General features: G+C 67.1%; 49 protein-coding genes, 1 tRNA gene and 2 pseudogenes (2 of these 52 cut by a window edge). 26 read left to right on the top strand and 26 right to left on the bottom strand.

What is annotated here, in order from left to right; all coding sequences use genetic code 11:
- A protein-coding gene (locus AQJ64_RS31715) for an extracellular solute-binding protein (protein ID WP_055632444.1) crosses the window boundary here: on the bottom strand, positions 1 to 195 show its beginning. Its footprint begins 1104 nt before the window's first position; only the first 195 of its 1299 coding nucleotides appear in the window; the start codon lies at positions 193 to 195; its stop codon lies off the left edge, out of view.
- A gap of 382 nt (positions 196 to 577) precedes the next feature.
- Entirely contained in the window at positions 578 to 1384 is an 807-nt protein-coding gene (locus AQJ64_RS31710) for a hypothetical protein (protein ID WP_055632443.1), read from the bottom strand.
- Positions 1385 to 1587: 203 nt separating this feature from the next.
- Here AQJ64_RS31710 and AQJ64_RS31705 point away from each other — a divergent pair, with 203 nt between their 5' ends.
- The 5 genes from AQJ64_RS31705 to amaP are packed head-to-tail and all read left to right on the top strand — an operon-like array spanning position 1588 to position 4022.
- A complete protein-coding gene (locus tag AQJ64_RS31705) occupies positions 1588 to 2019 on the top strand; it encodes an Asp23/Gls24 family envelope stress response protein (RefSeq protein WP_055632442.1) in 432 nt (143 codons plus the stop codon).
- 36 nt (positions 2020 to 2055) lie between these two features.
- Entirely contained in the window at positions 2056 to 2283 is a 228-nt protein-coding gene (locus AQJ64_RS31700; protein ID WP_055632441.1) for a hypothetical protein, read from the top strand.
- Positions 2280 to 2726 carry a hypothetical protein gene (locus AQJ64_RS31695; protein WP_055632440.1) on the top strand — a complete coding sequence of 149 codons (447 nt, stop codon included), beginning with the start codon at positions 2280 to 2282 and terminating at the stop codon, positions 2724 to 2726. Before AQJ64_RS31700 ends, AQJ64_RS31695 begins: the two co-directional genes overlap by 4 nt.
- The gene (locus tag AQJ64_RS31690; RefSeq protein ID WP_055632439.1) at positions 2723 to 3418 is read left to right on the top strand and encodes a DUF6286 domain-containing protein; all 696 of its coding nucleotides are present in this window, start codon (positions 2723 to 2725) and stop codon (positions 3416 to 3418) included. Before AQJ64_RS31695 ends, AQJ64_RS31690 begins: the two co-directional genes overlap by 4 nt.
- 10 nt (positions 3419 to 3428) lie before the next feature.
- Positions 3429 to 4022: an alkaline shock response membrane anchor protein AmaP gene (gene amaP / locus AQJ64_RS31685; RefSeq protein ID WP_055632476.1), complete on the top strand. Its 594-nt coding sequence runs from the start codon at positions 3429 to 3431 to the stop codon at positions 4020 to 4022.
- Positions 4023 to 4553: 531 nt separating this feature from the next.
- Here the strand turns inward: amaP and AQJ64_RS31680 are convergent.
- Complete coding sequence (locus tag AQJ64_RS31680) at positions 4554 to 5159, bottom strand: TetR/AcrR family transcriptional regulator (protein WP_059203209.1); 606 nt, start codon at positions 5157 to 5159, stop codon at positions 4554 to 4556.
- Positions 5160 to 5300: 141 nt separating this feature from the next.
- Between AQJ64_RS31680 and AQJ64_RS50240 the strand changes: the two genes are divergently transcribed.
- Together AQJ64_RS50240 and AQJ64_RS31675 are read left to right on the top strand one after the other, a co-directional pair.
- A complete protein-coding gene (locus AQJ64_RS50240) occupies positions 5301 to 5630 on the top strand; it encodes a hypothetical protein (RefSeq protein WP_079062064.1) in 330 nt (109 codons plus the stop codon).
- Positions 5591 to 6280 (top strand): annotated as a pseudogene (locus AQJ64_RS31675) (site-specific integrase); the annotation flags it as partial. The gene AQJ64_RS50240 and the pseudogene AQJ64_RS31675, both read left to right, overlap by 40 nt.
- A gap of 36 nt (positions 6281 to 6316) precedes the next feature.
- On the opposite strand, the gene AQJ64_RS31670 reads toward AQJ64_RS31675, so the two are convergent.
- The 5 genes from AQJ64_RS31670 to AQJ64_RS31655 all read right to left on the bottom strand — a co-directional run bounded on the left by AQJ64_RS31670 (position 6317) and on the right by AQJ64_RS31655 (position 9158).
- Positions 6317 to 6754, bottom strand: coding sequence for a DUF488 domain-containing protein (locus AQJ64_RS31670; protein WP_055632437.1), 438 nt, complete (start codon positions 6752 to 6754; stop codon positions 6317 to 6319).
- Complete coding sequence (locus AQJ64_RS31665) at positions 6751 to 7365, bottom strand: DUF488 domain-containing protein (protein WP_055632436.1); 615 nt, start codon at positions 7363 to 7365, stop codon at positions 6751 to 6753. Before AQJ64_RS31665 ends, AQJ64_RS31670 begins: the two co-directional genes overlap by 4 nt.
- The gene (locus AQJ64_RS46710; RefSeq protein WP_079062063.1) at positions 7362 to 8060 is read right to left on the bottom strand and encodes a dual OB domain-containing protein; all 699 of its coding nucleotides are present in this window, start codon (positions 8058 to 8060) and stop codon (positions 7362 to 7364) included. The genes AQJ64_RS31665 and AQJ64_RS46710 overlap by 4 nt, the downstream gene beginning before the upstream one ends.
- A gap of 388 nt (positions 8061 to 8448) precedes the next feature.
- On the bottom strand, positions 8449 to 8895 hold the full coding sequence (locus AQJ64_RS31660) for a hypothetical protein (protein ID WP_055632435.1): 447 nt from the start codon (positions 8893 to 8895) through the stop codon (positions 8449 to 8451).
- Positions 8892 to 9158 (bottom strand): hypothetical protein, encoded by a 267-nt coding sequence (locus AQJ64_RS31655; RefSeq protein ID WP_055632434.1) that lies wholly within the window; start codon positions 9156 to 9158, stop codon positions 8892 to 8894. Before AQJ64_RS31655 ends, AQJ64_RS31660 begins: the two co-directional genes overlap by 4 nt.
- A gap of 886 nt (positions 9159 to 10044) precedes the next feature.
- Here AQJ64_RS31655 and AQJ64_RS31650 point away from each other — a divergent pair.
- A complete protein-coding gene (locus tag AQJ64_RS31650; RefSeq protein ID WP_055632433.1) occupies positions 10045 to 10476 on the top strand; it encodes a hypothetical protein in 432 nt (143 codons plus the stop codon).
- Between the two features lie 552 nt (positions 10477 to 11028).
- On the opposite strand, the gene AQJ64_RS31645 is transcribed toward AQJ64_RS31650, so the two are convergent.
- The 4 genes from AQJ64_RS31645 to AQJ64_RS31630 all read right to left on the bottom strand — a co-directional run bounded on the left by AQJ64_RS31645 (position 11029) and on the right by AQJ64_RS31630 (position 14919).
- Positions 11029 to 11101 (bottom strand) — tRNA-Arg (locus AQJ64_RS31645).
- A gap of 225 nt (positions 11102 to 11326) precedes the next feature.
- Positions 11327 to 12838 carry a hypothetical protein gene (locus AQJ64_RS51230; protein WP_240512504.1) on the bottom strand — a complete coding sequence of 504 codons (1512 nt, stop codon included), beginning with the start codon at positions 12836 to 12838 and terminating at the stop codon, positions 11327 to 11329.
- Positions 12835 to 13674, bottom strand: a complete 840-nt coding sequence (locus AQJ64_RS31635; RefSeq protein WP_240512503.1) for a hypothetical protein — start codon at positions 13672 to 13674, stop codon at positions 12835 to 12837. The genes AQJ64_RS51230 and AQJ64_RS31635 overlap by 4 nt, the downstream gene beginning before the upstream one ends.
- A 294-nt stretch (positions 13675 to 13968) precedes the next feature.
- A complete protein-coding gene (locus AQJ64_RS31630) occupies positions 13969 to 14919 on the bottom strand; it encodes a hypothetical protein (protein ID WP_240512502.1) in 951 nt (316 codons plus the stop codon).
- Between the two features lie 191 nt (positions 14920 to 15110).
- Here AQJ64_RS31630 and AQJ64_RS31625 point away from each other — a divergent pair, with 191 nt between their 5' ends.
- Entirely contained in the window at positions 15111 to 15428 is a 318-nt protein-coding gene (locus AQJ64_RS31625) for a helix-turn-helix domain-containing protein (RefSeq protein WP_055632431.1), read from the top strand.
- Between the two features lie 233 nt (positions 15429 to 15661).
- On the opposite strand, the gene AQJ64_RS31620 is transcribed toward AQJ64_RS31625, so the two are convergent.
- The 7 genes from AQJ64_RS31620 to queC all read right to left on the bottom strand — a co-directional run bounded on the left by AQJ64_RS31620 (position 15662) and on the right by queC (position 20488).
- Entirely contained in the window at positions 15662 to 16336 is a 675-nt protein-coding gene (locus AQJ64_RS31620) for a hypothetical protein (RefSeq protein WP_055632430.1), read from the bottom strand.
- 560 nt (positions 16337 to 16896) lie between these two features.
- Positions 16897 to 17259: a hypothetical protein gene (locus AQJ64_RS49250; RefSeq protein ID WP_157880858.1), complete on the bottom strand. Its 363-nt coding sequence runs from the start codon at positions 17257 to 17259 to the stop codon at positions 16897 to 16899.
- A gap of 230 nt (positions 17260 to 17489) precedes the next feature.
- Positions 17490 to 17702: a hypothetical protein gene (locus AQJ64_RS31615; protein ID WP_055632429.1), complete on the bottom strand. Its 213-nt coding sequence runs from the start codon at positions 17700 to 17702 to the stop codon at positions 17490 to 17492.
- A 315-nt stretch (positions 17703 to 18017) separates the two neighbouring features.
- Positions 18018 to 18794 carry a GTP cyclohydrolase I FolE2 gene (locus tag AQJ64_RS31610; protein ID WP_055632428.1) on the bottom strand — a complete coding sequence of 259 codons (777 nt, stop codon included), beginning with the start codon at positions 18792 to 18794 and terminating at the stop codon, positions 18018 to 18020.
- A 4-nt stretch (positions 18795 to 18798) separates the two neighbouring features.
- Complete coding sequence (queD, locus tag AQJ64_RS31605) at positions 18799 to 19155, bottom strand: 6-carboxytetrahydropterin synthase QueD (RefSeq protein WP_055632427.1); 357 nt, start codon at positions 19153 to 19155, stop codon at positions 18799 to 18801.
- Positions 19155 to 19790: a 7-carboxy-7-deazaguanine synthase gene (gene queE / locus AQJ64_RS31600; protein WP_055632426.1), complete on the bottom strand. Its 636-nt coding sequence runs from the start codon at positions 19788 to 19790 to the stop codon at positions 19155 to 19157. The genes queD and queE overlap by 1 nt, the downstream gene beginning before the upstream one ends.
- A gap of 2 nt (positions 19791 to 19792) precedes the next feature.
- On the bottom strand, positions 19793 to 20488 hold the full coding sequence (gene queC, locus AQJ64_RS31595; RefSeq protein WP_055632425.1) for a 7-cyano-7-deazaguanine synthase QueC: 696 nt from the start codon (positions 20486 to 20488) through the stop codon (positions 19793 to 19795).
- A 192-nt stretch (positions 20489 to 20680) separates the two neighbouring features.
- Between queC and AQJ64_RS31590 the strand changes: the two genes are divergently transcribed.
- From AQJ64_RS31590 to dbpB (AQJ64_RS31575), 4 genes are read left to right on the top strand one after another with little or no spacing between them, the layout of a single operon-like run.
- The gene (locus tag AQJ64_RS31590; protein ID WP_240512501.1) at positions 20681 to 21508 is read left to right on the top strand and encodes a hypothetical protein; all 828 of its coding nucleotides are present in this window, start codon (positions 20681 to 20683) and stop codon (positions 21506 to 21508) included.
- Positions 21505 to 22638: a DGQHR domain-containing protein DpdB gene (gene dbpB / locus AQJ64_RS31585; protein WP_055632423.1), complete on the top strand. Its 1134-nt coding sequence runs from the start codon at positions 21505 to 21507 to the stop codon at positions 22636 to 22638. The genes AQJ64_RS31590 and dbpB (AQJ64_RS31585) overlap by 4 nt, the downstream gene beginning before the upstream one ends.
- Positions 22635 to 23855 carry a tRNA-guanine transglycosylase DpdA gene (gene dpdA, locus AQJ64_RS31580; protein WP_055632422.1) on the top strand — a complete coding sequence of 407 codons (1221 nt, stop codon included), beginning with the start codon at positions 22635 to 22637 and terminating at the stop codon, positions 23853 to 23855. The genes dbpB (AQJ64_RS31585) and dpdA overlap by 4 nt, the downstream gene beginning before the upstream one ends.
- 46 nt (positions 23856 to 23901) lie before the next feature.
- Positions 23902 to 25005 carry a DGQHR domain-containing protein DpdB gene (gene dbpB / locus AQJ64_RS31575; RefSeq protein ID WP_055632421.1) on the top strand — a complete coding sequence of 368 codons (1104 nt, stop codon included), beginning with the start codon at positions 23902 to 23904 and terminating at the stop codon, positions 25003 to 25005.
- A gap of 667 nt (positions 25006 to 25672) precedes the next feature.
- On the opposite strand, the gene AQJ64_RS46705 is transcribed toward dbpB (AQJ64_RS31575), so the two are convergent.
- A protein-coding gene (locus AQJ64_RS46705) for an IS5 family transposase (protein ID WP_420876522.1) occupies positions 25673 to 26502 on the bottom strand; the annotation gives its coding sequence in 2 pieces (ribosomal slippage) (positions 25673 to 26158 and positions 26161 to 26502; 828 coding nt in all).
- A gap of 1028 nt (positions 26503 to 27530) precedes the next feature.
- Here AQJ64_RS46705 and dpdE point away from each other — a divergent pair.
- The 9 genes and pseudogenes from dpdE to AQJ64_RS46695 all read left to right on the top strand — a co-directional run.
- Entirely contained in the window at positions 27531 to 30938 is a 3408-nt protein-coding gene (gene dpdE / locus AQJ64_RS31560) for a protein DpdE (protein WP_157880857.1), read from the top strand.
- Positions 30935 to 33541 carry a protein DpdF gene (gene dpdF, locus AQJ64_RS31555; RefSeq protein WP_157880856.1) on the top strand — a complete coding sequence of 869 codons (2607 nt, stop codon included), beginning with the start codon at positions 30935 to 30937 and terminating at the stop codon, positions 33539 to 33541. Before dpdE ends, dpdF begins: the two co-directional genes overlap by 4 nt.
- Positions 33541 to 34464, top strand: coding sequence for a protein DpdG (dpdG, locus tag AQJ64_RS31550; RefSeq protein ID WP_055632418.1), 924 nt, complete (start codon positions 33541 to 33543; stop codon positions 34462 to 34464). Before dpdF ends, dpdG begins: the two co-directional genes overlap by 1 nt.
- Positions 34461 to 37529, top strand: a complete 3069-nt coding sequence (gene dpdH, locus AQJ64_RS31545) for a protein DpdH (RefSeq protein WP_055632417.1) — start codon at positions 34461 to 34463, stop codon at positions 37527 to 37529. The genes dpdG and dpdH overlap by 4 nt, the downstream gene beginning before the upstream one ends.
- The gene (locus AQJ64_RS49245) at positions 37526 to 38236 is read left to right on the top strand and encodes a hypothetical protein (protein WP_055632416.1); all 711 of its coding nucleotides are present in this window, start codon (positions 37526 to 37528) and stop codon (positions 38234 to 38236) included. The genes dpdH and AQJ64_RS49245 overlap by 4 nt, the downstream gene beginning before the upstream one ends.
- The gene (gene dpdJ / locus AQJ64_RS31535) at positions 38233 to 42717 is read left to right on the top strand and encodes a protein DpdJ (protein ID WP_055632415.1); all 4485 of its coding nucleotides are present in this window, start codon (positions 38233 to 38235) and stop codon (positions 42715 to 42717) included. The genes AQJ64_RS49245 and dpdJ overlap by 4 nt, the downstream gene beginning before the upstream one ends.
- Positions 42714 to 43226, top strand: a complete 513-nt coding sequence (gene dpdK / locus AQJ64_RS49240) for a phospholipase D-like domain-containing protein DpdK (protein WP_055632414.1) — start codon at positions 42714 to 42716, stop codon at positions 43224 to 43226. The genes dpdJ and dpdK overlap by 4 nt, the downstream gene beginning before the upstream one ends.
- Positions 43223 to 45442 carry a protein DpdD gene (gene dpdD, locus AQJ64_RS31525; RefSeq protein WP_055632413.1) on the top strand — a complete coding sequence of 740 codons (2220 nt, stop codon included), beginning with the start codon at positions 43223 to 43225 and terminating at the stop codon, positions 45440 to 45442. Before dpdK ends, dpdD begins: the two co-directional genes overlap by 4 nt.
- A gap of 28 nt (positions 45443 to 45470) precedes the next feature.
- A pseudogene (locus AQJ64_RS46695) lies at positions 45471 to 45668 on the top strand (hypothetical protein); the annotation flags it as partial.
- A gap of 428 nt (positions 45669 to 46096) precedes the next feature.
- Here AQJ64_RS46695 and AQJ64_RS52485 read toward each other — a convergent pair.
- The 4 genes from AQJ64_RS52485 to AQJ64_RS31500 form a co-directional block, all read right to left on the bottom strand.
- Positions 46097 to 47160, bottom strand: a protein-coding gene (locus tag AQJ64_RS52485; protein WP_420876521.1) for an IS630 family transposase whose coding sequence is annotated in 2 segments (ribosomal slippage) — positions 46097 to 46714 and positions 46717 to 47160 — 1062 coding nt in all. Because the reading frame shifts where the segments join, the coding sequence is not laid out codon by codon here.
- 678 nt (positions 47161 to 47838) lie between these two features.
- A complete protein-coding gene (locus AQJ64_RS31510; RefSeq protein WP_055639084.1) occupies positions 47839 to 48261 on the bottom strand; it encodes a VOC family protein in 423 nt (140 codons plus the stop codon).
- Between the two features lie 84 nt (positions 48262 to 48345).
- Positions 48346 to 49926, bottom strand: a complete 1581-nt coding sequence (locus AQJ64_RS31505) for an IclR family transcriptional regulator domain-containing protein (protein ID WP_055639085.1) — start codon at positions 49924 to 49926, stop codon at positions 48346 to 48348.
- 220 nt (positions 49927 to 50146) lie between these two features.
- A complete protein-coding gene (locus tag AQJ64_RS31500) occupies positions 50147 to 51466 on the bottom strand; it encodes a M6 family metalloprotease domain-containing protein (protein WP_059203208.1) in 1320 nt (439 codons plus the stop codon).
- A gap of 241 nt (positions 51467 to 51707) precedes the next feature.
- On the opposite strand from AQJ64_RS31500, the gene AQJ64_RS31495 reads away from it, so the two are divergent.
- Positions 51708 to 52361 carry a TetR/AcrR family transcriptional regulator gene (locus AQJ64_RS31495; RefSeq protein ID WP_055638620.1) on the top strand — a complete coding sequence of 218 codons (654 nt, stop codon included), beginning with the start codon at positions 51708 to 51710 and terminating at the stop codon, positions 52359 to 52361.
- Between the two features lie 228 nt (positions 52362 to 52589).
- A complete protein-coding gene (locus tag AQJ64_RS31490; RefSeq protein WP_055638624.1) occupies positions 52590 to 54122 on the top strand; it encodes an MFS transporter in 1533 nt (510 codons plus the stop codon).
- Positions 54123 to 54231: 109 nt separating this feature from the next.
- On the opposite strand, the gene AQJ64_RS31485 is transcribed toward AQJ64_RS31490, so the two are convergent.
- Positions 54232 to 54741, bottom strand: a complete 510-nt coding sequence (locus AQJ64_RS31485; RefSeq protein ID WP_055638625.1) for a MarR family winged helix-turn-helix transcriptional regulator — start codon at positions 54739 to 54741, stop codon at positions 54232 to 54234.
- A gap of 130 nt (positions 54742 to 54871) precedes the next feature.
- Between AQJ64_RS31485 and AQJ64_RS31480 the strand changes: the two genes are divergently transcribed.
- Positions 54872 to 55657 carry a dioxygenase family protein gene (locus tag AQJ64_RS31480; protein WP_055638621.1) on the top strand — a complete coding sequence of 262 codons (786 nt, stop codon included), beginning with the start codon at positions 54872 to 54874 and terminating at the stop codon, positions 55655 to 55657.
- A 73-nt stretch (positions 55658 to 55730) separates the two neighbouring features.
- Here the strand turns inward: AQJ64_RS31480 and AQJ64_RS31475 are convergent, their stop codons facing one another.
- The gene (locus tag AQJ64_RS31475) at positions 55731 to 56258 is read right to left on the bottom strand and encodes a GNAT family N-acetyltransferase (RefSeq protein ID WP_055638622.1); all 528 of its coding nucleotides are present in this window, start codon (positions 56256 to 56258) and stop codon (positions 55731 to 55733) included.
- 214 nt (positions 56259 to 56472) lie between these two features.
- On the opposite strand from AQJ64_RS31475, the gene AQJ64_RS31470 reads away from it, so the two are divergent.
- On the top strand, positions 56473 to 57302 hold the 5' portion of the coding sequence (locus AQJ64_RS31470) for a sigma-70 family RNA polymerase sigma factor (protein ID WP_055638623.1). The gene runs 166 nt beyond the window's last position; only the first 830 of its 996 coding nucleotides appear in the window; its start codon is at positions 56473 to 56475; the stop codon falls past the right edge of the window.

The raw sequence follows: 57302 nt of genomic DNA, 5'->3' as shown, positions 1-57302 counted from the left end.
CTTGTCGAGCACGTCGGCGTCGCCCTGGGCGGCCCAGACGTCGACTGTTCCCCTGGCCGGGGACTTGTCGATGGGCTTGGCGGCTGCGGTCGCGGCGTTGTCACCGCCGCGACCGCAGCCGGCCAGGGCAAAGCTGCCGAGGAGTGCTGTGCCGGCGGTCAGCCGTAGGACACCGCGTCTGGAGGGATTGGACACGCTGGGCTCCTGTCTCATGGGCGTTGAGCACAGTGGAGGATTTCGGGGAAAGTAGCGATTTTGGTCCGATGGGACCTGATGGGGGTGATGGTGCCTTTGCGGCGTTGCAGTGACCGTAGGGGTGATGGGTCGCCGCAGCGTCACCGGCCCGTCACGGCGGAATTTCGGAACTTGTAGCAAAACCCCTTGGGGCCGCATTCGGGCTCTGCACGGCCACGCACATCGCCCCGGGCCCGGTGCGTGCCCTCGTCCTCGACGGTGACGCAGTCGTCGCCGTATGCCGGACAGCCGTGCTGACTCTCTCCGAAGGAGGCAGACGGTCAGGCGCCGCCTCGGAGTTGCTGAGACCGGGCCAGGGAAGGCCGGGGAGGGGTGCGGCTGATCACTGAGGGGCACTCGTCACGGTGACCGGCGAGGTCTGTCGCCAGGCCGCGGTTTCCGTGATGAGGACGGCGACGGTGACCGGGCCCGGGGTGTCAGTGGTGGCTGCCTCGGCCACCGCCTCCCGGACGGCGCGGGCGACCTGCAAGGGATGGTGTCCGGGGCCGACCGCGAGGTGAAGCTCGATGTGTCGGCCGGGTGGATCATCTTGGTCCTCCACCCTGACCGGGCGGCTGCCCGGCACGGCGGTGAGGTGGGCGACGCCCGGCACGCCCGCTGCGACGTCCGCCAGCTCCCCGGCGAGTCCTCGCATGGACCCTGTTCCGGTCACCGGGGGCGAACTCGGCGTGGCCGCAGCGTCCGGCGTGGGCCTCATGGCCGTCGCCGCGGTCCGAGACGTCCCGCCTGCCTCCGGGGCCTCACGGAGATCCGTTACGCGCATGTCAGCCGTCACCGTGGCCAGCCCGAGCCGTTCAGTGGCCGCGCCCAGCAGTGTGCTCCTCAGTTCGTCGGCGGTCTCCGGCAGCGGCCGCACGAGGGATGCGGTGAAGGCGGCCTCGATGGTGAGCGGGCCAGGCGGTAGCGCGCTGGCCGGCGGACGGACGGCCGGCTCGGACACGGGTTGCAGCGGCGCCGACCCGATGCGCAGGGACTCCAGTCGGACACCGGGGACCTCGGCGGCAGTGCGCCCGAGGGCGTGGACCGCCGCTTGCTCGGTGATCCACGTCCCGTCGTGGGGCCCGCCGAGCGGGAGCAGCCGGCCGAGGTCCAGCTGGCTTCGTACTGCCCGCGTCCACGCCTCGGTCACTGGCCCTCTCCCCCTTCTTCTCCACGGCCGCGGTTCTCTTCCCGCGGCGCTCTGCCCGGAGTGTCCGCGAAGGCTCGGGGCAGGGGCCTCACGCCACTCGTCGGACCACCTCGTCTCCCGCTCCACATCCGTACAAAAGGTACTTAAAAAACTATAATCCGAGTAATGGGTGATCTGTGGCCTCGCGAGGGAGGAATAGCCCGATGACTGAGAACACCGGCGTCAGGCTCGGCGCTGCGCCCGGTTCTCGCGGCCGGACGACCATCGCCGATGTGGTGGTGGAGAAGATCGCCGGAATGGCGGCACGGGACGTACGCGGCGTCTATGCCCTGGGCAGCGGATTCGCCCGCTCGATGGGAACCATGCGGGAGCGGATGCCCGGCGCCGGCAGCGGCAAGTCCGCCACGCGGGGGGTCAGTGTCGAGGTCGGCGAGCTGCAGGCGGCCATCGATCTGGAGCTCGTCGTCGACTACGGCGTCTCGATCACGGACGTGGCCGCCGCGGTGCGGGAGAACGTGATCTCCGCGGTGGAGCGGATGGCGGGCCGCGAAGTCGTGGAAGTCAACCTCATGGTCAGCGACGTGAAGCTGCCCGACGAGGAGGACGAAGGGGAGGAGCGGCAGCGGATCCAGTAGCCGGGGCGGCAGCCCGCTTGAGTGAAGGAGCGCGAAATGAGCAGGGCCGTGGTGGGCTTGATGGCCGGAATGGCGCTGGGTTTCGCCGCGTATTTCGGTGACTTCTGGGCCTTCCTGCTGGTGCTGGTGCTGGGCCTGGTCGGTCTCGCGATCGGGCGGTTCATGGAGGGTGATCTCGAACCGGGCGACTTCGTCCGCCGCCGGGACCGCCAGGAGCGGATCCGTGACGACCAGCGACAGGCTCGGGGAGACTGGCGGCGGTGAGCGGGGAAGCCGATGAGCGTCCGGGCGTGCCCCGCGGGGAGCGCGGGGCGACCGCCGTCACCGACCGGGTCGTCGCGAAGATCGCGGCCCGGGTGGCGCGCGAGGCGCTGAGCCGGTTCGCCGAGTCGGCCGGCCACGTACCACCCGGCCGCCGGACGCCACACGTGAGCACATCCGTACGGCGGGCGCCGGAACGGACCAGCGCAGGACGGGACGCCGAGTCCGCCGCCGGAGGGCAGGCGGTGCTCGGCGACGCACGGCTGCACATCACCGTCGAGCTCGGCTATCCGTCCGACATCGGGGCGCAGTGCGCCGCGGTGCGCCGGGAGGTCACCGAGCGGATCAGGGCGTGGGCCGGCATGGAGGTGTCCGACCTCGCGGTATCGGTCGAGCAACTGCACTCGGCGCATACGCGGCACACGGACCGGGAGAGGGTGCGATGAGCGCGAACACCTCGCGGCAGCCGACCGGTGACAGCGACCTCTCCTCCGGTCCGGGACAGGCGGCTCCGTCCGCCGACGGCACCCCGGGGGCGGCAGAGGGCGCTACGAATCCGAAGGTGGTCGACGGATCAGGCCGGTCGGCGCCCCGTTTCTGGTCGTCGCGGCGGATTCCCGCGGCCTTGGCAGCCCTGCTGTCCGCCGCGGCCGTCGGATTTCTCCTGTACGACGTGGTCGCGGTGCGGGCAGGCCGGAATGCGATGCGTTGGCGGCGGCGGCTCGCCGAGGAACTGGCCACCCGGCCCCTGGACGACGTCTGGATGATCGTCGGGGCCGCGGTGGCGATGGCACTCGGCCTGTGGCTCTTCCTGCTGGCGGTGACGCCGGGACTGCGCAGGCTGCTGCCCATGCGGCGGCCCACCGGCATCCCCGGGACAGAGGACGTCCGAGCCGGGCTCGACCGCCGCGCGGCCGCCCTGGTCCTGCGCGACCGGGCCATGCAGGTGCCCGGTGTCCAGTCGGCACAGGTCGATGTCGGCCGCCGGAAGGTGAAGGCCCGGGCACGGGCACATTTCCGCGATCTTGAGGAGGTCCGCGGGGACCTGGACGCCGAGCTGGGCGAAGCCGTGACGTCTTTGGGCCTGGCCCGGCAACCCACACTGGCCGTGCGCGTCCGGCGCCCGAAGAAGGGCTGAGGTGATCCTGATGCTCAAGACGGTGAACCGGGTGCTGCTCGGGCTGCTCGGCCTCGGACTGTTCGCCCTGGGCGGCGGCGTGCTGCTGGGCGCACTGGACCTGCAGCGCCACTGGGATTTCGGTGTGCCGGGCTGGTGGCCCTTCCGTGGGCCGGACGATGTGGTGCTGGGCGACTGGGGACGCACCCGGTGGCGGGACGAGGGCTGGTGGTGGCCGACCGTGATCGCGGTGCTGGCCCTGCTGCTGGCCCTGCTGCTGTGGTGGCTCATTGCGCAACGCAGACACCGTCTGGACCGTGTCCTCGTCGACAGCGAAGACGGCGCCGCGGCCCGACTCAACGGCCGCACGCTGGAGAGGGTCATCGAGGAAGAGGCACAAGCCCTGGACGGGGTCTCGCGGGCTCATGTCCGGCTGACGGGCCGACGTACCGCTCCGACCGCACGCGTACGGCTGCTGCTGGAGCCTCACGCGGACCCGGCGCGGACTCTGGGGCGAGTGAGCCGCGAAACACTCGCCCACGCACGAGACTCGGCCGGCCTGGACCGCCTCCCCTCGAAGGTCCGACTCCGGGAAGCCCGCCACCGCGCCGAACGCACCACCTAGTGCCGCGGCAGGCAACGTTCGCCCCGTCGCGACGCCCGGCACGCACTCTCGCCGCACCGGCCGAAAGCCCAAGTACGTCCAGTACGAGGACTTCCGGCCGGCACGCCGAGAGCACGCACCGGACGCCGCTCCTTGACGGGCAAACGTTGCCTGCCGCGGCACTAGCCAGGACCCCCTGGGCTGAGCCTCTTGGAGGGTGCGGGGATGCGGGAGCGGCAGTGGATCACCGCCCGCCGAAGCGAACTCGACGCCCTCGCCGAGGAGTTGGCCAAGCAGCTTCAGGAGGGCCGGCCCGGGCGGGACGAACTGGCGCTCGCGGAGCGGGTGTTGAACCGCCCGGCCGAGCAGGTCCAGGCCCACGCCGAGGCTGTCGCTCCGGATAACGGCGCAGGTGGCCGGGCGGGCGGTCCTGCCCATCCCGCACCGCGGCGACCCGGTCGACGAGGGTGCGTTGCCCGGCGACTACCGCAGGATCCTGGCGATCGCGCGGGAAGCCGACCAGCGGGCGCGAGCGTGTCGATTCACACGCCGTTACCGGCGCTTCGCGTCGCCCGGTGCCAGCAGGCCGTCCACCACCAGTCCGGCCAGGGCCTCCGCTCTGGCGAGACGGTCCGCCTGCGACAGGTGCTCGGGGCGGCCCAGGCGCCGGGCGAGAGGCTCCTGCACGAGGCCGGACAGGGGAGTGATGATGGCGAAGAACAGGACGTCCATCGGGACCCGTGTCATGCGCCCGGATGCCATCAGCCTCTCGATGCTGGGCATGACGAGGGCCAGCGTCGGCTCGATGTAATGCCGGAAGAGGTAGTCCAGTCGCTCGGTGTCCCGCGCCGCTTCATCCGCCATCAGCAAGGCCAGGTACGGTTCGCCGATGCTGCTGCGGTAGAACTCCATGACGAACTGCCGCACCACGTCCTCGTCATCGCTCCCGGGCGCGGCCGGCGCCATGCGCGTGAGCTGAGCCCCGAGCGCGGTGTCCACCACGGCACGCCAGAAGGCCGCCTTGGAACCGTAGCGGTCATTGATGAAGATGTGACTGACCCCGAGGCGGCGCGCGAGTTCCCGCGCCGATGCCCGGTCGTATCCCAGCTCCGCGAACGCCTCCAGGCCGCGCAGCAGGACGTCCCGCTCCGCGGGCACCGCAGGGGAATCCCCGCTGGGGCGCCCCGGGCGTCGCGTGGTAGTCGCCTTGCCTCCCACGTGTCCTCCTCAGCCGGCTGTACGGGCGCGCACCCGTCAGCCGGACCAGCGTAGTGGCCCGGATCGGCGCATCTGAGCACCGTGTCAGGTCTGCGCCTCCTCCGCTACAACCAGTTCCACATGGGCGACGCCAAGCAATGGCGCACCCTCTCAGCCCTGTCGATCACCAATGAGGACACCGGCTGGTACACGAAGTCGGAGATCACTCTCCCGCCCGGGAAGGGCCTTCCCGGGCGGGACGTGGACATCCACACCGACAACATCACCTGGACCGGCGACGCCAAGGAGATGAAACTGCGGGGTCATACCGGGCGCCGGAACCGTGCCCCCTCGTCGAGGACGTCCCGGAGCTGCGCGCGGGCGGTGACCCCCGGCGGGAGATCCGTCCCTGGTTGCTGGAGGAGACGCTGAGCTTCCTGGAAGCGGCGGGCAGCGAGCCGCTGTACGCGGCATTCGTGCTGGCGATCGCCATGGGGCTGCGACGCGGCGAGCTGGGGGGCCTGCGCTGGTCCGATGTGGACCTGGACAACCGCGTCGTGCACGTCCGCCAGCAGACGCAGCGCCGCAGGGGCACGCTGTACGACGACGATCCCAAGAGCTGCAGGATCGCGTGGTGCCGATGCCCGCACTGTGCATTGCACCGCTGCGCTGGCACCGGCTGCGACAGCGAGAGAGGTTCGCGCGCACGGGCGTCGCCTGGTCCGGGACCGGCTACGTCCTCGCCACGCGGAACGGCCGGCCGGTCGAGCCGCGGAACGTCTACCGGTCCTTCACGCGGGTCGCGGCCGATGCGGGGCTGCGGGTGGTCCCGCTGCACGACGCGCGGCATGGCTGCGCGACGCTGCTGACGGCGGCCGGCGTCGCGCCGCGGGTCATCATGGAGATCCTGGGGCACGGCCAGATCGGCATCACGATGGACGTGTACGCATGTCGTGCACGACCCTCGGCGTGAGGCGATCAGCCACATGGACCGGCTCTCAAGCGTCGCCCTCGCGGCGTCTGGGTGCGCTGTTGTCGCACTGTCTCTCCCGCAGAGGCTGGCCCTCATCAAATGTGGGTGAGACAGTGGGGACGGCTCTTGACCGCAGTGCCGCCGCTCACACCAGGTGCTCGATTGTGACGTTATCCCAGTGCTGTGCGAGATATTCCGCGACCAGCCGGCGGTGGCAATGCCGTGCATTGTCCTCACTGCAGAGGAGGACTGCGTTGTCAAACACTTCCTGCCGGACGGTGTCCTCAATCTGACGTTCTTTCATCAATTCGAGGAATCGTTCTTCGTAGGCTGCCCAGCCGACACCCCGTTTCTTGTAGGCATTGAGCATGTCCTGGGTCGGGGCCAGCTCGGTGCGATGGGTGTACTGCACGTCGCAGATCTCACTCAGGAAGTACCTCAGATCATCACGCTTGGCGAAACCAGACAGTTGTGAGACGTTGTTGAGTCGAACATCGACCAGCGTTGTCACTTCAGCTTCGCGCAATAGCCCAAAGAACTTTTCAGCTGACTTCTTTGTGAACCCAATGGTGTACAGCTTCATTTTTCCGGTGTCCCGTCGATGCGAAGCTCCTCATTGACATACGCAATCCGTTGTTCCTGACGGTCGAGAGCTTCTTGGAGGCGCTCGGCCGAGGTTCGGAACAGATCTTCCTGATCCAGCCGGAAGTTGGCCATCAGGCGTTGCATTGCCGAGGCGTGGTTCTCGACGTGCCCGTCGCCATGAATGTGTTTGACGGTGATCCCGTGGCCTTCGAGGACTCGCGAGACGAGAACGCATCGATGACAGTCAAGTGGTTCCTGTTCGGTGCACATGACAGCGATTCGCTCGCTCTGTGCACCGTTTCGCAAGCGCTTGATGCCACTGACGAAATCCGACGTCCGGGCGAGAAGGTCGTAGCGCACCCGTCCGTCGACATAGCAGGTGAGGTCCTCGGTACGAGCACCCAGCTCCTTTCCCAGAAAGACGTACTTGATATCGACGTCGGACAGGGTGCGCTCCACGGCGTATCGGTTGAACTGGGGCGCGAATCGACTGATGGGCATCGACCGCACATCGGCGACTGCCGTAATTCCATGCTTCTGCAGCAGGCTTAGGAAACCTGAACTGCTGTGCGTGGAATGGCCGACAGTGAATACTGTATGAGGTGTCATTGCCTGCTGCCCGTTTGGATCTTCGCTCGTTCGATAATAGCTGCTACTAATTTGTAGACGTAGCCTTCGTATGGTTCACCGAGACTCACCGTAAGGAAGGAGTCACCTATTTCATAGATCCCCTCCGGCTTGGCCAGATATTGCAGCTCGTATTCGGGATCGGTCACCCGCAGAATATACCGGTTTCCTGCATAGGAGAACCAGGCGCGCAGGACCATCCTCTGATCTCCGAACATCTCCCCAGGGGTGTGCACTTGTAACGTCAGATCGGTGACGTGTATCAGCTTGAGTGAGTCCGGTAAAGCGGCTGCTTCTTCAGTCGGAACGCGGTCATTGCTGCCGTGATAGGTACTGGACCCGTTGATCCACAGAGCGTCGGGGTGCTGTTCCATCCTCCGTAATCCATTCCACCCGACCCGGCCGGTCTTCACCCAGTAGTAATTTGGGTCAAGGAGCCAGTTCTCGCTCTGAAAATCGTGCGGCTGAGGCCGAAGAAGTGGCACCGTGATAATATCGAGAACATTCGGTTCTGATTTGTCTTTGTACTGTCTTTCGTGGGCGGAGACTTCGCGGTTCGGGCGGGTGCTGACCGGGCGCACCCACTCTCCTGAACCGTCGTTAACCATGCCCGCCACACACCGGCCCGAAAGCTTGCGGGAATTTGCCAGACACACGAGCGTCTTTATCGGTGTCATGTGTTCCCCCCCATATCTGATGCAACGACTTCTTGCGGGTCGGAAGCGCAGCACACCCACACGAAGCAACGACGAGCGCATTGGATTGCCAGTCCCGCAAGTCATCCAAGAGCCTACGACGGGGATACGACACTCGTCCGCCGTTCAGGCAAGCGCGATGTTCAAACCAGCTCGTGGTTCGCTTCGCTCGCCAGGCCAGCTGGCGCCATGCGGGTCAGCGCCGACCGGTGCCGTTGGTCGGGGCGTCGGCGTAGTCGCGTGATGCTGGGTTCGTGGTGGCCCATTAGGTCAGGAACGAGGCCAGGCAACGGAGGATCCATCGGCGTACGGCCAGCGGTCAATCGGGGGAGCCAGCGAGTCGTCGGAGTGAGGCGCGGGCGGCGTTTCGTCAGACCTTCTCGACTCGCACGGAGTGTCCCGCGAGGAGTTGAGTCATGACGTCGGTGTCGGACGTGAAGACGGTTGCCTCAGCTCCCTGCGCGGCTTGCCGCCCTGCCACAGCCGCCAGGATGGCATCGATGGCGTACTTGTGACCGTGCAGACCGGCTCCCTTCAGCATGTCGCGCGCCATGGCGATCACCTGGTCGTCCGTGTGCACGACGCGGATCCGGGACAGCGTCCAGTTCCACAGCGCCTGCTTCGACGTTTCGCGAGGGTCCCATGCTTCCAAGGTCGTGAGCGCCGAGGTGACGATTGGGATGTCGAGCCGCGGAGCCGTTTTGATCAGCGCGGCCATCTCCCGATCGCCGTGAACCGCCTTGGAGAGGGCCTCGGAGTCGAACACGAAGACGCGCTGTCGCGGCCGGTGCAGTTCCGCTCGGGCGGTGCGGTTCACGCGGCCTCGTCTGAAGGCGAGTGCTGCTCGTCGTGCCGGCCGTCAATCGCGGCGATACGGTCCAGCGCTGCTTGCTGCTCGTCGTCCGTCACGGCGCCGTGCTCTTCTTCGAGACGTTCAGCCAGCTCGCGCAGTCGGTCCATGGCGTCCTGATGTGCGGCGGCGGCCGCAATGTAACTGGACACCCCGCGCGCATCGACGCGTTCCTTGATCGATTCCACCAGCTCTTCCGGCACGGTGATAGTGATCTTCCGAGTTGCCATACTCCAAGTATGCCATGTCGTGTGTGTTGTGGGTGGGCGCCTCGGCTGCCGCCATCCTCGGCAGCCGCTTCACGCTTTGCCCGGGAAGGTCGGAGCCGGGGAGCGGGGGGCGCAGAGACCTTGCGGTGCGCGTGGGTGCTTGGCGATTCGCCCGCTCACGCAAACGGCCCCGGACGAAGAGTCCGAGGCCGAGTAGGAGCCCTCCCCGGGAGATAAGTCCCAGTTCAGGGCGGTAATGCGTTGTGCCCCCGGCAGGATTCGAACCTGCGACACCCGCTTTAGGAGAGGCTTTATTGCCTTCCCTGTCTGTGATGGCCTTTCCTTGGGCTTATCGTTCCTGCTGGTCAGCGGGGTTCGGTCCTTCCGTCTCCTTCTGATCGTTCCCTGTCTTTACATGGCCTTCCGTTCCCATGACGTTCCCATGAGGGCCCCCACGAGACTGTCGGAATGAGGGCGGGGGAGTCGGCTGAGGCCAGCTGGGGTCACCGAAGCGGTGAGCACCGCAGAGCATTTGGGGGCGACGAAGGCCCCGCCCCTCCGAGGCTGGATCCATTCGCGCAGACGGCGGGCGAGGAACTCCCGCTCCGTGGCGATCTCGGCCATCGTGCGGGCCCGGGCGGTGACCCCATCGTCGGTCAGAAGTTGCGCCGCATGTCGGTCTTACGGGCGATTTAGGCAGCGCATCCACCCGCTCCACCGTCGTCGGCATGGCATAGGTGGCGATGTCTCGGCCGAATGTCGCCCGCCCATCCCAGGTCCTCGTCACCCGATGGGACGACCGCTGGGCGAGTCCATCGCGCGTAGCGCGGTCTCACGGCAAGGATCGTGTGTGCGTTCCTGCTGGAGCACCGCACCGACGACTTTTCCTCCCGAGGAGACAACTGCCATGGCACCGATCCCCAACGGCCCCTACGGAATCGCCAAGCACGGCGAGCAGTACCTGACTCTCCAGGAGGAGAAGGCCCCTGCAGTCGTCCTGCCGTCGACCGGTCAGCCCGGTGAGCAGGAGTGGCACGTGGAGAGCCTCTCCAACGGCAACGTCACCATCAAGAACCTGCGGCACGGAACGTACCTCAGCTTCGACGGAGTTCCCGAGATCAACAAGATGCTCCGCGGCTCCTCGCAGGCCACCGAGTGGCAGCTCCGGCAGTCCGCCGAGCCGTTCATGTTCCATGTCGTCGTCCCCGGCGGCCCGATCGAAGGCGTCGAACTGGGGGTGGACCTCAGCCTGCTCCGGATCTTCCCCCCGATGACGGCACTGCGTCCGCTGGAGCCGCAAAACCTCGGCCAGGCCTGGCGCTTCGAGTTCCACGAGTAGGCCTCACCCGCCGGCCGCCGCTGCCCCGCCTCGCTTGTGGAAAAGGGGCGACGGCCCCTCCCTCGGAGCTCTGACTGGGTCTGCCCTCTCTCCCCGGCCGGGAAGCGCGCGTGGGTGCGCTTGATGTGCGTCGGCCGTGACGGTGAATCCCGCCAGATCGAAGGGTGCCGGTAGCGAGACGAGGCAATCGAAGCTCCGGTGGTTCGAGGCGACTTGGGAAGGACGCCCCGTTCAACCGGAGCTTCGATGCGTTCGTGACGGCCTGGCCCGGACTCGCCGCACCGCCGCCACCTGCGGACTCACGTGATCACCGGGACTTTGAAACGCCCCTGGTTTCCGGCGCCGCTCAACATCGCCCAGATGGCAGTCCGTCAGTGCCGGTAACGCTCTACAGGTTGCGATAAAACCGCACAAAGCAGCATGGTGCGGTCGACGTAAAGTTACGCCTAGTCACTCATCGTGCCGTTCCCATCAGGTTCCCGTCTAGGACAAAACCACCCCTCCGCGACACTCGCGGAGGGGTGGTATTTCCAATTGCCTGGCACTTTGTCGTGCCCCCGGCAGGATTCGAACCTGCGACACCCGCTTTAGGAGAGCGGTGCTCTATCCCCTGAGCTACGAAGGCGGGGATCTGTCGGAAAACGTGTCCAAAACCCGGCACCAATGGCGGTGGGCTTCAGGCCTGCTGCCGACAGGGTTGTGGTGGGCAGACCGGTGAGGTCTGGGCCACCGCCGACAGTGTAGCGGGTCGGGTGAGATCGGCGTCGGTGTTTGATCACTGGCGCCTGGGTCGTACCGGCTGGGGGACCTGAGTGTGTGCTGAGCGGGCGGGTCCGGGCGAGGGGCAGTGTCAGGTGACGAGGGCCGCCTGGTGGTGCATGGCCCGCGTGACGGAGTTGTTCAGCCAGGCGTAGCCGATGTAGATGAGGAGGGCTCCTTTGGCTCCGTAGGCGGGGACCCTTTTATGTGGGTAACTCTGGTCGAATCGTGAATGTGTAGATTCGCTGTCCTGACGGAACCCTTTGAGACGGCGGCCTGCGGGTGTGTCGGGTGGGACCTGCCGGAGGTGTTCGGTGCGGTTGAAGCGTTTCTTGCCTGCGGTGGGATCGATCTGGCGGTCGTCTTCGGTTTCATCGACCCGGATGCGAAGCGTGTGGTCTTTGAAGCGGCACGGGATCGTGAGGCGGTGGTAGTAGCGGGTCCGCCTTCCTGGGCGGCATTCGAGTTCCTCGACGGGGAGCGGTGTGTAGTGGGTCTGCCCGTCGACGGTGATGTGGCGTTCGCAGACCCGCGCCTCGGCGACGTAGAGATCGTGTTTGCAGGGACCATCCTGGTAGCGCTCCAGGGACTGCGGTGGGAGTCCTGTGTGTTGGGGGGTGAAAACGAGCAGGCCTTCGGCGATCAAGGGGGCGCGGTGGACGCCGCGGAGGGCCGCGTCGTAGGTGGCGGCTCGTAGGCCGGGCGCGCGGGTGAGGATGTGCTTGACCAGCTCGACGAAGGCGGCGCCTTCGGCTTCCCGTTCCGGGTCTTCTTCTTGAGATCTGTGGCGGATGGATTCCAGCGCCAGGATCACGCGACTGTGGGCCCTGTTGGCAAGGCGGACGCCCACGGAGAGGAATTTGTTGCCATAGACCTGCCTGCCGCCGCCTTCGGTTGTGACGCCGGCGTCTTCGTCTACTCGGTGGGTTCGGATCTCTCCTGTGGCTTGGTCTACGGTCTCGTGCTCGGTGTGGGAGGAGGGAGGGGCGGCGACGGTGGCGTCGCCATGTAGGACCTGGTGGCGCTCGGGGTAGATGCGACTGGTGCGCTTGTCAGACTCCTTCATCATTCCGTGGTCGAGGGCCTGCTGGATCCACAGGTCGCGGCTGGCGTCGCGGACCGCTCCATGGGCGGATTTGAGGCGCTTGTGAAAGTAGTGGTTCCAGTTACTACGGGAGGGGCCGGTGGCCCTGAGGGCGTCGGCTGCTTCGTCCCCTTGGTGGGCTCGGACTGCTCGGCGTACGGCTTCCCACCACAGGGGGCGCTGGAGGTGGCTGGCGGTGGAGCGGGCGGAGCCGAACAGTGAGATTGAGCAGAGGAAGATCAAGTAGACGGCGGGCGGGTAGTGGGCGGGGCGCCCGACCTTGTTCGGGCCGGGCAGTGCGGTGGCGGCGGTGTAGAGGTCCGGGTTGTTCACCAGGTACTCGAACCGTTCGTCCTGGGTGAGCGGAGGGGCTTCGGGGCCTTTGGGCGGCGGCCGGTCGGTCTTGGCGCCGAAGGCATCGTCGGGGATGGCACCGTAGATGTAAGTGGGCTGGTCCTTCTTCCGTTTTGCCTCGGCTGTGAGGGGGCTTTTGGGCGGCGTGGTTTTGCGTCGACTCATGGGGAGGCCTCCCCGTTCTGCCAGGCGAGGCCGGCCAAGCCGGCCGCGGCATCGAGGGAGGACAGGCCCAGGCGGCGGGCGACCTCGGACAACTGGCCGGTCTCGTGCAGGACCTGGCGGGCGACGTAGCGGGTGATGTCGCGGGGTTCGACCTTGCGCTTGCGGGTGGCGAGTCCGGCGTTACGGGCGATGTCGTTGAAGCCAGCGCCGACGCTGGCCTGGGCGCCGTACCGTGAGGATTTCGTGCTGGTGACAAGCCGGTGCGGGCCGTGCCCGGCGCGCTCGAGGCGGGCGGCGCGCAAGCCCAGCACGTAGGCGCCCCACTCGTTGAGTGAGCAGGTGCGGGGGTGGGTGCGGGTGCCGCCAGCGGTGCTGACTTCGGCTGCAGGCAGGTCGAGGTCGGTGGTGGTGGCGGCTGCGGTCTCGGCACTGTTCAGCCCTGCAAGGAGAAGTGCGAGGAGGGCGGCGTGCCGGGTTGCGGGCATGCCGCGCTCAGCGTGGAACTGCAAGTTCTCGATGTCCCGCCCGGTGAGTCCGGTGCCGGGGCTGTGAGGGTCGCGCTTGATCGGCGGGGAGTCGAGGAGCGGTGCGGCCCTGGTCATGCCCAGAGCCCGGGCGTGCGCGAAGAGGGAGGCGATCGCGGAGCGGCGCTGACGGCGGGTGCTGTTCCCGGGGATCAAGGTGATGTTGTTGCGGCGGTCGCGTCCGGGGGCGGTGATGAACGATTCCGTCAAGTCTCGGGTGACGTCGTCCATACGGCTGATGTGATGGGCGTCGGCGTAGCGGTGGAAGCGTTCGGTGACCTGGATGTAGAGGTCGACGGTCTCGATGCTCATCTCGCCTGCGGCGGCCTTGTGTAGCCAGAGTCGGCTGACTTCCAGCAGCGCCTCTTTGATCGTTGCCCTAGTCACGGTGGGCTGCCGGGGTAAGCGGGGTCCGGGCGGGTGAATCACACGCGCTGTGGGGCGCGGGCGCGCTACGGTGGACGCTGTTCCTCGCCTTGTGTGAGGGCATGCCGAAGCCCCTTCCTGCGCGGCCTCGCCGCGCCGGTCGTGGTAACGGTGGGGGTCCGGCAGCACCAACCCGGCCAAGGGATAGTGGGCGCTGCCGGACCGTTCCTTTAGGGGGTCTTATGAGACGGGACGCCCCCGGAGTTTCGCGGTGAGTGAGGCCACCGCACGCAAGTGGCCGTGCAGAGCGATCACCTCCTGCTCTGTCAGACGGGTCAGATCGGCCAGCAGTACGGGCGGGAGTAGCAACGCGAGCAGATCGTCGTCTGCGACCGCGGGTCCGGGATGCGGGCCGGTCGTGGACGCGCGTCGCGGGTCCGGGACCTTGGCGGCCCTGCGCCCGTCCGAGCCGTGCTCCTCGGTCATGCCGAGTCCGGCACCCCCTGTCGAAGCATGCTCCGGCTCGCTCTGCGGAGACGTGCTGGGCAGGGGGGTGTCGTCGCCTGGGGCATCGCCGACGGGCGTGTCTTGGGGCCCAGACGCTTCTGGCGACGCCTCGGCGGAGGCTACGTCGAGAGCCTGGGGAGCTGATCGCTCCTCGAGGGCGTAAGCGGCGCCGTCGTACCAGTTCAGAAGTCCGTTCTCGCAGGGGACCACCATGCCCACGACCACCAGAAGATCCAGAAGGACGTGTGCCTGTCGGATCCGGTTCACGTTGGCTCGGGCGGTCAGAAGCAGTTTGGCGACCAGACCCTCGCGTGTGACGGGGCCGTGACCCAGTCGCTCCCGCATGGCACGCCCGAACCACTGCCCTCGCCACACGCTACGCAAGGCCTCCAGTCCCGCTTCCTCGCTCCTGGCGAAGGCGCGGGCCACTGCACGGCCCTTACGGCTCGGGAGATACATCGTCGACCGGTGCGCCTTGACGAGCAGCCCTGTATCGACCGCGAACATGGGGACAAGCCCGCAGTTCTTCGCGGGAAACCCGGTGGTCTCTGCCAACTGGACAGCACCCAGGGGCACCGTCGACATGCACGCAGCCTTGATCACGGCCACTTGCTGATCGGCGCGCATCTTGCGCGTGGGCATCAGCTTCTCGTCGGCCGCCAGCAGGGAACGCCCCGTCGTCACGGCCTCTCACCTCCACTTCGTTGAGTAATCACATGCCGAACCGTTCTAGTCGCGGACATAGACCTGACGACACCACCTTCCTGCTGCTTGAATAGCATCTATGGGCGGGGTGCGCATGTCGGTGCACCGTCCGTCACACTGGTCGCGTGCCTGGAGGAACGAGACGTGGGAAGAAGCCGTGGGAGTACGCCATGGCCGGCGACTGGCCATACGCGATGATGGACGGCTATCGCCCCGCGCAGGTCGGCCAGGCCGTCGCACGGGCGCTCGCGGAAGCAATGGAACGCAAGGGGCTGAGCGCCAACGCGCTGGCTGCCGCCTCGGGCGTCAACCGACAGGTCATCACGAACGTCCTCACCGGCTCGGCATGGCCTGACCTGCTCACCGTGGCCAGCCTTGAGGAGGCGCTGGGCGAGATGCTTTGGCCCCGCCATGTGGACTGGCCAATGGACGAGAACGGGGTCCGTCGCCAGCCGCTTCCGCCTCAGACGTGCAGCGACGACGGATAACGTGGACCTACCCCACACTGACTGCTTCAGATAAGTGTGCGAAAAGGGCATGTCTGCCCGACCTCCCGATAGGGGGAAATTGGCCGGACACCCCTCTTCGCGCGAGCAGAAACCCGCTAGCGTCAGGGTGTGGCGGCCAAGCCGCGCTGGAGACCGCCGCCTCGTGCCTAGGCGCTGGCCTCTACACCTTGGCCGGGCATGGGGCGGCGGTCGCTCATGTGGGATGCGCCCGTCTAGGCGGCCTCCCAAGCGGCGGCCAGCCGGAACACACACCGCTGGTTGCCGCCTTCGCGCTGCTTGTGCAGCACCTTCCGCTTGACCAGTGAATCCAGTAGGGCCCGCGCGCGAGCATAAGCGGCCTGCTCCTGGCCGGCGTCGTGGCCCTCAAGCCGCACCGCGATGTCCTTTGGTGTCCAGCCCCGGTCTGGTTCGGCTGTGACGATCTCCATCACTGCGACCGACCGTTCGCCGCTGACCCGGATGGCCGCCACTTCGGGTTCCACGGTGGTCGCAGGTGAGTCAGCCAGGGCCTCTCGCCGCTCGGCCGCTGCGGACGCGGAGCGGGCCACTACGTCCTCAGCTGCTACGTCGTCATCAGGGTCGGGGGCGTCAGGGACGACGCGTAGCCAGGTCCGGGCGTGCCCACGCGACTGGCGCAGGCCTGTCCCCTTTTTCACAGCCGCCCGGAACGCTGCGAGGACTTGCTCTGCCTTGTCGCGGTCAGCAACGGTCAGAGCCCGTTCGGCGCTGATCTGATCCATCTCGGCCCGGAGTGCCTCGATACCCGCCGCCAGACGGGCCAAGTGCTCATCCTTCGACGCGATGACAGCATCGCACTCCCGGAGCATCGCCTCCATGTCCTTGGCAACCCAGTCCGCGGACGCAGTGATGCCATCGATCAGGCTCATGGCGACACATTAGGGGGACCGCGTTCGCCCCGTCTGCCCAAGAGAGTCAGGAGCACACAAACGAGTGCAACCTGGTCAGCCTCTGTCGACGGCTGCCCGATGCGCATCACTGGAAAACGAGCAGGTCAGCTGACTCAACTCCATTGAGTCGGCGGGAACCTGAAGACGGGGGCCTGCAGAACCGCCAGCTCACATGAAGGTGACGCGCAGGGCCGGTACAGGGCACCCCTGCAGGGTCCGCAGCACGCCTGCAGGGGTGCGCGTGAAACGTGCTCCTAATGCGATCTCATGGGAGATCAGCGGGCGCAGGCCGCGGCCACCGCCGCGTCAGCGTAAGGAACTTCGGGCCACTCGCCTGCTACGCCGGAGGCTGGTTCCTGAGGGGGCCAACTTCAGGAGACGACAGGCTCCCAAGCCTCAGCCTGCTAAGCAGCCCGTACCCCGGAGATGTAAGGCGTCGATGGACCTGCAGCCGACCACCCGACGGGAGAACGTGTCCAGGACGACCGCGCAATACCCCTTGCCCTCCAGCGCGGGGTGTTCGGTGATGCCGGTGCCCCTCAGCAGATCCCGCGCCTTGCGTGTGAAGTTGCGGTTGATAAGGTCGGCCGCCGAGGGGGTTTGGGGCCGAGGCCGGCGGGTGCGGTTCCAGGCAGACCGAGTAGTCCGGCCCGCCGAATCAGCATCAGCGCGGCGCCGTGATGCACGTGAATGCTTACTCCCGGGGTGAGTTCGGCGCGCACACAGCGGCAGCTGTAGGTGCCGCGGAAGGTGACATGAATGCCGAGGATGGCCTCGGTCAGCCAGGCGTGCCGCACCGTACGGGCCGACGGCAGCCGCTCTGTCCAGACGTAGTAGCCCGACTCTGCCACGTGCAGCACCCGGCAGGCCCATTCCACGGAATGGGCCTCGTCGGCCATCATGCGGATGACTCCGAACCGCCTTTGCAGGAGGTCGCCTCGCTCAAGAGCTCTGCGGCCCGGCGGTGGATGGCCGACTCCGCCTCCAGCTCCGGACGCCCCTTCTGTCCCATGGAAAAGTGCTGGTTACCGGCTCTGGTGCAATCCAGTGAGTTCGCCCCGTCCACCAGTGGTCCATGGCCTGTCACTGATCACTGCGCCAGGCCATGGACAGGTAAAGCAGGCCAAGAAGTTCAGAGCAGGAACCAGTAGTTCCCACCCGCGACACCAACGACAGCGGCCAGGAGCGTGAGGAAGGCAGGCGAGACCGACAGAGACACGGACAGATTGAAGTGCTTGCCGATGGTCACGCGCACGCATCGGGGCGTGCCTAGGAGTTGCGCCTCGGAACTGACCAAGCCGTCCTTCTGGCTCCCCGTGCCAGACATGTCACGCTGGTGGTTCATGGGTAACTCCCTTCGTAGTGGGGCGTCGTCGCTCTCGTGGCCTAGGAACCTGGTGACGGCGATGCCCCTCTCGCCTCGACCGCTTGTGCAGAAGAGGACAAAAAGGGGCCCCACCATGGCATGCCACGGTGGGGCCCCTTAACGTTACTGAAATGCTAGCGAGTTACCGAAAAGTAGGTCAACTCGGCACCTGTTTGGGGAAGTTGATGCTGCCGTCAGCCGTGCTCGGGCGCTCAAAGGGACTCTGCTCAGGCTGGACTCGTGCACGGCGGTTGACTTCTCGCCTTGGCGGTGGCCGGGGCCGCCGGTGTCGGGTCAGAAGTGGTTGTAGGTGAGGGTGGCGATGGCGTCGTGGCTGTGGATGCTTTCCAGGTTCTTCGCGCGGACGGCGTGCGTAAGGCCCTTTTGGCGGCAGGTGAGACTTATGTCCCGGATGATGTCTTCGACGAAGACGGGGTGGTCATAAGCCTGCATGGTCACGACGCGTTCGTCGGGGCGTTTGATAAGAGGGATGACCGGGGCGGAGCCAGCGCTGCGCAGCAGGGCGACCATCTCGTGGACCTGCAGGGGGTAGGGGGTGTCGGCGGTGCCGGTGACCTCGAGGGTGATCTCGCTGCGCTGATTGTGGGCGCCGTAGTCGGAAATGGCTTTGGAGCAGGGGCACAGGCTGGTGACATGGCTGGTCACAGCCGTCGTGACGGTGCATCCAGAGTCATCGATGCGGCCGGTAACCGTGAGGTCATGGGTCTGCCAGGACTCTTGGCCACTGGCGGGAGCGGTGACAACGGTGGCGACGGGCAGCGTGCACGTGAGCGTGAGAGCCGGGGCGTCCAGCAGGGTCAGCCCGCGCTTGAGGGCGATGGGCAACTCCTGCGGGGTGAGGGTAGCTACGTCCTCGTGGATGAGGGCGATCATGCGGCTCATGTGGGTGCCGCGCCGGTCGGCCTGCAGGCGGACGGTGACGGCGATGTCGGCGATGCCGTGCTGGCGGGTGTGGCCGTCGTCGAAGGTGAGGGGGTAGCGCAGGCCGCTGATGCCGACCTCGTCGATAGGGATGCCGCGGCCGTCGGGCTCGTTTTGGATGTCGTGCATGCCGTCACTCGCCTCGGTAGGTGCAACCGGAGGTGCAGGTTTCGCGCACGGTGATTGCGGACAAACTGGGAAGCTCGGTGATCAACCGGCCCCAGATCCAGCGGGCCAGGTTCTCGCTGGTGGGGTTGTCGAGGCCTTCGATATCGTTCAGGTAGTAATGGTCGAGTTGTGCATCAATTGGCGTAAATGCGCGCTTGATGTCGCCGAAGTCCATCACCCAGCCCGCCTCCACGTCGACGGGCGCTTCCACGTGCACAGTGACCTTGTAGGAGTGGCCGTGCAGGCGGGCACACTTGTGGCCCTCCGGCACGCGCGGCAGGCGGTGGGCTGCCTCGAAGGCGAACTCGCGAAAGATTTCCATTACTGAATTCCCAGATACTTGTGCGTCTGGAGGGAAAGTGTCCAGCGCGGGTTCTTCATGCAGTACTCGACGACGGCGCGAGTGTGGGCCTCGCGGTCGGCATCATCCAGCGGTTGCAGCCTAAAGTGGCGAAAGTCCAGCCCCTCGAACTGGGCGGGGTCGCCGCCAGCCTGAGGGTAGACGAGCTTGAGTTCGTCGCCGCTCGTGAGGACCAGGGTGGAGCCGATCTTCGGGCTGACGCACAGCCAGTCGATGCCGCGGGGGGCCGGGCGGGTGCCGTTCGTTTCCACGGCGATCTCGAAGCCGCGATCGTGGAGGGCGTCGATGGCGGCCTCGTCCAGCTGCAGCAGCGGTTCTCCGCCCGTGCACACCACGAACCGGTGGGCTTGATCGGCGGTAGGCCAGGCGGCCTCGACGGCTTCGGCCAACTCCTGCGCCGTGCGGAAGCGGCCGCCGCCTTCGCCGTCGGTGCCGACGAAGTCGGTGTCACAAAACTGGCAAATGGCACGGGAGCGGTCGCGTTCTCGGCCGGTCCACAGGTTGCAACGGGAAAACCGGCAAAAGACCGCAGGGCGGCCAGCGTGGCCGCCTTCTCCCTGCAGCGTGTAGAAGATTTCTTTGATCAGGTAGGTCATGTTCAGGCGTTCTGGTACCGGACGGGGTCCTTGACGCCAGCCTCAGCGAAGCCCTTCAGCCGCAGCAGGCAGGTGTCGCACCGGCCGCAAGCCCGCCCCTGCCCGTCGGGGTCGTAGCAGGAGGAGGTGAGGGAGTAGTCCACGCCCAGACGCAGGCCCTCACGGACGATGTCGGCCTTGGACAGGGCGATCAGGGGGGAGTGCAGCGTGATCTTGGAGGTGCCTTCGACGCCGGCTCGGGTCGCCAGGTTGGCCATGGTGGCGAAGGCCTCCATGTACTCGGGGCGGCAGTCGGGATAGCCGCTGTAGTCCACCGCCGTGACCCCGGTGAAGATGTCGCTGGCGCCGACAGTCTCGGCAAACGCCAACGCGAACGACAGGAAGATCGTGTTGCGGGCCGGCACGTAGGTGATCGGTACCCCCGCATCCTCCACGTCGGTGAGGGACTCGTGCTTGGGCACCTCGATGTCGGCCGTCAGGGCAGAGCCGCCGAAGACCCGCAGATCGATGTCGGCGATGACGTGCCGGGCCACCCCCTGGACCTCTGCGACGCGCTGCGCCGCCTCCAACTCGATGGAGTGTCGCTGCCCGTAGCGGAAGCTGAGCGCATAGGGAGTGAAGCCCAGGTCCTTGGCGATGGCCAGCACCGTGGTCGAGTCCAGGCCGCCGCTCAGCAACACGATCGCGGGACGGTCCATGCTGTCACTCCCTAACCTAAGGTCCAGTTGCCTCCGTTGAGACAGTTGCAGCCTACCCTCTTAACTACCGGCTACAGTAACCACAACAAGAATCGAGTTACGGAAGCCAGAGGTCGATCCGCAGTGAACGAGTTGCCCATCGTGGTCACGTGCACAGACCGGAAGACCTCCCCCCCCGAACCCGGCCTACGCGTGCGTGAACTGCCCGCCACGGACATCCGACAACGCGCCGCTGAATGGGCACGCCGCCTGCACGCCGCACCGGGCCGGCGGACCGCTTTGGGGGAGCTGTACCAGGGCGACCAATGGCGTCGCGCCGCTGCCCTCGCGAAAGCCGCATCCCAGGCAGGGTTTGCGCCTCGCCTGTACGTGGCCTCGGCCGGCCTGGGCCTCCAACCAGTCTCCAGCCTTGCCCCGTCCTATGCGGCCACTTTCATGCCTCGACATGCGGATTCCGTGGCATCCTCCAGCGCACAGGCAGCCCAGTGGTGGGATCATCTGCAGCGCATGGACGCCAGCCGCCATCTTCCCCAGATCGCGGCAGCTGCCGGACAGGCTCTGGTGGTGCTGTCCGAGGCCTATGCCCAGGCCATGTACAACGACCTTGCCTCGCTGGCGTCTACCGGATCCGACGTAGTGCTGATCGGCGGCGCCAGCGATCTGGACGGGATCGTGCGCATGCCGGCCAACGCCGCCCTTAGGCAGGCTCTAGGCGGAACGCTGACCAGTTTGAACGTCCGAATGGCGGCCTCCTGGCTCGAGCACTGCACGCCGGGTCACCTCATCACGCCAGCCGCCAAGGAACGTTGGAGCACATGGGCGTCTCAGGCAGCCCGCCCAGAACGCTATGCCCGCCGGCCGATGTCGGACCCGGCCGTGATCGACTTCATCAAAGAGATGAAGGACCGCTACCCCGACTACTCGCGCACCCGCCTGCTGCGCCTGTTGAGAGATAAGGGGATGGCCTGTGAGCAGAAGCGCTTCGCAGACCTGTATACCTCAACGATTGGCCCTCGATGACCTCCACTGTGCTTAAGCGCCGGGCCCTGCGGATCGAGCAGCACCCCACGATCCCCCTGTATGTGTTCACCCTGGCGGCAGAAGAGGTGCATCAGGTTGCCGACGTGGCACGGATCTCTCGGGACGAGGCCGGCAAACTGATCGGCTACCAGCGGCCCGAGAAGAAGCAGCACGTACGCCAGATCCTCGATTACCTCAACGGCGAAGAGGTACTTTTTCCCAACGGGCTGATCCTGGCGCTGCCTTCGAGCGTGCGGTTCAAGTCCAGCCCGGGCCCGGGCAGCAGCGACGGCCTGTGTACGTCGGGCACCCTGGAGATTCCCCTGCCCGATTCCCCCGACGCCCCGCGGCCTGCCTGGATCGTCGACGGCCAGCAGCGCAGCCTCGCACTGGCCCGCACACGTAACACCCGCCTGGCCGTGACCATTGCCGGATTCGTTGCCGAAGACCTCGAAACCCAACGAGACCAGTTTCTGCGCGTAAACACGGTCTCTCCGCTGCCCACCAACTTGGTCACCGAACTCCTCCCGGAAGTCGGCACGGCCCTGCCCACCAAGCTTTCCGCCCGCAAGCTCCCCTCCGTCCTGGTCGAAGCCCTCAACCACGACAAGGACTCACCGTTCCGGGGCTTGGTGCGCCGCCCCTCCACCACGGCCGAGCAGAAAGCGGACGCCGTCGTCACGGACAACAGCCTCACCACAGCCATCCAGGAATCTCTCAACTCCCCTTCAGGCATCTTTTTCCCGTATAAGAATCTGTCCAACGGCACAGTCGACACGGCCACCATCCGCCAGATCCTCGTCATCTACTGGAGTGCCGTGCGTGACACCTTTCCCACCGCGTGGGGGCTCCCGCCGACCCGGTCCCGGTTGATGCACGGCGTGGGCATCCGCTCCATGGGACGCCTCATGGACCGGGTGATGATGGCCATCGACCCCGCCTCCTCCCGTGCCGTGGAGCAGGCGCAAGCCGAACTCGCCCTGATCGCCCCTCATTGCCGCTGGACCCAGGGACGCTGGCCCGACCTGAACACCCCCTGGAACGAACTCCAGAACAACCCGCGCCACATCAGCACCCTGTCGAACTACCTCCTCCGTATCTATGTGCAGGAAAAGGCAAAAGCCGCGTGAAATTCTATTTCCCTGACAGTCAGGACCTGGTGAGCCCCACCTACGACTTCATCAACGACGAGTACTCGCCCTACCGAGTGCGCCAGCGTGATGACGTCTACGCCCACCAGGCCGTGACGCCGATCCCCTACGACGGGATCCTCGTCAGCAAGGCGGTTGTCGACGGATCCATGAAGGGTGCAGGAAAATACTCTGCCCCACAGCGGGAGCGGCTCTACCGCCTGGGTGTGAGGAACTTCTTCCGACTTCCCGGCACCTGCTCCACGATCGGTGACTGTGGCGCCTTCAACTACATCGACGAAGAACGCCCACCGTACGAGGTGGACGAAGTCCTCGACTTCTACGGCCGCTGCGGATTCGATGCAGGCATCAGCATCGACCACATCATTTTCGGATACATCCAGGCAGAGTCCGACGCGGAACCCGAGCCGGCGTGGTTGGAGCGCCAGCAGATCTCCCTCGAACTCGCCGAGGACTTCATCACCGCAACCCATGCGCAAGGCGCCCGCTTTGAACCTGTCGGCGCCGCTCAGGGATGGGGACCCGACAGCTACGCCCACAGTGTCGCGGAGCTGCAGAAGATGGGATATCGGCGCATCGCCCTTGGCGGCATGGTCCCACTGAAGTCCCACGAGATCCTGGCCTGCCTGCGCGCCATCGACGAAGTGCGCACATCCGAAACCGGACTGCACCTGCTCGGCATCAACCGTGTCGAGAGCATGGAGCAGTTCGCCCGCCACGGCGTGACAAGCTTCGACAGCACCTCCGCCTTCCGTCAAGCCTTCATGGACGACCGCAACAACTACCACACGGCCACCGACTCCTACACCGCCATCCGCGTACCTCAGGTCGACGGAAACCCTGCCCTGAAGCGCCTCATTCTCTCCGGCCACGTCTCCCAGGCCGAGGCCATCGTCGCCGAACGCTCATGCCTACGCGCCCTGCGTGAATTCGACCAGGAAGAAACGGCACTAGAAGAAGTCATGAGTGCCCTCGCAACCTACGAGGGCCTCGTACTCGGCCCGAAAAAGAAAAGCTACCTCGAGTTCTACGAACGCACCCTGAGTGACGCCCCCTGGCGCAGTTGCCCTTGCGCCCTGTGCAAGAAACACGGTATCGAAATCGCTATATTCCGCGGCAGTGAACGGAACAAGCGGCGCGGATTCCATAATCTCACCGTACTCGAAGCCAAGATGAGACAACTCACCTTCGCATAAACTCACCCCCCTCTAGCTTTTCTTTCAAACCCTGCCAGGAGATGTGATGGCCGACCGATACGAGTTGAGGCTTCCCGCACTTGAAGTGCGCCAAGGCAACCGGAAAATCTACTGCTTTGCCGTCGACGGGAAGAAACTCCACAGCTTCGCGGCCGTCTCCCGAGTCCGCCGCAACGACACCAGCGAACTGCAGGGATACCAGCGGCCTGAGGTCCTCAGCCACATCCGCGGCATCCGCCGCTACCTCGAGTCCGAGCACGCCATGCTCCCCAACGCGCTCGTCCTGGCCTTCGACGACACCGTCCGGTTCGAAACCGGTATCCGCCCGAATGCCGGCGTGGACTACTCAGTCCCCGGAGTTCTGGTGATCCCGGTCGATGAATCCCTCACCGACGAGGACAAGCCCGCCCTGATCGTGGATGGCCAGCAGCGCAGCGCCGCCATCCGCGACGCGGACCTGGCCGAATTCCCCGTCGCCGCCGTCGGGTTCATCGCCGACAATCAAGAAGACCAGCGCTCCCAGTTCATCCTGGTCAACTCCACCAAGCCATTGCCCAAGGGCCTCATCCACGAGCTGCTGCCGGAAACCAGCGGCCACCTCCCGCCCGCCTACGCCCGCAAGCGTCTGCCGGCCCAGTTGATGACCCGCCTCAACACCGACGGTCAGGGCCCCTTCTTCGGCCGAATCGCCAGCCCTACCTCACCGCACGGCAATATCAAGGACACCAGCCTGCTGCGCATGCTGGAACACAGCCTCTTCGAAGGCGCCCTCTACCAGTACCGCAACCCTGAGGACGGCTCCGGCGACGTCGAGCGCATGCTGGAGCACCTGCGCGCGTATTGGAACATCGTGAAGGACACCTTCAGCGACGCTTGGAAACTTCCGCCTCGTCAGTCTCGCCTCACCCACGGTGTCGGCATCCAGGCCATGGGCTTCGTCATGGACACCCTCACCGACGGAATGCCCGCCAAAGACGTCGACTGCGACCAGGTTCGCAACGCCGTCCTGAGCCTCATGCCGGTGACCGCCTGGACCTCCGGCATGTGGCGCTTCGCCGACGGCGAGCAGCGCCGCTGGAACGGGCTGCAAAACACCCCCAACGACATCCGCCTGCTTACGGACCTGCTGGTACGTGCTGTCCGCAACTGACCTTGCATATCCGTTCACCGTGCCCTGGCTCCGGGCGCGGTGATCCCGGATCTCGCTTGTCGGCCAACCTTTTGCACCATCCGATGGAGGCCCGCACTCGCAGTAGCACGAAGGGCTGCTGCCGCGTATGCCCTGCCCGCCGGGGTGCTGGCATTGGGGCCGTGACGATCGGTGCGGTGCCAGCGTCGTGCCTGGCTGGCACGGCGCTCCAGGCACGTACAACCGAAGCGGAGCGGGGAGACGCTCGGCCGCCGGATCGCGAGCGAGACATGCGAGGAGGCAGGGAAGTTCCTGGCAACACACCTACCCACGCGGGGTGGCAACACGGCCGTGTCGAGATGTGCCCTCGTCCGGGACGGTGAGACCGGCTTGACCAGGTAAGGCTGTCTGCCGCCGAGCCCCGAGAATCCACGCCAAGGCAGCCGAAGCGCTGGCAATAAGAAGGCGGTCGCTCTGCGCGTTGCCGCCGCCAACCTACAGCAGACAGGGCACCATCGGCCGTCTGGCGGCAGGCGCACCACGCAGCGAATTTTCAGTTCTGCCCACGGTCAGCGCCAACGCTGGTGGGATGCAGGGACGAGCGAGCATCACCATCGTGTAGCGAATGCTGCCCCTCCCACACCAGCAGGACAAGGTAGGCGCAAGCCCTAGGAGTTGTCGTCAAATGTCACGCCCACATCAGGAGCGATGCGAGGGTGACGGCTGCCTGGTAGGACTCGGCGGTCTTGTCGTACCGGGTGGCGATGCCGCGCCATTGCTTCAGTCGGTTGAAGCAGCGTTCCACGACGTTGCGTCGCTTGTAGAGCTGCTTGTCGAAGGCTGGCGGACGCCCGCCACGACTGCCGCGCTTCAGCCTGTTGCGAACCTGATCGGCCCGCTCGGGGATCGTGTGGGCGATGCCGCGCCGCCTGAGCCAGCTGCGGATGGCCCGGGAACTGTAGCCCTTGTCGCCCAGGACGTGGGCGGGCCGCACGCGGGGTCGTCCTGGGCCGACGCGGGGCACCCGGATCGCCTCCATCACGGCGGTGAACTGGGTGCAGTCGTAGGTGTTGCCGCTCGTGAGGGTGAAGGCGAGCGGGCGGCCGACGCCGTCGCAGGCGAGGTGGATTTTGCTGGTCAGGCCGCCACGGGAGCGTCCGAGGCCCGGGCTGCGGATCCCCCTTTTCGAGCTCCGGCGGCATGCTGGTGGGCGCGGACGATGGTCGAGTCGACCGACACCAGCCAGTCGATGTCCCCGGCCGCGTCCGCCTGCGCCTGGGCGGCCCGGAGCATCCGCTCGAAGGTGCCGTCCGCCGCCCACCGACGGAAGCGGGTGTGCAGCGTGGCCCACGACCCGTACCGCTCGGGCACATCCCGCCAGGCCGTCCCGGTCCGGAACTTCCACACGATCCCGTTGAGGACCCTTCGGTCGTCCAACCGCTTCCGCCCCCGCAAGGATGCGGGCAGCAACGGCCGGACGAACTCCCATTCGGCATCGCACAGTTCATGGCGACGTATCACCGGACCATGATCCACCATCCAAGATCATTTGAAGACACGTCCTAGGAACAGGCTTTCTTCATCGCACCGTTGGCCAGTGACGCAGTCGGCGCAATGCACCGATCTCCCCATGTCGTTGGCCATCGAGCGCGCAGCGCCCGAGTCGCCCCGCTGTCACGTCGAACACCCACCTGCACTTGCCGGCTTGAATGGCTGCATCGGGCTTGATCGGGCCCAGCCCGAACCTCCTCCCGAGCGGATGCGCCGACACACTGCTTCGGTCGGAAACAGCCGATCGCCTTGCACGTACCTCGTGGATCGACTATTTCATGGACCGTGAACGGCACGATCACCGCCAACGTGTGCTGTACACCCCGTAGGGGGCAGGGCCGCGCAAGTCGATACGCGGCTGCGGTGACGTAGAGCGAGGCAGGGGGAGCTTCCACCATGATGAGCGGCGTTTTTCCATCGCGGTGCCGCAGCAGACCGGTACACCCAGGCGGAGGCACTGTCAGTGGCCCCGTTTACGCTGCAACCAGCTGGATGTGAGCACCTTGTGAAGGAAGTGCAATGCCGACGCTGAGCGTGGGGGATTTGGTCTTCTTTGCTGCTTATCGGGGGTTCGGGCGGGTTGTCTCGCGCAAGGGGAAGAGCGCCGCATTCGTCCGTCGTGAAGTGATATCGGAATCCGTGCTACAGGCGCAGCGCACCGCTGCGCAGGTCCATGCCCCGACGCGTCGGCCGGCCGGTTCCCCAGCCTGCGAGGGCGGTGCTCTGCGTCGACAGTCGGCGCCGTACAGCGGCCCCATGGCACGCCACACGGGCGTCCCGCTGTTTCCGGACGCGCCGCTGCCTGACGCTGCCGCTACCCAGCGGCCGCAGGACCTATGTGTGTGCACTCCTCGGTCGTCCCGGCAGTCCGGCAGAATGGCGCCGGGCCGTGTGCATCATCCCCAGCCTTCGGCGGCGCCTGCCTGCGCAGTTCTTTCAGGGGTTGCCCGATGATGACGGATGATGCTGTCCTGTGCCCTCGGTGTGGTGCAGGGATGATCATGCAGTTCGCCTCCCGCGGGCCCAACGCAGGCGCCTACTTCTGGGGCTGCTCGCGCTTCCCTCAATGCCGCGGCTCGCGCTCCGCCGACGGTACGGTCAAGGCGGCCCCGGCCCGACCCCGCACAACAGTTGCAAGCCGTTCGGCAAGCAGCTCTCGCCCCGCTCGGAAATCGGCGCTGCACCGCGGTGACCTGCTCGTATCCAGCGCCAACACGCTGGGGGCCGGTAAGTTGGTGGGCAAGGACGGCGATGGCCTGATTCTCGAGTACTTCGACACCCCAGGACAGCATCCCGACGAGCGCCGTCGTCACACCGTCCCCAGGGAGGGGCTCAGGCGGTTCACGCTGGCACCCGAGACGCGGGTGTTCTGGCACACGGGCATCGCATGGCGCTCCGGGCGCGTCATCGACGCCACGGCCCATCGGGACATCCACGTGCGGGCGCGCAACTGGGAGGGATACCTTGCCGAAGCGGACCTGTATGTCCGCTGGGACCAGTCGCTGACCGACCCCGTCGGCTTTGCCGGCGCCGGACTGCTGGAATCGCCTCTGCTGGCCGACATGCGGCGTCCCTTCCTGCAGAGCATCCTGACGCAGCGTTCGGCGGCCCACGGCATGCGCGGCGCCCTCTCGAGCGGTATCGAGTTGTACGAGCACCAGGTCGAGACCGTGTGGCGTGTGCTGCAGGACCCGGTGCAGCGCTACCTCCTGGCCGATGAGGTCGGTCTCGGCAAGACGATCGAGGCCGGCCTTGTCGTGCGGGAACTCCTGCTGGACCAGCCCGACCTCACCGTGCAACTGATTCTCCCGCCGTTCCTCGTGGAGCAGTGGCGCCGTGAACTGTCGGGCAAGTTCCGGACCGGTGACTTCCCGGGCGCCCGCATCGTGTACTCCCGCGACGACGCCCCCGACACGTGGGAGCCGGCTGATCTCGTCGTGGTCGATGAGGCGCACCATCTGGCCCGCCTGGCGCACAGCGAGCTGCCCGAACTGTCCCGTCGTTACACGCGCCTTGCCGAGGTTGCCGGAGCCAGCCCGCGCCTGCTGTTGCTGTCGGCGACGCCCGCGCTGCACAACGAACGCGCCTTCCTGGCCATGCTCAAACTGCTCGACCCGGCCGTGTACCGGGACACGACGGCCGAGGACCTGCGCCAGCGCATGGAGGCGCGTTCCGCGCTGGGCCGGCTGTTCCTTGGACTGCAGCCCCACTTTCCTGGCGTGCTGCTGAACAAGCGCCTCACGGAGATCGGCGCCGCGTTCCCTGAAGACGCTGAAGTCGCCGCCTTGATCGGTGAGGTCAGGCAGGCAGTCGCAGGACCGGACCGGCATGCGCTGGCCGTTGCGATCGGCGCGCTGCGCACCTATGTGTCCGAGGTGTATCGGGTCCACCGCCGGATGCTGCGCACCCGTCGTACCGCTGCGCTGCACGAGTCGTACCGGGTCACCGGGCGTCTGCGCCCCCAGCAGGTGGTTCTTCCCTCGTCCGCTTTTGCTGGCCTTGCCTCCCTTTTGGACAACTGGCGCCAGGAGGCTCTTGCTGCTTGTGAGTTCGACCAGGAGGCCCGCCGCGAGGCAGCGTCGGCCTTTGCGACGGCCGTGGCATTGTCCTTGGACCCGGACGCCCTGTGCGAGTGGGCCCAGTGCCGAGTGGCCGCCACGCCGGGCGAGCAGGACGCGCTCGACCGCATCGAGAGCGACCTGCGCTTCGTCAGCCGCCGCCGCGACATGGCACGCCCGCTGGCCGATGCACTGACCTACCTGTTCAAAGCACGTGAGCGGGTGGTCGTCTTCTGCCCGACCCCGCAGTTGGCAGGGGAGTTGGCCGGCACGTTCAAGGAAGTGCTTCCCGGGGCTGTCTACCAGCACCTGGCGAGCGACTCGCCCGCAGCCTCCGAGCAGGCAGTGCGTGATTTCGAGCAGAGCCGGACGGCAGCCGTCCTCGTTGCCGACCACTCAGCGGAAGAAGGACGCAACCTCCAGTTCGCCGATCTCCTCATCCACGTGGGCCTTCCGCCCAGGGCAAACCGCCTCGAGCAGCGTATCGGCCGGTGCGACCGCTGGGACGCCCGTCGCGAAGGCGGGGCCTGGCGCTCCTACTGGGTAGCCGAGACGACCGACCCGCAGTCGCTTGCCGCAGCGTGGATGCAGATCCTCAGCGAAGGGTTCGCCGTCTTCGACACGTCGATAGCCAGCCTGCAGCATGCGGTGGACGCCGCCACAGACGCCGCCTGGGACCTGCTGTTCGAGCACGGTGCCGATGCCGCACCCGACGCCATCCGCATGGTCCGCACCATGCTCGAGGACGAGGTCAAGCGCGTACAGGAACAGGACGCCCTGGACAGCATCGAAGCACCCGCTGACGAGCGCTCGGTGTACGGACGGATGATGGCATCGGAGAGCCAGGCAGCCTCGTTCGCCGACGTCACCGATGCACTGCTGTCCTCGCGGCGGGCGGCCGGGAACCTGCGGTTCGCCCCCGCAGGCGACCCCGCCCATGCGATCGGCAGCTACGAACCCGTCAGCCGGCTGGCAGCCGGGCACGTTCAGATGCCGCTGGTATCCGCAGCGCGACTGCAGCGCGACTTCGTGCCGCTCGCAGGACACCGCGGCACCTTCGTGCGCAAAGTGGCCGTCGAGCACGAAGACGTCCGCCTCTACCGCTACGGCGATCAGTTCATCGATGCCGTGTCCGACTTCCTGTGGAACGACGACCGGGGGAGAGCCTTCGGCATGTGGCGGTGGATCCCCACCTGGCCCTACGCAGAGCGCCTTGCCTACCGCTTCGACTACGCCATCGAAGCGCAGCCGCTGCAGGCCAGCCCGGAAAGCGACCTGCTCGACCAACTTGCTGCAGCCTGGACCAGCGACCTGGTGGACTTGCCGTCGCTGCGACGCCGCGCCGACGCGCTCTTCCCGCCGCTCATCGCGACCGTGTGGACCGACGCAGACGGCACACCCATCACCGACGGGCGCCACCTCGACGCCCTGCAGGCACGCTATGCCAAGCCGACGCCCGCAGAGCCCGGAGGCGACTACGCACTCAACTCAGAGCGCATCAAACACGCATACGCATTCATCCCGGCCGACCAATGGGCGCCGCGCTGGCGAGCTGCTGAACACAGTGCCCAGCGCCTGGTCCACAGCGACGACGCCGTAGAGGCAACCCGCACCCGGGCCCTGGCCCTGGCCGAGACCGACATCGCCACCCGACTGCGGCAGTTGAGACTGCGTGCCGCGCGTTCGGAGGGAAACGAGCGCGCTGAACTGGAGGAAGAAGTGGATACGGAAGCGCTGGCGGGCCAAGCGCTCATGACAGCCCTCCAGACACCGTCGCTCCGCCTGGACAGCACCGGTGTGGTCGTGGTCTCGGGCCGCAGCCCGGAGCAGGACGGGTGCGCGTGACCGCTCAACTCGACATCATCCAGCGCATGGTCCTGGGAAAGGAGGCATCGACAGAACAGCTCACCGGCCCCCACCGGCGGTTCGCCGATGCCTGGCGCTCACCCCTTGCCGGGCCTGCCTTCAGCGGCGACATCGCCGCCCTGCTGGCTCAGATGCTCCGCCATCAAGCCGGCGTGACGGGCCAGCGCCACCACGAACTGGAGATCAACCTCCACGAGCGCGGAATCGCCCTGCAGGCGCTCGAGCGAGCACACCTGCGTGTCGAACGGTTCGGCGCCACACGGCACACTGTGCGCCTCGGTGATGCCTGGACGCCCCACTGGCTCCACGGCGACCCCCGCTGGATCGATCTCGCCAGCGCAAGCCCCGGTCCGTTCATCGGCACCGGCAACACCACGGCGGACACCAGCGCCCGCCCGAACAGCCCGGTGCCCGTCGATCCAGCCCTGCACGCGATCGCTCCCGATATCAACCACTACCGTTCACGCAGCCAGGCCAGCGCAGTGCGCACCGCCTCCCTGGCGGACCCGGCCTCCACCCTGCACGTCGTCCTGCCCACCGGCACGGGCAAATCCCTCGTCGGTCTGGCCCCTGGACTGCTTCGTGCACGCGGAACCACCATCGTGGTGCTGCCCACCATCGCCCTGGCACTCGACCAGGAACGCCACCTGCGCAAGCGATTCCCGGCGTCCGTACTCCCTCGCGAACTGGCCTATCACAGCGACCGCATCAGCGAGGAACGCGCAGCCATCAAGGAACGCCTGCGCGAGGGAACTCAGCGGATCCTTCTAACCTCGCCCGAAGCCCTCGTACGAGGTTTCACCACCATGCTGCGCACCCTTGCGACAACCGGCCAACTCACCAGCCTGGTCATCGACGAGGCGCACCTGGTGCGTCTGTGGGGCCTGAGCTTTCGGCCAGAGTTCCAGATCGTCGCCTCACTCGTGGGCGAACTGCGAGAACTCGCCACCGGTGCCGGGCACCCCCCGCCACGCGTCACACTCTTGTCCGCAACGCTGTCGGCACCCAGCCTCCGACTCAACGACCGGCTCTTCGCTGGCAGCGCCGAGTCACTGTTCGTTGGATCGACCTTCCTGCGCTCCGAACTGCGCTACCTCCTGGGCACCACCACCTCCCCCGACGTCCGGATGGACCGTCTCACCGAGGCGATGCACCACCTTCCGCGGCCGGCGATCATCTACACCACCAAGAAGGAGCCCGCCAGGATCATCGCTGAGCGCCTGAGGGCTGCCGGGTTTGCACGCACCGCCGTCTTTCACGGAGGCCTCGGTTCTGCCGAGCGTCTTGGCATCATGCGCGGATGGTCCGGCGACGATGGGCCGACCACGACCGACATCGTGGTCGGCACCAGCGCTTTTGGCCTTGGAGTGGACCAGAGCGACGTCCGTACAGTGGTGCATGCGTGCGTGCCTGCCTCGGTCGACCGCTTCTACCAGGAAGTCGGCCGCGCGGGACGCGACGGCCACGCGGCGCTGTCGGTCTGGCTTCCCGCCGTGCCTGACGAGGCCGAAGGCCAGCAAGTCGAAAACGCGACCGTGATCGGGGACGTCAAGGCGTGGAACCGATGGCAAGCCATGCGGGATCAGGACCCGCCCCCGAAGGAGGCGGGCAACGGTCTGGTCCTGGACACCACGGTGGTACCCGAGCACGGCGACGAGCCCTCGGACGCCAACCAACTGTGGAACCGCAACACGCTCGTCCTCATGGAACGTGCCAACCTCATCACCATCGCAAGGCTGGCCCCCCCGGTCGTCGAACGCATACCCGGCGAGTCCGAGCAGGCGTGGCAAGCACGGTTCGACAAGGAGTGGACTGCCTTCGTGAGCCACGTCCCGGTACGGCTCAGACCGCACGTGGCCAACCTGGACCAGGAGACTCTCGAGGCTGCCCTGCAGAAGACCCGCACGGAGATCAAGGATGCCGAAGCCGCCTCAATTGCGCGCATCACCCGCCTGCTGGCAAGAAGAGAATGCTGGGGACGCGTACTGAGCGAGGAGTACACCTACACGGACATAGGCGCGATGAGGGCCAGCCAGAATGTGGCGCCCGCGTGCTCCGGATGCCCTGCAGAGGGGCACGTGCACCAGCCCACCTTGCACACCGCGCGTCCCCTCGTCGCAGAAGCGCTCATGCCCGACCTCGGCAGAAGCCCCAGCGCAGCCCTGGCGAACCTGGCCGCCGGCCACCGCAGCATTGTGGTCACCTACCCCAGCGGACGCCTCAGAACTGCCCTGAGCAACCTCGTCCAGTCATGCGTCACCAACGGCGTACGCGGCATCGTCGCCCCCGCCGCGCTGCTTGGGCTTCCGGCCATCCGTACGGCCTCGCGGTTCGCCGACGAGGGCATGGTCGTCGTGGACCCCCTGCGTACCGGAGGGATACCTGCGCGCCTCTCGGTGCCGAGTCTGATCCTGATGGAGCACGGGCAGACGCCGCCCCTCTCTTGGCTCGCCCCTACCAGCGGACCGCTGCGCGTCGTGGTCGTCCCGGAAGACATGCCCGACCCGGCCTATCCAGATGGACTCATCAAGAGCATCCGCAGCCCTCACTGGACCATTGACGACTTCCTCAGGAGACTCTGATGGCTGTTCTGAACCCACCGCGAAGCCTTCCTGCGCTTGGCCGCTCCATCATCAACTTCCTCACCGGATCCCGACGGGCCTGGACGGAGGAAGAGTTGATCGAGGCGTTCAGACCGCCAGGCCTGAACGAGGCCGTCTCCTCCGCTGAAGGTGTCGCGGACACCCTGTCCACCTTCCGGGCGATCGGGATGCTCTGCAGCGACACGGCCGGTGTGATCACCGTGAGCGACACCGTCGCTGCCACGGGGGGCACCCTGTCGCCGACGGCGTTCCGCCGGACACTCCAAAAGCATGCCCTCGACCTGGACCGCGACGGAGACCCGTGGCAGACCGGCCCGGGAGAGAGCCTCACCGGCGGGGCACGCGATCTGCTGAGAGCGATGTCGTGGTTCCTCGCGCAGGACGCGCTCGGGCGTCCCCTGTCGTGGACCAGCGGCGTTCAGGCCCTCCAGCACGCGCAATTCCCGGACCCGGACAATGAGACCTGGGCCATCACCAACGACACACGCTGGGGTCCCAGCGCCCGATGGGGACAGGCACTTGGCCTCGCGGCGCCTTCGCTCGTACAGGCCAAATCGGGACTTGTGCCCCTCCCCGTCGTGGCGATCAACGACGTCTTGGACGAACTGCCTGCCGGACAGATGCCCATCGGCGACTTCCTGGGCCAGTTGGCGACCAAACTGCCTGTGCTGCACGGCGGTCTCGTCCGCGCCTCCCTCGTGGCGTCCCTTCCCGACGGAGACCCTGACCCGGGCATCGCACAAGACTGCGCAGACAGTTCGGTAGGCCAGGCGCTGCGCATCCTGCAGGACCGCGGCCGACTCGTCTTCGACACCCTGCCGGACGCCGACGGCATCCGGCTGTCACGATTCGATAGCCAACGTCAAACGCACGTCACCCTGGTTCAAGGAGGAAAGCGATGACCTGGCGGGGCACTCTTCCTGCTGCATGCTGGGAGGCCCGTGAGGCCCCGGCCATCATTCCGGTCGAGGCGGAGAGCACCTCTAACGGGGTCTTCCTTGCCACGCATACCTCGATCCCGATCCTCCTGCGCGACCGGGTGGACAGCGCTGTCGGCGGCACCATCGTCGACGAACACAACCTGCGGCGCGCCGTCGAGGAACTGCCGGCGGACCAGCCCATCATCCCCATCCTCGGGAAGTCGGGCACAGGCAAGTCGCACCTGATCCGCTGGCTTCGCATCAATCTGAAGCCCAACGACGCGACCCGGCTGATCTTTGTCCCCAAACACCGCATGTCGCTGCGCGGGATCCTCGAACTCATCCTGGAACACGCCACCAGCGAACGTGCCGCGGAGTTGCGTGCCAAGGTCGCCGCTGCTTCGGATGCTGCCGCGGATGAAACCACAGCACAACTCCGTCTACGCAACGAGTTGGCTGTCCTGGTCGAGACCCGCGGAGCAGACAAAGACGGCACACCCGAGGAGAACGATCTCCGCGCCTTCCTCGCCTCTGCGGAGGGCCTGCCCGCACTCCTGGGCGACCCCGTCTTCCGCAGGCGGTTGCTCGCCGACAACGGTCCCATCGCGCGTCTGGTCCGGGAAAAGCTCTCCGGCAAGGGTTCGGAGGACAAGGAGGACGCGTTCGGTTTCACCGCGGCCGACCTGGACCTTTCGGTCGACGATGTCAGCAAGGCCGGCGTCGACGCCGCCAGTGTCGCCAGCGCACTCGCCAGCGATGCTCCCCTGCGGGACCTGGCAGCGAAGATGCTCAACGAGCAACTCGGGCCGGCGGTCAGTGAGGTCTTCGGGATCGGGGGAGACGACCTCAAGCAACTCCTCGTCGAACTACGCCTCGACCTGCACAGGCAGGGGATGGAACTCCTCCTCCTGATCGAGGACTTCTCGATCTTCCAAGGCATCCAGGGCGGCCTCATCGACGCAATCACCCTGCTGCCCACCGAGACGCTCGCCCTGTGCCCGATGCGTGTCGTGATGGCCGTCACAACTGGTTACTTCGTCAACCAGATGCCGGAGACGGTGTACACGCGGACCTACAAGGTCTTCGATCTTGAGCTTCCCGCGGACAAGACAGCCCCGTTCGACCCCGCACGGTTCGCTGCCCGGTACCTCAACGCGGTACGCGTCGGCTCCAAGGAGATCGACAAGCATCGTACGGACGAACGCCCGGAGCCCAACCACTGTCTGCAATGCCCCGTCCGAGAGAAGTGCCACCAAGCGTTCGGGCAGGTTGAAGGCGTCGGCCTGTTCCCATTCAGCAAGACTGCACTCAACCGGGCCATCCGTAGCCAGTCCAAGGGCGATGCCTTCGTCGCGCGCGACGTGCTGACCCGCGTCCTGCGTCCCGTTCTCCACCGCGACCAGATCGAACTCGACGAAGGCCGCTTTCCCAGCACCGGATTCGAGAACGACTTTTACGCCGGTGCGCTGCACGTCCTCGACAACGTCGAGGACCAGGTCCGGCTGAGCACGCCAGGTGATCCCGAACTTTCTGAGCGCCGCGTTCGGATGGTCCGCTTTTGGGGTCCGGGCCACGGACCGCAGAACCTCCACCCGACGATTCACGAAGCATTCGCCATCCCGCCCCTGCCTGACCTCACCACCGATCAGCGCACCCTCCCGCAGTCGCCGGTACGCAAAGAGCCCAGCCGACCCTCGGACGCGGCGCAGAAATCCCCTGGGGGGGACGTTGTATCCCAGCCCACGTCCACGCCCCCGGCGGCTTCGAAGCCGTCTTTGGTACGGGCGGTCGACGACTGGCACAAGACCGGCGAACTCATTCAGAGACACCGCAATGATCTCCGAAAAATCGTGCACACCGCCGTCATTGGCTTTCTGGGACTCGAAGACGGATACGGGGGCGACAGCGGAGACTGGACCAAGGGAAGGGTGGAACTCACGCCGAGCTTTGATGCGAACACCTCGGTTGTACTGGACGGCAGTGGCCTGCAGACGGCGCTGATCTCGATCGACCACCGCAACGTAGACGACGTCCGAGTTCTTCGTGCGCTCGCCTGGGTGAATGCAAAAGGGTCCTGGGAGGACGTGCCGCAAGGAGACGCGCTGCAGAGCCTGTGCATGAACAGGGTCCAGGAATGGGCGGACAGCGTGTCCGCTTTTCTCCTTCCTTCGGAAGGTGACGACGCCGAACTGGGTCGGCTCGCGCACGCTCTTCTGTCCGTCAGTAAGGCCCTGGGGATCGCCGACTCGTACAAGAGCGACGCACTGAGTCGGGTCAAAGCGCTCTTCGCCAGTCCGCCGAAACTCGCCGATGCTGCGGAACGGCCCCACACGCGACGATTGCAGGACCGCTTCATCGACGCCGATCCGAAAGCGGATCGAACGGATCGAAACCTCCTTCAGTGGCGACTGCTCCGCTTGACGTCCTATCGTCAGGGCACCGGCAAGCCGTTGGCCATTGATCTGCCCCGCCTGCTGCGAGCAATGCGCGACGACGCCGCTGCGGCGGCCTGGCCTGAGCACGTTCCCGAGCCCATCAGAAGCGTGGTGGGCGGCATTGAGAAGCGCATCACCACGCTGGATCCGCTGCTCGAGGAAACCCGACGGCTGGTACCCGACGTGAGCGAGCTCGGCGGTGACGTCGCCCAGGTGGCCCATGCCCTCGACACCCTGCTCTCCGACCTGGCGGCGCTTGGCCAGTCAGCCAACTCGATCAACCCGTCCGCCCTCCACGACGCGGCGAAGTCGGTGAAAGCCAGTGATCTGAAGAAGGTGACAGAACTGAGTGATGGCCTCGACGCCTGGCCCACCCTCACCGCCGATCAGCGCCTGCGCCTGATGACCCTGGACGAAAGGCCGGCCCTGCGCATCCGAGCCTGGCTCGACCCTGCGCTGGAAGCCGTGAACGCACTGGAGCAAAAACTCCAGGCCGGACCCGCCTCGGAAGCTCAGCGCGAGTACGACGAGACCCTCCAGCGACTCGTGGCCGGGCTGGAGACCTTGAGCCGTGAGGTCATGGACGTGGCCGGATCCGAGGGGGGCGCATGACGCTCATCGAACAAGTTCAGCGTCTGCGTGTGGCAGCGGTCGCTGCCCATGACCAGGACAAGATCAACCGTCGCACCGGCGAGTTGGCCGGGCAGGCCGAGAACGTCGAGACGCTCATCGAGACGGTCCAGCGCCTCAGCCGGGGCGTGGCCGAACTGCGCGCAGCCCATGCCGCTTTCGACGCCGACCTCGGTCCGCAGGCCGCCCAACTGGCCGCAGACCTGCGCGTACTCGCCGAAACGCTCCCCAGCCAGGACGCCGATACGCCACCGCAAGCACTGAAGGCACATCTCAAGGCGGCCGACGGTTTCGTGAAGGGCCTTCGCAAGTCCGTCGAGCAGGCATGGACTGCTGAACGCAACCGTGAAGTACCGGTGATCAATGAGGATCTCGTCGCTACGCTGAGCAAGAGCGGGATCGACGTGGAAGAGGTCCGCATCAAGATCGAGAAGGCGCATGGCGTGCTCAATGTCCTGAAAAACCGCGCTGTCCCCGAACCGGGCGACATCGCGAGGCTGGCCGCGGCGCTGGAGAGCCTCCAGGCATGCGGCAAGCAGATCACCGCACTCGTCGACCCGGTCCTCGCCCGAGTGATCACAGGCGCCCAGGAAGCGAACGGGACGCCCTTGAACTCGTTCACCCCCGAGGTCCTTGCCGGGCTGTCGAGGCTGGGAATCCTGGACCGCTTCTGGGTGAGGCTGCGGTGACTCCTGAGACCGAGAGCGAAATCCTCGGCGTCCTCGAAGCGCATGAGGACCCCCTGCTGTCCTGGGGCGTTGTCGACGGCGGATTCACCGAAGACGAACTGCACACCCACGTCGATGACGTCCTCATGCAGTGCGGCGAACTCGACACCGCCCAGGAGGCAATCGAGGCCCTCGAGGACAAGGGCCTGATCATCCGCGATGATGCGGTCTCGCCGTCACGGTGGCGTACCCGCAACGGCGAGACGCTGCGTCTGCTGGCTCGGCTGCGCCAGATCTTCCCTTCCGGCGACCCCGCGGCCTGGCGCCAAGGCGCTGCGCTTGTCTCGGACTTCCGCTACGCGCGGCGCCCCCGTGCCTACCCCCGGCGCGACCAGTCCAGACACGCGGTCATCGACGGCACCGATGCGCTCCACGACCTCTACCGCCAGGTCGTCGATGCCATGACGCGGCGGGGGCCTCAACACGCCGACCTCAGCGGGTTCCAGGTCCGTGCCAGCCGTCAGATCTTCACGGCCCTGCAGTCCAACATCACCACCGCCACCGTCGTGGGTGCCGGCACCGGTAGCGGCAAGACACTCGCCTTCTACCTGCCGGCCTTCGCCTACCTGACGGGACTCCAGGACAAGTCGGCATGGACGCGTGCGCTGGCCGTCTACCCGCGCAACGAACTCCTCAAGGACCAACTCAACACCGCTTTCGCGAACGCCCGGCGGCTCGACCACCTGTGGACGAAGACCAACGGCCGGCCCATGACCATCGGGGTACTCAACAAGGACACCCCAACCAGCACGAAGAGCCTGACGGCCTCCTATTCCGCATGGACGAAACGGGCCGAAGGCTTTCAGTGCCCTCACTTCACCTGTCCCGGTGACGGATACACCGTGTGCGGGGGCACACTGTTCTGGTCCGAGCAGGACGCCAGGGCCAGAACGGAACGCCTGACCTGCAGCACCTGCAAGCGCGTGTTCGACGACTCCATGCTGGTCCTGACCCGGAACCGGATGAGCCAGAGGCCTCCGGACGTGCTGTTCACCACCACCGAGATGCTCAACCGCGGTCTGTCCGACCTGTCCCTGGGCACACTGTTCGGTGTCGGCGCGGCCAAGAAACCCCGGTTGATGCTGCTCGACGAGATCCACACCTACAGCGGCACCACTGGCGCCCAGGCAGCCCTGGTCCTGCGACGCTGGCACCACTCGCTGCGCAGTCCGGTCACCTTCGTCGGTTTGTCCGCGACGCTGTCGAACGCCGTTCGCCACATGGCCGATCTGACGGGTGTTGACGACGGACTCGTCACCAACATCGAACCGGGCGCAGACGAGATGGAGTACGAGGGCGCCGAATACATGGTCGCCGTGCGCAGCGACCCCACCAGCGGCGCCTCCGTGCTGTCCACCACCATCCAGACGGCGATGCTCCTCCCGCGTGTCCTCGATCACCCGGCAGAGCGCACATCCCAGGGACTTCTGGGCACCAAGGCGTTTGTCTTCACCGACGACCTCGATGTCACCAACCGGCTCTTCTTCTACCTTCTCGACGCGGAAGGCCAGCGCTACCGCGCCCCCCGTACCCAGCAGTTCAAAGACCCCCTGGCGTCCATGCGACGTCCCGTGCAAGACGGCGTCACCGACCAGCGACGCGCCGGCCAGGTCTGGGACCTGCCGGTGAAACTGGGCCACAAACTCGACCGTCCAGGCCTCAACGTGAGCCGGACCACCTCGCAAGACGCGGGAGTCGACACCGCCTCCCAACTCGTCGTCGCAACTGCCTCGCTCGAGGTCGGCTTCGACGATCCGGACGTCGGCGCTGTGCTGCAGCACAAGGCGCCCCGCGGCGTCGCCGCATTCCTGCAGCGCAAGGGCCGAGCCGGGCGAAGCCGTCGCATGCGCCCGTACACCGTGGTGGTGCTCTCCGACTACGGACGCGACCGTGCCACCTACGAAGCCTGGGACGCGCTGTTCGATCCCGTCTTGCCTGAACTGGTACTTCCCATCCGCAACCGGGCAGTCCTACGCATCCAAGCCACCCTGGCGATGCTTGACTGGCTGGCAGCACAACTGCAGCAGCCCGATCACCGGTACGCAAAGCTGTGGCGTGATTTGCAGGGTCTCGCCGATCCGGAGTACCCGGACAACCGCAAGGTCCAGAAGACTGCCGTCGCCATTCTGCGCGACCTGCTGCGCGATCCCGGCCGCCAGCGCAGCCTCCGTCTGTGGATCGAAGGCGCGCTCCAGGTTTCCGAGGAGTTGGCCGCCGAGATTCTGTGGCACCCCCCTCGCCCGCTCATCCTGGCGGCCGTGCCCACGCTGGCACGACGGCTGGACAGTGAGTGGGCCGTTGCGGAGGACCACACGTACGTCAAGGGCAAGGATTTGATGGGCAAGAATCCGCTGCCCGACTTCTTCCCCGAGAACCTCTTCAGCGAACTCGCACTTCCCGAAGGGTACGTGGTCATACCCCCGCAGCAGTCGTGGGAGAAGGAACCTGAACTGCAGGCGATGGGCCTGGCTCAGATGCTGCGCGAGTACGCGCCAGGACGAGTGTCACGGCGCTTTGCCACCCGCAACCTCGAGCACCGGCATTGGATCCCCGTTCCCTACGGGCAGCGCGAGACCGTCATGGATCTCGCCCCTGCCTTGCAGGCGCACCATCGGGAGGAGACCGCCACCGTCGAAGTCGGTGGTGTCCCTACCTCCATCCCCATCGTCCGCCCCGACAGGGTGGAACTCCAACTCGCACCGCCAGAACTCAAGGATGCTTCCAACGCGGCCCTGGTCTGGCGGTCCCAGTTCCTGGAGAGGGGCCTCGGCCTGGTCGCCCGCCTTCCCCTGTCGGACCCCATCGGCAGCCTCATCGACGAAGCACGCTTCTTCCTGCACGCTCAGAACGCCCACATCGAGGTCCGCCGTCTTGCCGTCCAGAGCGAGGCAAGTTTGGTCTTCGCCCGCGGCGGCGAAGCCCGGGTCAAAACACAGTTCTCGCTCGATGACGAGCGGGTCGGTCTCGGAGCCACCTACGACGTCGACGGCCTGCGCCTGACCATCACGGTGCCGGACGTGATTGCTCCACCCGGCGACCTCGACCCGGCCCTGCGTAGCGCCTGGTTCCAGCACGTTCTGACGAACGACCCCGAACTGCTGGAACAGATGAACAAGTTCCAGTTGGAATGGCTGCACCAGACGATCGAATGCATGCTGCTGATGTCCGCCGTGAGTGACGGCACGTCGCTTCCCCACGCCTACCGGGCGGTGCGGGAAACCTTCGCCGACCGGTTGACGGACACCCTGAAGGCGATGTTCCGCAGTTCTGACGTCGAAGAGAGCGAAAGCGCCACACTCAGCCGGGTCGGTGAGCGCCTGCGCCAACTGCTTGCCGACAAGGACATCATTGCCCGCCTGGACCATCTGACGGACCAGGTCTGGAACCCTGACCCCGCACAATTCCAAGCCTGGCTGCGCAAGCGCGTCCTTGCCACCCTTGGACAGGCGGCCCTGTGGGCTGCCCGGGAGATCTGCCCCGAGCACGACCCCGAAGGCATCGTTGTCGACATAGAACCCGGCTACGCCCTCGACGGCACTTGGCGCCATGGCCAGGTCTGGCTCACTGAAGCCTCGATCGGCGGCGGCGGCTTCATCGAAGCGCTGGCCACACGCGTACGCCCCGACCCGCGGCGGTTCTTGCGGCTGATCATGAGAGCCGTCCAGCCTTCCACCAGCGAACTGGTCGACGCGCACATGCGGCGGATCGTGCGCTACACGACCGAGCGCAGCGACTGGCTCGACCTCGTTGCTGAATACCGAGGCTCGGCGACACAGGCGGACCGAGTGAAAAACCTTGACCGCATACGGGCGCAGTTGCGTGCCTCAGGCATCCACGGCGCGGAGCAGTCCGTCGTCTCGAGCCTGGCGAACCGCCTGCTCCGGCCCGGATCGACCGCACAGACGGATCAGGCACTACGTACCCTCATCGACGAGTGGGAGATCCAAGAGCAACGCCTGGGCCTTGAAATCTCGCCGCGTACCTGGGCTTACCTGATGCGTCAGAGGCACGACCTGGACGCCGGACTGAACCTGTCCGCGAACTCCTCGGACCGCCAGCGCATCGACGCCATCCAAAGCGCACTCTGGCCACGTGGATGGGCCCTACGCGCCGGAGCACTGCAGTCGTGGAACCCCTACTTCGACAATCCGCCGGCCGCACCCGATCTCATCCGGGGGCTGTTCACGTCCACAGACGACCTCATCAGCGTGACAGATCCCGACGCGGACAACCTGGTGCGCACGCGCCTGGCCCAACAGGGATCCGCCCAGCTCATCGCGCCTCCCGAGGACATACCCGCCCTGGCAGACATGCTGGTGGACCTGTCGATCCGCGCCATCGAAACGGACTTCCTCCAAGTGTTCCCACGAGTCGTCGAGATCGACCACCGCTCCGAGGGCAGCGTCGTGGCCACCCTCGAACTTGCCGAGGTGTCCGCATGAGAAGGATCACCACCGTCGGGGCCGGTGAGACCCGACAACTCACCGATCTGCTGCAGAACCTCCTGGTGTCCGAGCTGCTGGCCCCGTCAAGTCGCCTGTGGGTACTGTCCCCGTGGATCTCCGACATTGTCGTCATCGACAATGCATCCGGACAGTTCAAGAGCGTGCTCCCTGCCTTGCCGGCCCGACCCATCCGGCTGACGGAAGTACTCATCGAACTCGCCCGCCGTGGCTCGGACGTCCGAGTGATCATGCGCGATGAGCCGCGCAACGCCGTCACAGGACAACGCCTCACCGACCTGGCCCCGGTGGGGCCACGGCCGATCCTGCTCATCCGGAACACCCTGCACGACAAGGGCATGGTGAGCGACAGATTCCACGTTCACGGCTCGATGAACTTCACCTTCTTCGGCCAGAGAGTGAACCAGGAAGGCGTCACCGTCGTATCCGATCCCGACCAGATCGCCCGTGCTTGGGTCGAATACCAGAACAGGTACCTATTGCCATGAGCGTCGACTTTGAGGAATTCTTCGGTCCAGGCAACGACATCAGGCCAACACGGGTAGAACCGAACCTGCAACTCATCCTCGAGAACTTCATGGCAGGCATCCAACAGCGTCAGGTCGGATTCCTGCCGCGAAGTTCTCACGGCCGTCTGTGGTGGTACGGCTTCGCGCCCACCCCGCGCCAGCAGCGCGAGACACTCGCCATCCTCGACAGTTGGATCGGCCCCACTTTCAGCGACCTGCCCCGCCACCGTGGTGCCCTCAACCTGGCTGATCCGTTCGACGCCGCACTGGCGAAGGCACCGGTCAAGCCACTGCGCTTTGAGGTACTGCCCCGCGCGACACAGGATTCGGAGGATTGGAAAGACGCGCGAGGCCAGGTACGCGACGCCCTGCTGGTGCTTAGTAAACTCCTCAACGGCCGGCCGCCCTCGGAGTTCGACGCCCCCCGAACCACCGTCGAGGTACTCGACGACCTCGGACACGCCATCGCTGCCCGCGACCGCACTGTCGCCCTGGCCTGCCTGCGCGAACTTGAGGCGACCGCCGATCTCGACCAGGCAAACCTGGCCTTCCTGCGACTGCGGGTCTTCGCCGGGCTCGAGGACTGGAAGGCCGTTCTCGGGGACCGGGATCTCGACCACGTCCTTGCCATGCGCCGCCCCTTGAGCGTCACTCAAGTGATCCAGCAGGCGGTCTACACCAGATGGTTCGCCCCGTACGACGCAGCAGGCAAAGAGGAAGACCTGCTCGCTGCCGTTGCCGCGCTCCCTGCGGCGTTCCGGCCGCTGTTCTCGGGCGCACCGACAACGAGTCGGGCGCAGGCTGTCGTGGAGTTCCTCATCGCGGTCGAAGACGACGCGGGAGACGACACACTCAACCGAATCCTCGACGAAGCCGACACGATCGAACCCGGCCTCCCCGCCCACCTGCGCAACGTGTTCCACCTGCACCGGGAACAAACTCCTCAGCCCACCGCCCCGTCGGAGCCGCCCGCCCCCCTGGACCAGTCGGGCGCCCCGAGTGAATCGCCCCTCGAGCGTGCGACCGGGATGATGGCCCGGGGCGAACTTCAGGCAGCCATCGAACTCGTGCTGACGCTCGAACCGAGCCTGCACGCGGCATACCTGCTCCTGACCTGTGCACGCGACCTGCAGTCACCACAGCAAGCAGCGTTGGCACTTGAGTACATCTCCACGCATCACCTGCGTAACTTGATCGACGGAGCGAGCGCACGCCTGCGCGATGATCTCGCCTGGCTGGAGCAGTTCACCCAGGACGGACCCTGCCTGGACTGGCGTACGTGGTTGGATGCCCTGGACGGAGACCATGGCGGCGCAGCATTGGCTGCCGGTCCCGAAATCACCGACGCCTGGACGCCACTGAGCAGCGATGCGCTGACCGCATGGCTTCACGATGCCTCCGACGAGGTACTCGGCAAACTCGGTGAGAGCGGAGGCCAGTTCATGGCGGCGCACCGCGACATCTTCACTGAAGATGGAGCGGCCGAACTCAGCGAACGTGTCCTTGCCGGTCTCGCGCTCAGTGGCAAGAACTCGGCCGGCGTTCGAGTGCAGACCCAAGCCCTACTGGACTATCTGCTGTCCGCCCACCCCGCATCCGCAGTGTTCGCCTCAGCACTCGACTGGATCGATCTCATCATCTCCGCGAACGTCTCGGCCGTGACCACGACATGGGCGATCGACGTACTGCAGACGGCGACAGCTACATCGGCAGCGGCAACGAGTCCCGCCACTGTTGGTTTCTTCTACAAGATCACCAATACGGTGAGGCCGTTTAAGACGGCACTGGACCCAACTGACATTGAGGCCATCAAGCTTGTAGCCAGCGAACTGGGAGTCGGTGTCCCGGAAGACTTGCTCGCCGAGCAGGTACAGGACGCCGACCCCGGAGCGCCGTACCGCTACCTGCAGGACTCAAAGGTGGTGCTGTACTCCCTCACCGAGTCGGCCACCACCCGCGCTGCACAGGTACTGCGCATCTTGGTGCCCAAGATCGACATCGAGACGAGTGCCGAGCATGACGGCAGCAGCAAACTTGCCGCACAGGCAGCCAACGCTGACGTCTTCGTCGTGGTGACAGCATCGGCGAAGCACGCCGCCACCGACTTCATTACTGCCAAGCGGGGAACGCGACCACTTGTGTTCGTCAACTCTCGGGGCTCGTCCGCTATCTTGCGCGAACTCGCGGAAGGATGAGCCAGCCGCGCTTTTCGTCTGGAAGTAGGAACACAGCGCCTCCAACCGCAAGATCCGAGCCCGCGTCGAGCACGCCTTCGCCTGGATCAAGACCTGGAAGATTCTTCGCGACTTCCGCCTGAAAGGAGAGGGAGTTCACCACGTCATGCTCGGCATCGCCCGCTTGGCAACAACCGCGTCCTCGCTGGGTGCTGCAGAAGCCCGCAGGTCGCCAAGTGCGTCATGAATCATTTACCAGGTAGGCCTTAGTGGAGAGAGATGGGGCCATCGGGAAGCCACCCCTCCACGTAACCTGAGACGAGGGGGACGACTCCCTCCGGCGAGACTTCCCGGTAACGGGACTTGAGTTCGCCGAGTCCCCACCTGGCATGTGTCCGAGAAGTTGCCTGAATTGAATTGGACTCGTCAGAACTGATTCTCACGATGAATGCGTGTGAAATGGTGTGGCGGTCGTGCTCCCAGCAGTTGAGATCCTGTGTTTCAAGGACTCCATAGACAGATCCGAAGCGGGGGTTGGTGATGCGAAATCGCTCGGCGAGGTAGTGAGTGGCTCCGTCTCGAAAATCGGTGCCAGGAGCGAGTAATAGCTGGGGGACGGTCCAGCCGCTGCAGCAACCGCCGCACAGCATTACTGACCTTGAATGCGTGATGTCGTCATGGTGGCTGGCGTCGGAGACCGGTGCCGGTGAGACAGCCGTCAAGGACGTCGTGGCGGTACTGGAGCTGACGTAAGCCGCGTCGGACGGCAGCGGTCAGGTCATTGGGGTCGGCGAAGGCACGGTTGGCCACGGTGGTGCGTCGTAGGACGGACCAAATGCCCTCGACCGGGTTGAGATCGGGTGCGTACGGCGGCAGTTGAAAGACAGTGAGCCAGTCGCGGTCTGCGATGTAACGGCGCATGCCGGCGGTGAGGTGGGTGTTGAGGTTGTCCCAGACGAGCACCATCGGGCCACCCAGCTGCTGGTGGGCGGTCTGGATGAGGTCGCGGTAGTCCTTCCAGGAGAAGCTTTTGCGCCCGTCGGGCCGGGCGTCCGGGCAGGGCCGGTAGATCAGCCGTGAGGGCTCGCCGGTCTTGTAGCAGGCCAGGGCGGCCACCGATAAGCGGCGGCGGGAGCGGCCTCGGACGCGGACCACAGGGGTGTGGCCGCGGCGGGACCTGGTGCGGGTGGTCGGCGGCGTCATCGAGAAGCCGGCTTCGTCCTCGAAGACGAGCCAGGCGTCGAGCGCCGCCACGGTCCTTCCACCTGGGGCCAGGTCTCCTTCATCCAGCCGGCCACCAGGTTCTCGTCCCGCTCGATCGCCCGCCGGGCGGGGACCTGGCAGCTCCAGCCGTGCCGCTTGAGCAGGGCGGCCACCCCTTGCACGGAGTAGCTCTTGTGGAAGCGGCGCCCGATCAGCGTCTTGATCCGGGACAGTGTCCAGGTCTGGTCCGGCCACCCATGTGCCACCGGGCCCTTGGTCAGCTCACGCTCCAGCACAGCGAAGAGTTCGTCGCTGAGCAGCGGCAGCGATGCCGGGCCCTTCGAGGCCAGGGCTCTCGGCCCGTCCTGCGACCAAGCCTTGCGCCAACGCTGGACCGACCGGACACTGACCCGCAGGTCATGAGCGATCACCGTGTTCTCGTCACCCTGCCGGAACCGCTCGGCCGCCTCCAACCGCAACTTCTCGCGGAAGGCCCGCCGTTCGTCGGTCAACCCGCCCCCTTGCGCATACCTCATGCACTTGGCGTACCGCAGGGATCATGGACCATCAGCCCTACCGACACCACGCTTTGAAGGTCAGTAGGCGGTCCTGGTCATCGAGGAGGAGCAGGTAGGCGCGGCGGTCGACGAGCTGCTGTGAGTTGGAGGAAGTGGGCACGCTGCAAGACTGCACAGATAGCTATTCAAGTAGCAAGCAGTATGCCCTCCTATGGGTGAGCCCCCTCACCCTCGGAGCGCCAGGCGTGTGCGGCCAGCTGGGGTCGCCCTGCTATCGCGGGCGTGCACAGATTGCGGTGTATCGCGCCTCGTTTTGCCGAGTGCGACACGGGTCGTGAGCTGCAAAAACACAGCAGAGGCGTTTGGGATTCGGCGCTGCAGCGTTTCGGGGCGTCACATGGCATCAGGCCTGAGCTGCGACGACGGAATTTCCCACACATCCCGCGAAGGCGAAGGTGGGTGATGGCAGGCCGGTGTGCGGCTGAACCACCGCCCACAGTGTAGCGGCTGGTGTCGGCGGCGCTCGGGGGAAGCCGGGGTTCGGGGCGTGGTGGCCGGGGTGGAGCCTGAGGGGATGGCGGGGGAGTGGTTACTTTGTGTTGGATCATGGGTGGGCTGAGAGGTGATGGATTTCTGCTTTCGGGCAGTTCGGGCAGGTCGGGTGGGGCGGGTGGGGGGGTGGGGCAGAGTGGATGATTACTCCGAGTGATTGGGCGAGTGGGGCCGGCTCGCCAGGATCTCCAGGTAATGCCTGTTCTGCATGATCCCCAGGATGTTGCCGAACGGGTCCATCACCGAGCCGCCCACGAAGCCGTCGCCGAACTCGCGGAGGGGCTCGTGGAGGGTGGCGCCCAGGGTGCGGAGGCGGGTCAGGGTCGCCTCGGCGTCGTCCACGTGCCAGTACGTCACCGCACCGCCCGCCGAGTCCGGGTGGGCGCCCAGGGTTCCCGTGAACTTGCTGTCCAGCAGGCCCAGTTCGTGCTGGTAGTCGCCGATGCGGAACTCGGCGTAGCCCGGGCGTTCGAAGTACGGCTCGACGCCCAGGAGTTCGGTGTACCAGCGCTTGGCGGCCTCCAGGTCGGCGGTGTGGAAGCGGACGGTCGTGAGGCCTCGTAGCATCGCTGCTCCTTGAGAGAAGTGCGTTGGTGGTGAGGACAGTAGGGGGCTCTTAGGCCGGATTCCGTCCTAGATGGCAGGCAGGTGTCAGGACAGCGGTACCCGCGTGAAGCGTGCCGCCACCCCCAGATCCGCCTCGACGAGTGCGGCGGTCGCCGTCAGTTCGGGTGCCAGGTCGCGGACACACTCCTCGGCCGTCCGCCGTGCCGTGTGGGTGGCGATCCCGAGTGCCGCGACGACGCGGCCCGTCCGGTCCCGTACGGGTACCGCGACCGACCGCAGCCCCTGCTCCAGTTCCTCGTCGACGAAGGCGAACCCGCCCTCGTACCGGCCCGTCAGTACCCGCCCCGCCGCCGTCAGCCGGGCCGGGCGCCGGGTGCCCACGGTCATGTCCACGCTCATCAGATGGTGCGTGGCGACTCCGGCCGTGTACTGGATCTCGTCGCCCCCGTCGGTGAGGACCGCGAGCGCCGTCGAATCGTGGACCCGTTCCGCGAGCGCCGCGAGGTGCGGGGTCGCGATGCGGGGGAGCGTCGTACGGGACAGGGGCGGGAAGCCGAGGGAGAGGACGCGCGGGGTGAGCGCGAAGGTCTGTCGGGGGCGGCCGGGCCCCACCAGGCCCAGGTGCTCGTAGGTGATCAGGGCCCGGCGGGCGGTGGCCCGGGCCAGTCCCGTCGCCTTGGCGACCTCCGTGAGCGTCAGCTCGGCCCGGCCCTCCCCGAACGCGGTGAGGACGGTCAGCCCGCGCGCCAGGGACTCGATGAACTCCCGGCCCAGTTCCTGCTTGGACGCGCCCGTCCACAGCGCGAGACCGGCGGGCGGCGGCCCCGGATCCGCCGCCGGCGCCCGCCGCAGCTCCCCCTCCATCGCCGCGACCGCCGTCCGCAGCCGGGGCAGCAGGGTGTCGCGCAGTTCGGCCGCCGTGTGCCGGCTGGTGTGGCTGACGACGTTCGCGACGCACACGACCCGCCTCGTGCCCGGCGCCCGTACCGGCACCGACACCGCCACCAGGCCCGGCTCGATCAGCTGGTCGTCGAGGGACCAGCCCTCCTCGGCCGCCCGCTCGGCCCGTCGTACGAAGTCCTCGTCGGGCGCCCGGTGCGGGGCGGCCGGTACGGCGGTGAAGGACCGGTCCTCGGGGTCCGCCGCCCGGCGTTCGCGCCACCGCTGCCAGTCGGCGTCCGTCCACTCGGCGGCGAACAGCGGGCCCGGCGCGGTGCGTTCGGCGGGCAGCAGATCGCCGATGCGGAAGCTCAGGGACATCGCGCGGCGGCGGGTCGCCTGGTGGATGAAACGGATGCCGTCCCGGTCGGCGACGGCCAGGGACACCGACTCGTCGAGCTCGTCGGCGAGCGCGTCGGCCCGCGCGCCCAGCAGCGCGGGCAGCCGGAGCGCGGCCAGACAGGCGTTGCCCAGCTCCATCACGCGCGGGGTGAGGATCGCGTCCCGGCCGTCCAGCCGGGCGTACCCCATGCGCACCAGGGTCGCGACGACCCGGTCCACCGTGGAGCGGGCCAGCCCGGTGGCCCGCTCCAGCTCGCTCAGCCGCATCGCCCCGCCCGCCCCGGTCAGCTCCCGCAGCACGGCCACCCCGCGCATCAGCGGCACCACGGCCTCCGCGGGCGCGTCCGCCTCGGGGCCGGGGGTGGTGGTCGTCTTCGCGGGCATCGGTTCTCGGTTCTCCCGTACGGGGATCTGGGCAGCCCTACGGTAATCGGCCCCACGGCACCCGGCCCCACGGCACCCGGCCCCACGGCACCCGGCCCCACGGCACCCGGCCCCACGGCATCCGGCCCCACGGCATCCTGCTCTACGGCGCCCGGCTCCACAGCGCCCGCCTCTACGGCGCCCAGCCGCACGGCCCCCCGCCCCCGCCCCCGCCCCGCCCTCACCGCCGAGTGACCCGCACCCGGTAGTCCCCCTTCAGGTCCGCGCCCGTCACCGAGATCCGGATGCCCCGTTTGGTGTCGGTGAAGGACTCGCCGGGGGCGTAGGGCGCGTCGGAGAGTTCCGCGTGGACGTTCGGGCTGCGGGTGCAGCCCCCGCTGTCCTCGGCGGAGTCGTACACCGTCACCGGCCCCATGCCGGTGTCGATCCCGGCGTCCACCTTGTAGACGAGCACCCCCGGCCGGCACACCGTCTCGTCGTTGCCGCCGCGGGTGCGCAGCTCGACGGCGTAACCGGTGCGCGCGTCGACGGGCACGAACACCAGCTTCGGGCCCCCGGTCCGCCACAGCGGGGTCAGCCGGTACTCCGCCGAGCCGCGCACCGCCGAGCAGGCGATCTGGCTCGCGTCCAGCCAGCCCAGCTTCCACTTGTGCCAGCCGAGCAGATCGTTGTTGGCCCCCCAGTCCTCGCTCATGATGTCCCAGTGGCCGACCGCGGCCCCGCCGTCCTGGGTGTAGAGGTCGGGCAGTCCGAAGACATGCCCGTTCTCGTGCGGCAGGACGCGGTAGCCGGTGCGGCCGTAGGAGCCGGAGCCGTCGTCCTGGCGGGAGTAGACGAAGGACGCGTTGGCGACGGTCACCCCGTCGGCGACCGGCGCCTCGGTGTTCCCGGCGAACGTCACCGACAGGACCGTGTCCAGCGCGGAGGGGCCCGCGTTCGGGGTGACCAGCACGTTCAGCAGATCGTACGAGCGGAAGTCCACGCTCGGGTCGGCGGCGGCCACGATGTCCTGGACGAGGCGGCGGTAGCCGGGGTCGAAGGGCGCGCCGCGCTCTATGCCGTACGCCCGGAACGTCTTCGGCATCCGCAGCCAGTGCCGGATCGGGGTCTCGGAGCGGTAGTCGAGGCGGCCGTAGGACGCGGTGCGGAACCAGTGCTCGGTCTGCGGGAAGAACTCGCGGTAGCGGTCGAGCGCGGTGCCCCGGCCCGGCGCGTCGGAGAAGTCGACCATCAGGGTGAGGGCGCGGACGGTGCCGGTGGAGCGGGCGTAGCCGCCGGGGGTCGGCAGGCCCTCGGACATCTGGACGGAGGTGCCGCCCCTGATCATGCAGGGAGCGAGGCCGGCGGTACGGCCCAGTGAGATCGGGCCCGCCCCGGCCCTGGTCGGCCCGAGCGCGAGGCCGGGGTCGAGGCGGCCGGTGCCGGCCGAGGTGCTGACCGCGAAGGTCAGCGCGGTCACGGAGACGAGAACGGCGACGCGGCGCGGGCGTATCCGGCGACGGAGGGGTTCCGGGGCGGTGCGCACGGGCTGCGGCTGCATGCGGGGCCTTTCGCTCCGGGCAGCCACCCGGTCACCGGCTGCACCCTTTCGCTCACCCTGTGATGCGGGGCGGGCGGGCGCGCGCTGGGAACGACCGATCGTGTGCATGTGACCCAGGTCACAAAAGAAAGTTCCGACCGGGGGAAATAACCGGGGATCGCTTCCCCGTTTAGTCAGGTGTCCGAGTGAAACGGGGAGAGCTTCCCCGGATCGCCCCGCCCCCAGCCTCGAGGAGTACGCCGTGCAGACCGCGACCTCGGCGCATCCCGCCGTGCGCAGGGCGCCCCGCCCCCGGGCCGACGCGCTGCGCAACCGGGAGCGGATCGTCACCGCCGCCCGCGAGATGTTCACCGAGCTCGGTCCCGACGTACCGCTCGACGACATCGCCCGCCGGGCCGGCGTCGGCAATGCCACGCTGTACCGCCACTTTCCCGACCGCGACGCCCTGGTCCGCGAGGTCGTCTGCTCCGTCCTGGACCGCGCGGTCCTGGCCGGCCAGGACGCCCTCGCCGAGTCCGGGGACGCCTTCGCGGCGCTGGAGCACTTCGTGCACGCCTCGGCCGACGAGCGGATCGGCGCCCTGTGCCCGATGGTCTCCAGCAGTTTCGACAAGCACCACCCCGACCTGGAAGCCGCCCGTGAGCGCGTCGAGCGGATCATCGAGGAGGTCATGGACCGCGCCAAGGCCGCCGGGCAGCTACGGCCCGACGTCGGCGTCGGCGACGTGATGATCGCCGTGGCCCAGCTCAGCAGGCCCCCGGCCGGCACGGGCTGCCTGAGCGCCGACCGTTTCGTCCACCGCCACCTCCAGCTGCTTCTGGACGGACTGCGGGCCCCGGGCCCCTCCGTCCTGCCGGGCACCGCCGTGACCATGGAGGACCTGCGTCAGGCCTGAACCGACGAGCAATCGACGAGCAATCGACGAGCGACCGACACGAGCGACCGACGAGCGACCGACACGAGCGACCGACGAGCGACCGACGCCCAGACTGACGAGCAACCGACGAGTGCCGACCAGTAATCAGCCGGTGGTCCAACCGGTGGCCCCGCGGCCGTCGCCGTAGACGAGCCGCCCCCTTACCTCACCCTTTTTCCGTCACGAAGTCCCGAAGTGGGTATCTCCATGTCCGAAACAGCCCTGAAGGCTCCCGGCGTCCCGGACGCCAACCGCTGGAAAGCCCTGGCCTTCATCGCCATAGCCCAGCTGATGGTCGTGCTCGACGCCACCATCGTGAACATCGCGATGCCCTCCGCCCAGCAGGATCTCGGCATCTCCGACGGCAACCGGCAGTGGATCGTCACCGCCTACGCCCTCGCCTTCGGCGGACTGCTGCTCTTCGGCGGCCGTATCGCCGACCTCTGGGGCCGCAAGCGCGCCTTCGTCACCGGCCTCGCCGGCTTCGCCGTGGCCTCCGCGCTCGGCGGCGCCGCCACCAACGAGGCCATGATGTTCGGCGCCCGCGCGCTCCAGGGCGCCTTCGGCGCACTCCTCGCGCCCGCCGCGCTCTCCCTGCTCGCGGTGATGTTCACCGACGCCAAGGAGCGCGCCAAGGCGTTCGGCATCTACGGCGCGATCGCCGGCGGCGGTGGCGCGGTCGGCCTGATCCTCGGCGGGTTCCTCACCGAGTACCTGGACTGGCGCTGGACCTTCTTCGTCAACATCCCGTTCGCGATCGTCGCCGCGGCCGGCGCGTACTTCGTCATCCGTGAGCCCGAGGGCGGCCGCAACCGCTCCTCCCTCGACATCCCGGGCGTCATCCTCTCCACCCTGGGCCTGGTCTCCCTGGTCTACGGCTTCACCCGCGCCGAGTCCGACGGCTGGAGCGACTCCCTGACCGTCGGCATGTTCGTCGCCTCCGGTGTGCTGCTGCTCGCCTTCGTGATCGTCGAGTCGAAGGTCAAGGCCCCGCTGCTGCCCCTGCGGGTGATCACCGAGCGCAACCGCGGCGGTGTCTATCTCTCCCTCGGCCTCGCGATCATCGCGATGTTCGGCCTGTTCCTGTTCCTGACCTACTACCTGCAGGTCGTCAAGGGCTACTCCCCGGTCAAGACCGGCTTCGCGTTCCTGCCGATGATCGCGGGCATGATCACCGGCTCCACCCAGATCGGCACCCGTCTGATGACCCGGGTCGCCCCGCGTCTGCTGATGGGCCCCGGCTTCCTGGTCGCCGCGCTCGGCATGCTGCTGCTGACCCGCCTGGAGATCGGCTCCTCCTACGCGGCCGTCCTGCTGCCGGCGATGCTGCTGCTCGGCCTCGGCATGGGTACGGCGTTCATGCCGGCGATGTCCCTGGCCACGTACGGCATCGAACCGCGTGACGCCGGTGTCGCCTCCGCGATGGTCAACACCTCGCAGCAGGTGGGCGGCGCGATCGGCACCGCCCTGCTGAACACGATCGCCGCGTCCGCGACGACGTCGTACATCAAGGACCACATCGCGGGTGCCGCCTCCAAGCCCCAGCAGCAGCTGGTCCAGCTGGAGGGCATGGTGCACGGCTACACCAGCGCCATCTGGTTCGCCGTGGGCATCCTGGTCGCCGCCGCCGCGATCGCCCTGACCCTCATCACCGCCGGCAAGCCGGAACTGGGCCCGGCGACGGGCGAGGGCGCGACGGACACGGAGGACGCGGTCCAGATCCCGGTGGTGGCCCACTAGGGTCGCCCCCTCGAAGGGCCCCCTCAAAGGGGCGCGGGCCACTGCGCGACCAGCCACGACGACGCCGCACCTGAACGACTGCACTGAACGACTGCACCGAGCGGCGTGTCTAACGGAGCCAGGGAAGGTCGGCCCCCGCCTCATCCGGCTGAAGGCCCTCGGCGATGATCTGCATGATCTCGCCGAGGGCTTTCTGCTGCTCCCCGCTGAGCCGGTCGAACACCGCGTTGCGCACGGCGGTGACATGCCCCGGCGCCGCCCGCCGCAGCACGTCCAGCCCCTCCTCGGTCACCACGGCGAACTGCCCGCGCTTGTCGGAGGCGCAGTCCTCACGCCGTACCCAGCCGCTCTTCTCCAGCCGGGCGATGGCGTGCGAGAGCCGTGAGCGGGTGATCTTCGCGTGCATGGCGAGTTCGGTCATCCGCAGCCGGCGCGCGGGCGACTCGGCGAGTTTGACCAGAAGGCCGTAGTAGATGTGGGGCATCCCCGCGTCCCGCTGGAGCTGCCGGTCCATGTGGTCCTCGAGGAGCATGCTCGCGTGGACATAGGAGCGCCAGACGATCTGCTCTTCGTCGGTGAGCCATCGGGGCTCTTCGGCGGAAGTGGATGCGGTCTTCATGTGGTCCACTGTAAGCGCACGCTCCTTGAAATTTAAATCAATTGGGAATACGCTGTTGGATGTTGACGTTTTAGATTTCAAGCAACGGTTCCGGTAGGGAGCCGACCGGAAACCGGAGGGAGTCGCCGCCATGTCCGCCGCCACTCAGGAACGCATGCCCGCCCTGTACCTCAGTCATGGCGCGCCGCCGCTCGCGGACGACCCGATCTGGCCGGGTGAGCTCGCCGCCTGGTCCGCGGGCCTTCCCCGCCCCAAGGCGATCCTGATGATCTCCGCCCACTGGGAAGAGGCCCCCCTCGCCCTCGGCGCCGTCGAGCCCGTACCCCTCGTCTACGACTTCTGGGGCTTCCCCGAGCACTACTACCAGGTGAAGTACGGCGCACCCGGCGCACCGGAGCTCGCCGAGAGCGTGCGCAAGCTGCTGCGAGCCCCCGGGATCCCCGTCCAGGACATCCCCGACCGCGGTCTCGACCACGGTGCGTACGTCCCGCTCGTCGAGATGTTCCCGGCCGCCGACATCCCCGTCCTCCAGGTGTCGATGCCGACCCTGGACCCCGTGCGGCTCATGGAGATCGGCCGCAGGCTCGCTCCCCTGCGCGACGAGGGCGTCCTGATCGTCGGCTCCGGCTTCTTCACCCACAACCTCGCCGCCCTGCGCCAGGGCGGCATCCCCTCCTGGTCGGTGGAGTTCGACGACTGGGGCCGGCGGGCCATGGAGGCCCGCGACTGGGACTCCCTGCTGGACTTCCTCCACAAGGCCCCGGCCGGCCGCTACGCCCACCCCCGCACCGAGCACTTCGCCCCGCTCTTCGTGACCATGGGCGCCGCCGAGGTCTCCGGCGAGCTGGACGCGCAGAAGTCGGTGATCGACGGGTTCTGGATGGGGCTGGCCAAGCGGTCGGTGCAGTTCGGCTGAGGGCCCTGGGGCGCTGAGGGCCCTGGGGCCCTCGGGCCTTGGGGCGCTGACGGCCCTGGGGCCGGGAGTTCCTTCAGGAGCCCCGGAGCGCCTTCTCGTACCAGGCCACGTCCCAGTAGCGGCCGAACTTGCGGCCCACCTCCCGGTAGGTGCCGACGTACCGGAAGCCGAAGCGTTCATGCAGCCGCGTGGACGCTTCGTTCGGCTGCGCGATCCCCGCGTACGCGCGGTGGACGTCCTCGCCGGCGAGCGCCTCGAAGAGCGCCTGGTAGAGGAGCGTGCCGATGCCGCGGCGCCCGGCGTCCGGGCGGAGGTAGACCGTCACCTCGACGGAGGTCACGTACGCGGGCTTCCCCCGGAAAGGGCCGGCCGTGGCGTACCCCAGAATCTCCTGTGAATCCGTGTCCACGGCAACCTTCAGCGGGTACGGGCCGTCTTCAGGGTGGGAGAGCAGCCAAGGGCGGCGCTCTTCCGGAGTGAACTCCGCGGTATCGAATGTGATGGGCGTCTCACGCACATAGTGGTTGTAGAGGTCGGTGAGGGCTTCGAGGTCCCCCTCGACTCCCGGCCTGACCTGCACCTCTGCGTGCTCGGACGTCATCGCTTCTCCCCGTGTGGCCCGCCAACGGCCGGACAGGGTACTGCATGATCAGAAAATCCGGGGTACGGGTTGGGAATTCTGTCCTGATTCCAGTCGTTGTTTCCATCGGATGCAGGGCACACGAGCAGAGTCCCGAAGCGAGTCCCGGGACCACTGACCGAGTGCCCGGTGTCCAAGGACCACCCGCTGACCCCACCATCGCAAGGGAGCACGCATGGCAACCCGTGCCGTCGCCCGTCGTCAGTCCGCCAGTGGCCGGACCGGCGCGGCAAGCAGTGTTCGCGCCCATGGCGGCGAGATCGCCGACCGCGACCTGGTCGGCATGTACCTCGACGAGATCGCGCGCACACCGCTGCTCGACGCCGCCAAGGAAGTCGAGCTGTCCCAGATCATCGAGGCGGGTGTGTTCGCGCAGCAGATCCTCGACGGGTACGAGGAGTCCCGCGCGGACGCCACCCGCGAGGAGCTTCAGGCCCTGGTCGCCGACAGCGACCGTGCCAAGGACGTGTTCATCCGCTCCAACCTCCGCCTGGTCGTCGCCGTCGCCCGCCGCTACCCGCGCAGCGGTCTGCCCCTCCTCGACCTGATCCAGGAGGGCAACGCCGGCCTGGTCCGAGCGGTCGAGAAGTTCGACTACCGCAAGGGCTTCAAGTTCTCGACGTACGCCACCTGGTGGATCCGCCAGGCCATCACCCGCTCGATCGCCGACCAGTCGCGCACGATCCGCCTGCCCGTCCACCTGGTGGAGGAGCTCGGCCGGATCCGCCGCGTCCAGCGCGAGTTCAACCGGGAGCACGGCCGCGACCCCGAGCCCCTGGAGATCGCCGCGGAACTCGGCTCCACCCCCGAGCGCGTCACGGACGTCCTGGACTGGGCCCGCGACCCGGTGTCCCTGAACATGTCGGTGGACGACGAGGGCGAGACCCAGTTCGGCGACCTCCTGGAGGACACCTCGGCGGTGTCGCCCGAGCAGTCGGTCCTCACGCTGCTGCGCAGCGAGGAACTCGACGGCCTCATCGACCGCCTCGAGCCGCGCACCGCCTC

Source organism: Streptomyces griseoruber (assembly GCF_001514205.1).
Taxonomy (GTDB): domain Bacteria; phylum Actinomycetota; class Actinomycetes; order Streptomycetales; family Streptomycetaceae; genus Streptomyces; species Streptomyces griseoruber.
The sequence above is the reverse complement of the archived record's forward strand: the minus strand, read 5'-3'. Positions and strand labels throughout refer to the sequence as shown.

Excerpts from the sequence above, each read along its gene's own strand:
- AQJ64_RS31705 (WP_055632442.1), top strand. The coding sequence starts at position 1,588 with ATGACTGAGAACACCGGCGTCAGGCTCGGCGCTGCGCCCGGTTCTCGC.
- AQJ64_RS31700 (WP_055632441.1), top strand. The coding sequence starts at position 2,056 with ATGAGCAGGGCCGTGGTGGGCTTGATGGCCGGAATGGCGCTGGGTTTC.
- AQJ64_RS31690 (WP_055632439.1), top strand. The coding sequence starts at position 2,723 with ATGAGCGCGAACACCTCGCGGCAGCCGACCGGTGACAGCGACCTCTCC.
- amaP (WP_055632476.1), top strand. The coding sequence starts at position 3,429 with ATGCTCAAGACGGTGAACCGGGTGCTGCTCGGGCTGCTCGGCCTCGGA.
- AQJ64_RS31670 (WP_055632437.1), bottom strand. The coding sequence starts at position 6,754 with ATGAAGCTGTACACCATTGGGTTCACAAAGAAGTCAGCTGAAAAGTTC.
- AQJ64_RS31665 (WP_055632436.1), bottom strand. The coding sequence starts at position 7,365 with ATGACACCTCATACAGTATTCACTGTCGGCCATTCCACGCACAGCAGT.
- AQJ64_RS46710 (WP_079062063.1), bottom strand. The coding sequence starts at position 8,060 with ATGACACCGATAAAGACGCTCGTGTGTCTGGCAAATTCCCGCAAGCTT.
- AQJ64_RS31655 (WP_055632434.1), bottom strand. The coding sequence starts at position 9,158 with ATGGCAACTCGGAAGATCACTATCACCGTGCCGGAAGAGCTGGTGGAA.
- AQJ64_RS31650 (WP_055632433.1), top strand. The coding sequence starts at position 10,045 with ATGGCACCGATCCCCAACGGCCCCTACGGAATCGCCAAGCACGGCGAG.
- AQJ64_RS51230 (WP_240512504.1), bottom strand. The coding sequence starts at position 12,838 with ATGAGTCGACGCAAAACCACGCCGCCCAAAAGCCCCCTCACAGCCGAG.
- AQJ64_RS31635 (WP_240512503.1), bottom strand. The coding sequence starts at position 13,674 with ATGAGCATCGAGACCGTCGACCTCTACATCCAGGTCACCGAACGCTTC.
- AQJ64_RS31625 (WP_055632431.1), top strand. The coding sequence starts at position 15,111 with ATGGCCGGCGACTGGCCATACGCGATGATGGACGGCTATCGCCCCGCG.
- AQJ64_RS31620 (WP_055632430.1), bottom strand. The coding sequence starts at position 16,336 with ATGAGCCTGATCGATGGCATCACTGCGTCCGCGGACTGGGTTGCCAAG.
- AQJ64_RS49250 (WP_157880858.1), bottom strand. The coding sequence starts at position 17,259 with ATGATGGCCGACGAGGCCCATTCCGTGGAATGGGCCTGCCGGGTGCTG.
- AQJ64_RS31615 (WP_055632429.1), bottom strand. The coding sequence starts at position 17,702 with ATGAACCACCAGCGTGACATGTCTGGCACGGGGAGCCAGAAGGACGGC.
- AQJ64_RS31610 (WP_055632428.1), bottom strand. The coding sequence starts at position 18,794 with ATGCACGACATCCAAAACGAGCCCGACGGCCGCGGCATCCCTATCGAC.
- queD (WP_055632427.1), bottom strand. The coding sequence starts at position 19,155 with ATGGAAATCTTTCGCGAGTTCGCCTTCGAGGCAGCCCACCGCCTGCCG.
- queE (WP_055632426.1), bottom strand. The coding sequence starts at position 19,790 with ATGACCTACCTGATCAAAGAAATCTTCTACACGCTGCAGGGAGAAGGC.
- queC (WP_055632425.1), bottom strand. The coding sequence starts at position 20,488 with ATGGACCGTCCCGCGATCGTGTTGCTGAGCGGCGGCCTGGACTCGACC.
- dbpB (WP_055632423.1), top strand. The coding sequence starts at position 21,505 with ATGACCTCCACTGTGCTTAAGCGCCGGGCCCTGCGGATCGAGCAGCAC.
- dbpB (WP_055632421.1), top strand. The coding sequence starts at position 23,902 with ATGGCCGACCGATACGAGTTGAGGCTTCCCGCACTTGAAGTGCGCCAA.
- dpdE (WP_157880857.1), top strand. The coding sequence starts at position 27,531 with ATGATCATGCAGTTCGCCTCCCGCGGGCCCAACGCAGGCGCCTACTTC.
- dpdG (WP_055632418.1), top strand. The coding sequence starts at position 33,541 with ATGGCTGTTCTGAACCCACCGCGAAGCCTTCCTGCGCTTGGCCGCTCC.
- dpdH (WP_055632417.1), top strand. The coding sequence starts at position 34,461 with ATGACCTGGCGGGGCACTCTTCCTGCTGCATGCTGGGAGGCCCGTGAG.
- AQJ64_RS49245 (WP_055632416.1), top strand. The coding sequence starts at position 37,526 with ATGACGCTCATCGAACAAGTTCAGCGTCTGCGTGTGGCAGCGGTCGCT.
- dpdK (WP_055632414.1), top strand. The coding sequence starts at position 42,714 with ATGAGAAGGATCACCACCGTCGGGGCCGGTGAGACCCGACAACTCACC.
- dpdD (WP_055632413.1), top strand. The coding sequence starts at position 43,223 with ATGAGCGTCGACTTTGAGGAATTCTTCGGTCCAGGCAACGACATCAGG.
- AQJ64_RS31510 (WP_055639084.1), bottom strand. The coding sequence starts at position 48,261 with ATGCTACGAGGCCTCACGACCGTCCGCTTCCACACCGCCGACCTGGAG.
- AQJ64_RS31505 (WP_055639085.1), bottom strand. The coding sequence starts at position 49,926 with ATGCCCGCGAAGACGACCACCACCCCCGGCCCCGAGGCGGACGCGCCC.
- AQJ64_RS31500 (WP_059203208.1), bottom strand. The coding sequence starts at position 51,466 with ATGCAGCCGCAGCCCGTGCGCACCGCCCCGGAACCCCTCCGTCGCCGG.
- AQJ64_RS31490 (WP_055638624.1), top strand. The coding sequence starts at position 52,590 with ATGTCCGAAACAGCCCTGAAGGCTCCCGGCGTCCCGGACGCCAACCGC.
- AQJ64_RS31485 (WP_055638625.1), bottom strand. The coding sequence starts at position 54,741 with ATGAAGACCGCATCCACTTCCGCCGAAGAGCCCCGATGGCTCACCGAC.
- AQJ64_RS31480 (WP_055638621.1), top strand. The coding sequence starts at position 54,872 with ATGTCCGCCGCCACTCAGGAACGCATGCCCGCCCTGTACCTCAGTCAT.
- AQJ64_RS31475 (WP_055638622.1), bottom strand. The coding sequence starts at position 56,258 with ATGACGTCCGAGCACGCAGAGGTGCAGGTCAGGCCGGGAGTCGAGGGG.